Genomic DNA, 54,367 nt, shown 5'->3' on the forward strand with positions numbered 1-54,367 from the left:
TCATCTGGGCCGACGATCCGTGCGGCATGCTACACCATGGCTGCGCAGCGCCTGACGGCGGAGCAAGCGCCCAAAGGAATCACAAGTCGCAGCGTAAGGCGAGACGAGGGGAAGGCAAAGCACGCCCTCGCAGCGCGCCTGTGTCCGGCTGTGGAAAGCCGCTCTGGGCCGCGAGAGGCCTGAGCGCCCGTCACGCGGCCGGGATTCACTATTATTAAGTAACTGCAATGGTATCGAAAGACCACGCCTTCTGGGGAGCGAAGATGACCCTGCTCAGCAATCTTAAGATCCACACAAAATTCGCGAGCATGGTGATCCTGGCCGCCCTGGCCGTCTGCACGACCGTCGCCGTGGCGGCTTCCCTCACCCGCGCCCGCATGGTCAATGACCGCATCGAACAACTCCACACGGCGGTCGACCTGCTCTACGGCCAGGCGCAGATGCTTCAGGATGAGGTCGTCGCAGGGAAGATGACCGTCGACCAAGCCAAGGCGGAATTTCGCCGCATCGGGCACCACATGAAATTCAACAGCGGCCAAGCCTATCCGATCGCGCACAACATCGCCGATTCCTCTGTGCTCATGAACGGTGCAGACGAGAAGATGGAAGGCAAGGTGCTCGGCATGAAGGACGCCAATGGCGTGCTGATCTCCGAGGCGCAGATCAGCGCGGGCCGGCAGAGCCCGGAGGGCGGCACGAGCTCCTACCTCTATCCGCGGCCCGGCCAGACCGAACCACTCCGCAAGCTGGTCTTCGGCCGCATCTTTGCGCCATGGAACATCTCGATGAGCTTCGGCCTCTATGTCGACGATATCGACTCCGACGTGGACGCGCTGCTCTGGCGCCTCGGCACCTTGGGTGGCGGTCTCATGCTGCTGCTTGGTCTTCTGTCGTGGCTTGTTTCGCGCGATGTCGTCGGCGGGCTGCATCGGCTGATGGACCGCATGCAGGGTATCGCCGGCGGTGCGCTGGAGACTCCGGTCGCCGAGACCGATCGTCGCGACGAGATCGGCCGCATGGCCGAGAGCCTCGACGTGCTGCGCAAGACGGCGATCACGGCACGCATGCTCGAGCAGGAGCAGGCCGCCAGCAAGCAGCGCAGCGAAGCCGAAAAGCGCCAAGCCCTGATCATGCTCGCCGACCGCTTCGATGCCTCGGTCGGCCAGCTTGTCGGGATGATGGCCGCAGGCGCCGGCGAGCTCGAAGCTACCGCGAAGTCGATGACGGGCACTGCTGGCAGCACCAAGCAGCGTGCCAGCGCGGTAAGCACGGCCGTGAACCAGGCGAGCTCGCGGGTGCAGACGGCCGCCACCGCCGCGGAAGAACTTTCTTGCTCGATCACCGAGATCAGCCGCCAGGTCGCACAATCCGCCGAGGTGACCGGACGGGCGGTCGAGAGTGCGCGGCGCACCGACACCATCGTGCGCGCGCTCGCCGAGGGCGCCCGGCAGATCGAGCACGTCGCCGAGCTGATCTCGCGCATCGCCCAGCAGACCAATCTGCTCGCGCTCAACGCCGCTATCGAGGCGGCGCGCGCCGGCGAGGCCGGGCGCGGCTTCGCCGTCGTCGCGGCCGAGGTGAAGACGCTGGCCGGCCAGACCGCGCAGGCGACCCAGGAGATCGGCGACCGCATCGCCCAGATCCAGAGTGCAACCAAGGAGGCGGTCGGCGCCATCGACGGCATCACCTCGACGATCGAGGAGGTCGGCGTGATCGCCACCGCCATCGGGACTGCCATCGAGGAGCAAGGCGCGGCAACTGCGGAGATCGCCCGCAACGTCACTCAGACGGCGGAAGCGACGCGCGACGTCACCGCCAATATCGGCGGCGTCTCCAACGCAGCGAACGATACTGGCCTTGCCGCGAGCCAGGTGCTGACGGCGGCTTCCAATCTCTCGAAGCAGGCCGAGCAACTCGCGAGCGAAGTGAACACGTTCCTCGCGGGTGTCAGGGCCGCGTAAGTTTGGATTTGCGCTCCGAACACAAATCACACGTTCGAATCGTGTCGGGCGCGCCACCCATCTCCCAAGACTGCGCCGCCGGAGTTCCCCGGAAATCGCCAGGTGCTGCTCTCGGCCAGTTTGATCAATCGCATACAGAAAGCGTGCGTTAGCCGCTCGCGACGATGGCCGGGCTGGTCGGCGCGTGACAGACTGCCTCGATGCGATGGCCCTCGGGGTCCAATACGAAGGCGCCATAGTAATCGGCGTGGTAATTCGCCCGTAACCCTGGCGGCCCGTCGTTGCACCCCCCGTGCGCGAGCGCCGCCGCGTGAAAGGCGTCGACCGCGGCGCGGCCGGGAGCACGAAAGCAGATATGGGCGCCAGGAATAGGCGTCCTCACCTCCGCTTCGTAGGTGATCGTGAATTCGACACCGAGCGATCCTGGCGCAGCGCCGTAATCGGAACCGCGGTTCTCGCCGAAATCAACGATACGTACGAGCCCGAGTGGACGCAATACGGCGTCGTAAAAGCGCCGACTGCTGTAAATGTCGGTGACACCGAGTGAGACATGATCCAGCATAACGTTCGCTCTCAAATAGCGTCCGCGCGAGGCGCAGCGTGAATGCACAGAACGTCGCAGCTTTTGTGACTGGAACGCCGAGCGGGCTACCCCTCATAGTGCCACGGCAAGCAAAAGTGCGCATTTTCATCGGCCGTGGCGCGCCACTTCGGTCCAGGTCAGGCCGCGGCAATTCCGTCCAGGACCGGCTGCGCAGGCCTGCATCGCATCCCCATCACCCTCGTCCTCCCGGCGGCAGCGTGTCAAGCAGCGGACACGACAGATGGGCGATCTGGTGGGCTGTGCCGCGCGCGCTCGCACCGGGCTCGTCCTCGGACAACAGGACGCGCACGAATTTCCAGTTTTGCGGATCGAGACCGACCACCGCCGCGACGATGTCCCCGTGGGCCGCGCAGTCGCGCGCCCGCTCGATCTCTTCTGCAAAGGCGGCTGTCAGGTCCGCATCGAGCGGGATGGCGATATCGTCCCGATAAAGGAAGCACGCGTCGCTTCCCCTGCCCCGGAACGCATCCAGCGCGACGTACGTCTCGATGCCAGCGCGTCCGACCACATCCGTGACGACCTTGTAGCCGCCGCGCACCAGCCAGTCGCGGAACGCCTTGTCCTGCTGCCAGAGATAAAGCGAGGAGAAGTTGTTCGCGATGGCGCCGAAGCGGCCGGCTTCGCGCAGCAGAAAAGCCTTGAAATAGAGCGCGGGCACCGCGTCCCAGACCGTCCCGCGCTCTTTCAGCCATCGCCGCAGCGCGCCGAGATCGTAGTCAGCCGGCAGGCGATGGGCGTAATGCACAATGATCATGTCACGGCTGCTCCTTGAGCAAGGAAATGAGAGGCGACCAAAGCATGATAACGTTTGCTCGAATCGGTGTGCCGGTCCGGCTGTTCACCTCTCCCCGCTGGCGGGGAGAGGTCGCCGCGCGACGAGCGGTGCCGTTGGCATCGCTAAGTGCGCGACGGGTCAGGGGGAGTCTCCACAGGGCCGGTTCCTTGAGACTCCCCCTCACCCAACCCTCTCCCCCGCAAGCGGGGAGAGGGGGCGCATCTTCCGTACGGCTTTGATCGAGCCGCATTTCATCATGCTTTAGCAGCCGAGAGCGACGCGACGTCGGCGCGCGCGGGACGGCGCTGGGTGCTGATTGCCAGAACCGGATTTGCGGCCGGCGACGACTACACTCCTCAGGCGCCATCGCTCGATTCGACATGAAACCCTTTCGAGGTGATCAGCCATCGTCCATCGATGGAATGCCAGGTCAGATAGTCCAGAAACACCATCGTGACGATCCGCACGCGCACCTTGGTCAGGGCCATGCTCGTTGAGACAAAATCCATCGTCAGGATTTCATTGAGCCGCGGCGCGTTCACGGATTGCGGCGATTGCCGCTTCCTGAGGATCTCCTTGTAGGTCTCGGCCGGCCACACCATCATTTGCCCGTCGCGGTAACCGTGCAGCTGGACGCTCGGCGCAAACACCTGATCGAAGCGCGACACGTCGCAATCATACATCAGGTCAAAATACCGATGGGTGGCGTCGATCAGACTGGACAGGCACTCGCGCTCGAGCGGTGGCGCGGTCGATTTTGCGTCTGCGATGGTAGCGAGCGATGCTGATGCTTGAAGCGCTTGGGTCATCGAAGCCTCCGGTTGGAAGAAACGCGCGCGGCCGCGATGTCATCGCCGCGCGCTCAGAAGAATCTCAGCGGCCTGCCTGCCGGCCCGAATGGGCTCGACGCCGCCCTGGATGAACGCCTCGATGCTCGCGCCATCAAGCAAGGCGAGCAGTTGCTGAGCCGTCGTGTCCGGCTTGCGGTGCCCGGCCCGCGCGGCGATGTCGCGGAATTTGGCCCTGATCCAGGCCTTGTGCGCGCGCACGAGCGCGTGCATCGGCCCCTCGGGCTGCGGGTCCTGCACGACGACATTGATGAAGGGGCAGCCGCGAAAGCCGGGCTCGGCTGCGAACTGCTCGGAAATGTCGAACATCGCCTTGACGCCATCCGACGGCGTCTGCGCCCGCGCGAGGTGCTGCTCGATCAAGGTCCGCCGCGTCTCCGAATGCTGTTCGAAGGCCGCGAGCGCGAGCGCCTCCTTGGAGTCGAAGTTGTTGTACAGCGTCATACGGGCGACGCCGGCGCGCTCGGTCACCTCGTTGATACCGACATTGGGCATCCCGCGGTCGTAGAAAAGATCCGCCGCCGTATCGATCAGACGGTCGCGCGGCGATCGTCGTCCGGACATCGCATCGCCCTCCCTAGATATACCGGTCTACCTAATCAGCGCGAGGTCCGGACGTCAAGCGTTCGTTCGGACAAGGAGCGCATTTGCCGGGCGACGGCTCACATAGGAGTTATGAGGCGGGAGACTTGGATTTCGCCTTCCGCTTCGGCGCCGGACGCTGGCGCTTCGCGGCGATCCGGCTCGCGGCGGCCAGTGCGGCGCGCGCCCAGGCGATCAGTTCGTCAGGCTCGTCAAACAGCCGCTCCGGCGCGCGCCAGAACGACAGGTCGATGCTCGCGCCCTGCTTGCTGTAGTTCAGCGGCGGATAGGCTTCGGCTTCCTTGAACGTGGCGCGATTGTCGTCGTCGACGCGGAAATACAGCGTGTTCTCGGTCACCATGCCGAACATCAACCCGTCGCAGAACACGCCGGTCTTGCCGAACATGCGCCGGAAGCTGATGTGGCCGAGCGCTGCAAGCTGCTCGCCCAGAAATTCCGCAAAGCTGTCACTCGCGACCATTCTCGAATCCCAGCCGCTTGCTGCAAGCACGCGGCGCGCGCGGCCAGGCCGCCTAACGATAACTTGATAGCACAATACTGGCTGAACCATCGACATGAGGATGCCGTCGCGCTGCTGCTGCTCGATTACCGCGAAGCGTGATTGGTGGGCGCCGATCCTAGCCTCTACAATCGAACGTCATTCGAGCGCAACCGCGACGGAGAAGCGGCATGGTAGATCCGCAAATCGGCAGTTTCGGATCATGGGTCTCTCCCATCACAGCCGATGCGGCCGTGGCCGAAACCGGAACATTGGCCGAGCCGCGGATCGACGGGGACGACGTCTATTGGATCGAGGGAAGGCCACTCGAGAAGGGCCGCAACGTCGTCGTCGCCAGGGCCGCCGACGGCGCGATCAGCGACGTTACGCCGGCCCCGTTCAACGTGAGATCGCAGGTCTACAGTTATGGCGGAGGCAGCTATGCAGTCCGCAACGGCGTCCTCTATTTCGTCAATTTCGGCGATGGTCAAATCTACCGACAGGTCGTGGGCGACACTCCGACAAGAATCACGTCGAGCGCGAATTGCCTGTTTGCAGATATGTGCGTCGACGTCCCGCGAAATCGACTGATCGCAATAAAGGAGGAGCGTCCGGACGGCGACGTCATTCACGCAATCCATAAGCTGGTCGCCATCGACATTGCTACGGGCTACGAGGCTACGCTCGACAGCGGATGCGACTTCTACGCGTCGCCGACGCTCAGCCCGGACGGGTCAAAGCTTGCGTGGCTGAGCTGGCAACATCCAAACATGCCGTGGACGTCCAGCCGTTTGAATGTCGCAAGTCTGGATCCGGCGGGCGCGCTGACAGACAGGCAGATCGCCCAAGGCGGTTCCGAGTCGGTGTTTCAACCGCAATGGGCGCCGGATGGGCGACTCTACTTCATCTCCGACCGCACAAATTTCTGGAACATCTATCGCTGGAACGCCTCCGGCGTGGAGCACATCCTGGCGCGAGACGCTGAATTCGGTGTGCCTCAATGGCAACTCGGTCTCTCGACCTACGCGTTCCTGTCACCTGACGTTCTGATCTACTCATTTGTCCAAAACGGGACGTGGCGCCTGGGCCGGCTGGACCTAGCGACATCAACTGCTCACGACTATCGAACCGAATTTTCCTCCCTGTCGGGTGTCCGCGCGTCGGCAACGACGGTCGTGGTGCGCTGCGCGACATCGACCTCACCGCCGGCCATCGCAACCGTCGACGTGAACAGCGGAGCGGTGTCGCCGATCAGGCCTCTCGTTGGATCGGACCGCTTGCAGGGAATTCAGAACTACTTTTCGGCGCCGCAACCCATCGAATTTCCGACGAGCAACGGCGAAATCGCCCATGGCTTCTACTATCCTCCTCACAATCCGGACTGGCAGGCGCCGGCCTCGGAAAAGCCTCCCTTGCTCGTGAAGAGCCATGGCGGGCCGACGACAGCGACCGATTCGTCGCTCAATCTTTCGGTGCAATTCTGGACCAGTCGGGGATTCGGTGTGCTCGACGTGAACTATCGCGGAAGCACCGGGTACGGACGGAAATATCGAGAAAGGCTCTACGGTCAGTGGGGCGTCATGGACGTGATGGATTGCATATCCGGCGCGAAATTCCTGGCCGCTCGCGGCGATGCCGACCCGCGAAAATTGGCGGTGACGGGTGGCAGCGCGGGCGGCTACACGACGTTGTGCGGGCTCACTTTTCATGCCGAATTTGCCGCCGGTGCGAGCTACTACGGGATCAGCGATCTGGTCGCGCTCGCCACCGAGACTCACAAGTTCGAGCTGCACTACACCGACTGGCTCATCGAGCCGTTTCGGCCCGACAGCGCACTTTATCACGACCGCTCGCCGATCAATTTCACCGAAAAATTGTCCGTTCCGGTGATATTTCTCCACGGCAAGGACGATCCGGTGGTGCCGATCAATCAGGCTCAAAGGATGTACAGCGCGCTTCAAGGTCGTAACATCCCGACCTGCCTGCTGATATTCCAGGACGAAAAGCACGGATTTCGCCAGTCGGCTCATCTTCGCCAGGCGCTCGAGGCAGAGCTCTTGTTCTATTCGATGAACCTGACACGAGTTCCGCTTGCATCGTGATGCAAGCCGCTGTTCCGGCTGAACCTGTGGTTCCTTCCCCGTGCTTTTTTCATTGCACGGGGGCCATGGGTATCAGTGGATACCCGGCCTTCCCTGCGCCCTCATGTCAGAGGGAGCGAGACGGACGCAAGACTCGGGCGCACCGCGCCGCGGGAACGTTCCTCGTTCGCCGCATGACACAGTCAACCGGCATTCCATCCTGCGGGACCAATGCGGCGCCATATTGAATTGCGATTGAACCACAAGGCCTCTAACAATCGCACTCCACGCGCCCGCGACAGGACCAGAGCCCCCTCCAAGCACCTCCGGGGTTTCAATGGACGACGATCTCCTCTCCAAGCTGGAACAGCGCCTCGGCCGCCTGCAGGCCCGGCAGCGCCTTGGCATCGAGATCGACCACGAAGCCCAGATCTTTGGCCAGGGACTGAACTTTTTTCACATCGAGAACTGGTATTCGATCCACTCCGTGATCCGAGGCGTCCTGAAGCTGAGCGGGCTTTATTGGCGCGGCTGCCGCAACGCGGAGCACATTGTCGTCCGGACCAACGACGTCCTGAGCGCAAAATTGCCACCGCTGTTCGACGGCTTCACCATCCTCCAGATCAGCGACACCCATGCCGACATCAGTCAGCGCGCGATGCGCCGCCTGGTCGAACTGGTCGATGGTCTGAGTTACGATCTCTGCGTCTGGACCGGGGATTTTCGCGGCGCCACCTACGGCGCTTACGATGCGGCGCTGATGGAAACGGCAGAGATCGCCGGCCGTCTCAGGCAGCCGGTCTACGGCGTGCTCGGCAATCATGACACCATCCGGATGCTGCCTGGCCTCGAAGCCATGGGACTGCGGATGCTGCAGAACGAGTGCGAGACGATCCGGCGCGATGATGAGGCCATCCATCTCGCCGGCATCGACGATGCACACTACTTTCGGGTGGACAACATCGAAAAGGCGGCCGCGCGCCTTCCGGAAGGCGCCTTCGCGATCCTGCTGTCGCACACGCCGGAAATCTATCGCCAGGCGGCGCATGCCGGTTTCGACCTGCTCCTCAGCGGACACACCCATGGCGGCCAGATCTGCCTGCCGGGATCGATACCCCTGACACTCAGTTCAGCGCTGCCGCGGCGGCTGGGCGCCGGGGCCTGGCAGCACGGTAGGATGGCCGGTTACACGTCGGTCGGCGCCGGATCCAGCGTCGTGCCGGTGCGCTTCAATTGCCCGCCGGAGATCACGCTGCATCGTTTGCGGCGGGCGTGATCGAGCAATGCGCTGCGCTATTTCACCCGCACGTCGAACGAATAGGATGCGCCGAGCCCGACCGTCACCTGGTTCGGCGAGCCGCGCAACTGCACCAGCGGGCTGGCCGCGGCATCGCCGAGCAGGCGCTGGTATTCGACATAGGAGTGCACCTCCCATTGCGGATTGAGGCGATAGCGAAGCTGCGCGCCGGCACCGGCCGAATGCGCGCCGCCTCTGGCATTGAAGGCCGGCAGTCCCGAGAGCGCCGCCTGCAGCGGAGTGATGCTGAAATAGGGCGCGGTGGCGCCCGTCGATTCCAGCGTGAAGCGCGGGCCGGCCGAGAAAGTCAGGCCCTGCCCCAGCGGCACGATGGCATCGGCGGAAAAATTCGCGGTGACGCCGCCATGGCCAAAAAATCCCTGCCGCACCTCGACGCGCGTACGAAACCAGTCGATCGGAAAATATTCGACGAAGCCGCCGAGCTCGAGCGCGGCGTGGACATTGCCGAGCCCGGCAAGCTCGGCAAAATTGTTGGCATTGCGGGCAGCGACGAATTTTGCGACCGGGCCTGCGTGAAAGCCGCCAAAGTCGAACAGGGTGAAGCTGGCGCTGTCGAGCGGGCTGCGGAAACGCTCCGGCGAGCTGGCGCGGCGGATCGAGAACACTGGAATCGGACTCACCATGTAGCGCTTCGCGCCCTCGAAGTCGGGCTTGTACTCGGCGCCGGCCCCGACCGATACGATCCAGTCTCCTTCGATCGACGGCAGGCCCGGGATGGTGAACGGTGGCGGCGGCAGCGTGAACACCGGCTGCAGCGTGGAGGCGGACGCAGACGACGCAGATGGCGGTGGCACCTTCGCGGCCTGCGCCATCGCGGCCGCCGGCACGAAGGCCAGGGCCCAGATCAAGCTGAGAACGCTGCGGTACGGACGGCGGCCGATCCGATAAAACGATCGCGCAACGCCCCGCACCATGTCGCCCCTACTCTAAACACGGCGCCGGCTGCGGCGCCTGATCTCTCCGGCCGCATCGGATGCCACGCGAAGGCGCTGCATCTTTGGCCGCACTGTGGGGCAAATGCGCCTAACATGCATGTCAGGAAAGTCAGGCCGCGTGGTGCGCCGCCGCCGGTCGGCATGGCCGCCCCGCCTTGGCGCGCGATCTCGAAAGTTGCAGGCAAAGGCGCAACCGACTATCTCGTTGCTCAAGGCTGGCCTGCCATGGGCCAGACCGGTCGGACTGACCTATCAAGAGGACGCCGTGCAGCTCGAGCAACCTGCGAAAGTCGATATGGCCCAGGATTTGGTTCAAGAGACGCCCCGCCTGATCAGCATGAATGCGAATGACAATGTGGCGATTGTCGCGAATGATTTTGGCCTGCCCGCGGGCGCGGCCGCGCCCGGCGGCCCGACGCTTCGCGAGCGTATTCCTCAGGGGCACAAGGTGGCGCTCGTCGACCTGCCCAAAGGCACGCCGGTCCGCCGCTATGACGTTGTCATCGGCTACGCCGCCGAAGATCTGCCCGCGGGCGCATGGGTCAATGAACAGCGCCTCGACATGCCGGCGCCGCCCTCGCTCGATGGCCTGCCGCTGGCGACGCGAAAGTCCCCGCTCGGCGGTGCGCTCGACGGCTACACGTTCGAAGGCTTTCGCAATGACGACGGCTCGGTCGGCACGCGCAATCTGCTGGCGATCACCACGACCGTGCAATGCGTCTCCGGCGTGGTGGAGCATGCGGTCAAGCGGATCCGCACCGAGCTCTTGCCGCGCTATGGCAATGTCGACGACGTCGTGGCGCTCGAACATATCTATGGCTGCGGGGTCGCGATCGATGCACCGGGTGCCGAGATTCCGATCCGCACCTTGCGCAACATCAGCCTCAATCCGAATTTCGGCGGCACCACCATGGTGGTGAGTCTGGGCTGCGAAAAGCTGCAGCCCGAACGCCTGCTGCCCAAGGGTGCCTATCCGTCGCGCGCTGCGATGGGCGCGCGCGACTATGATCTCGTGACCCTGCAGGACAATTCGCATGTCGGCTTCGAGGCCATGATCAGCTCGATCATGCAGACTGCCGAACAGCATCTTGCGCGGCTTGACAAGCGCCGCCGACAGACCTGCCCGGCCTCCGATCTCGTCGTCGGCTTGCAGTGCGGCGGCAGCGACGCATTTTCCGGCGTGACCGCTAACCCGGGGCTCGGCTTTGCCGCCGACCTTCTGGTCCGCGCCGGCGCGACCGTCATGTTCTCGGAAAATACCGAGGTGCGCGACGGCATCGCGCAGCTCACCGCGCGCGCAGTCAATGAGGATGTCGCGCGCGAACTGATCGCCGAGCTCGGCTGGTACGACAATTATCTCGAGCGCGGCCGGGTCGATCGCAGCGCCAACACCACGCCCGGCAACAAGAAGGGCGGCCTTTCCAACATCGTCGAGAAGGCGATGGGCTCGATCGTGAAATCCGGCAGCGCGCCGATTTCCGGCGTCGTGCGTCCCGGCGAACGCGCGAAAACCAAGGGGCTGTTATATGCGGCGACGCCGGCCAGCGATTTCGTCTGCGGCACGCTGCAGCTCGCCGCGGGCATGACGCTGCACGTGTTCACGACCGGACGCGGCACGCCGTATGGGCTGGCGGCCGTGCCGGTGATCAAGGTCGCGACCCGCAGCGAGCTGGCGCGGCGCTGGCACGATCTGATGGACGTCGACACCGGCGGCATCGCCTCCGGCGAGGCGACCATCGAGGAGACCGGCTGGCAGCTGTTCCGCACCATGCTGGAGGTGGCGAGCGGACGGCAGACCTGGACCGAGAAGTGGCGGCTGCACAACTCGCTCGCGCTGTTCAATCCGGCGCCGATTACGTGAGCTGTCGGGAGGGGAGCGCGTCTCACTCGCAGGGCAGGTAGCGGAAATAAAAATCGTCGTCGATTTTTTCCACCGTGGCCCGGCCGCGCGCCGAGCGGGAGATCAGGCTGATGTTCTTGCTGTCGTCATAGACGATTTCGGTCGCGCAGGATGCGCCGCTGGGCGTCGCGGGCACGTCGTCGCCATAGGAGAATAGGACCATCGAAACCCGCCCTTCGCGGGACGGAGACATGGCGGCGACCCGCGCAACATATTCGTCTCTATGCAACCAGAAGTGGATCCTCATGCCATCTGGGGAAAACCACTGCAGGAGGGCCACGAGAACAGCCGCGCAGACCAGGCTCGCCAGCCGCCGAGGTCCGCGCGTGAACACGCAGGCGCCGACGCACCAGAGCCAGGCGATGGCGTGAAAGGCGACCAGCGCGCCTGCCAGGAGCCAGAGCTTGGAAAGGTGCTCGACATAGCTCAGCTGGAAAAGCAGCTTGTAGGCAACGAAAAAGCACGCAGCGTAGATGACCACGCGGAAGGAGAAAGTGTCGCGACTCCCGGTCATGTCGACTCTCGGCATCGGGACCGTTCAAGTGCGCGCCGGAAAATCATACCACTATCGAAACGGGCGACACGCCAAGCGCGCGTGGCGGATCGAACAGCGCACAGACCCATCGGGCCGGTGCAAGCGACGCCTTGTAACAGTCGCTCAGAATCAAGTCTATCCCCGCCTGAACCACAACGCAGAAAAGTCCACGATTGTGCGTGAACCCTTGGTTTCAGCCTCCTATTTCACAACCGCGACCATGGGTTGTGTCTGTCTCCGCGGCAGTGCCGGAGTTCACGCCTGCGATCTCCGGCGTCACACGCTCTCAACCGGCTCCAGCGGCAGCGGCTGCAGGCCCCCGAAGCGGCGCTCGCGACGCGAGAACGAGGAGAGCGCGTCCGCAAGATCGTCGGCATCGAATTCGGGCCACATCCGATCGGTGAAATGCAGCTCGGCATAGGCCCCTTCCCACAACAGGAAGTCCGAGAGGCGCTTCTCGCCCGAGGTGCGGATGATCAGGTCGACGTCGCGCAGGCCGACCTCGCCGGTGACGAGATCGGAAAAATTTTCGCGTGTGAGTTCGCCCAACGTGTGCGCGCGGGCCGCAGCGCTCAGGATCGCATCGCGCGCCGAATAGTCCACCGCGATTCGCAAATGCAGCGCCGCGCCCTGCGCGGTCGAGGCTTCCGCCCTGCCGATCGCGGCCGCGATGCCTTCCGGCAGGCGGTCGCGGCGCCCGATCACGGTCAGGCGGACGCCGTTGCGGACCAGGGCCTCGACCTCGCTCGCGAGATAGAAGCGCAGCAGCGCCATCAGCGCGGCGACCTCGGCCCTGGGCCGCCGCCAATTGTCGACCGAGAAGGCATAGAGCGTCAGCGTGCCGACGCCCTGCTTCGGCGCCGCCTCGACGATGCGACGGATCGCCTCGACGCCGGCTTCGTGCCCGCGCACGCGCGAGAGCCCACGCCGGGTGGCCCATCGCCCGTTGCCATCCATGATGATGCCGACATGCAGCTTATCGGGCAGCTGATCCTTTTGGCCGGCGGATGGTTTGGGAGAGAGACTACTTTGCATCGCAAAGCTCCAGCGCAAAACAATGAAGGGTGGTTCGGTTCAGGTCGGCAGGATGCCGAGGCGCGACAGGGTCGAAGCCTCCTTGCCGGCCGCCTTCGCCGCATCGCGGACCAGCCGCTCGAGGACGGCGAGATAGTCCAGGAAGCGGCGACGTCCCGCCTTGGTGAGGCGGCAGGTGGTGTGTGGACGATTGCCCTCGTACCCCTTCGTGACTTCGACCAGACCGGCCTCCTGCAGCACCTGCAGATGGCGGCTGAGATTGCCGTCGGTCAGTCCGCACAACTGCTTGAGGTCGGCGAAGGCCAGTCCCTTGGGATGCGCCATCAACGAGGTCAAAAGGCCGAGCCGCGCCTTCTCGTGAATCACGCGGTCGAGGCCGTCATAAGAGAACGGCGCGCTGTCAGGTTTCGGCATCGTCATCTCCGGACGCAAAATACAGGATCGTGGCCATCAGCGACTGGCCGAACGCGAATGGCAGGCCCATGGTCCAGGGTGACAGCGCGTGACTATGACTTGCCAGAATGAGCACCGAGAACCCGGACAGGAAGTAGAACGCGCCCCCGAGCGCGATCGTGCGCGGCAGCGAACGCACTGATGCGAACACGCCGAGCGACACCAGGATCTGCCAGAGACCGGGCAGGATCCACAATGTTTCCGGCGCGAACTTGCCGAGCATTACGGCAAGCAGGATTCCGGCGATGCCCGCCGGCAAGGACTGCTCCACCGCCTGGTGGATCATGGCGTCGGCGAGACCGGAATGGTGCCGGCGCGAGCGGGCCTGCATCTCGACCCAGATCATCAGGGCCGAGAGCAGCGCCGCGGCCGCCCAGCCGCAGAAGAAGGTCAGGGGATGGCCGGAGGGATCGTCAAGCCAGAAATATTGCAGTACGGCGGTCAGCAGCGCGACGCCGCCGGTCGCCGCCATTGCCGCCGGTCCATAGCCGCGGAATGCGGTTCCGGCGGCCAACTGGCTGCGGATTGCGATGATATCGGCCAAGGCCTTGTCGAGATCGCGCATCGTTTTCGAATCTCCGACTTTGCAATGCAAAGTATACGGGATGACAAAGCAAAGGCAAGCCCGCCTGCTGAGAAAGACGCAAGACCGCGGCGCTCGGCACGGAACCCGCTGGCGGCCGGCCGCAACCACTCAAGGTTGCTTTCTCCGCCGCTCCTCCGGTAGAATAAGCCGGGTGTGCTGCTGGGGGGCTCGCATGATCAGGGCGTTTCTCGTTGCGTGTGTCGTTCAGGTTGCGATCACGACCGCCGCCGGCGCGGCCGGTCCCTACGGCATGATCCGTGTCGGCAACTGGATGGGAGGCGCCTATACCAACGACACCAATGGCACGTTTTCACATTGCGCCGCCGGTTCCGATTACGAGAGCGGAGTCTCGCTGATCGTCAGCCAGACCACGACCGGCTCCTGGCTGCTCGGCTTCGCCAGTCAGAGATTCAGCTTCAAGCAGGGCGACGCGCTTCCGATCGACGTCATGTTCGACGGCCAGTCCCAGGCCAGGCTGTTCGCGAACGCCAACACCTCCGTCATGGTGTCCGCGATCCTTCCGCCGAACGTCGCGCGCACCTTCCAGAAGGCGAGCCTGATGGTGGCGGTCGCCGGCGGCACGCCCTATCAATTCAACCTGACCTCGACCGGACCATTGCTGGCCGCAATCGCTAACTGCGTAACGCGAGTCAAGGTGGACGGAATCGAAAAGGCCGGCGATTTCACCGTGCCAAAGGCGATCGCCGCAAAATCCGCGTCGCCAGCCGATGCGCCGGGCGGAAGCAGATCGTCCAAGGCGGTGAGCAAGACCGGCACCGGGTTCGTGATCAGTCCGAGCGGCCACATCGTGACCAATCAGCATGTCATCGCGGGCTGCAGCGGCGACATTCGCGGCAACCTGACCGGCGAGCCCGTGATGACGTTGCGCACCGTTTCGAGCGACGAGTCCAACGATCTCGCGCTGCTGCAGGCGCCGGCCTCCGCCTCGTTCAAGGACTTTGCCAGGATTCGCGACAGGACGATTCGATCAGGTGATTCGGTGGTTGCGATCGGGTTTCCTTATCACGGCCTGCTGACCTCCGACTTCACCGTGACGACCGGCATCGTGAGTTCCCTCAGCGGCATATTGAACGACAGCCGTTTCCTGCAGATCAGTGCCGCCGTGCAGCCGGGTAACAGCGGCGGGCCGCTGCTCGACAGCAATGGCCTGATCGTGGGCATGGTCGCCGCCAAGATCGATGCAATGCGGTTCGTCCGCGCCACTGGCAACATTCCTGAAAACATCAATTTTGCGATCAAGACCGGCGCGATCCGGGACTTTTTGGACAACAGCGTCGTGCCCTACGAGACCGGTGCCGGCAAAGGCGACCTCAAGACCCCGGAGATCGCCGGCGCCGCACGGGCCTACACGATGCTGATTTCCTGCACCGCGACCGAACAGGCCGAGAGCGCGAAGCGGTAGCGCGCACCCGCACCAAAAACGTGAATGGCCGGGACGACGCCCGGCCATGACTGTTTCGAACGGTACCATCGCGCGGCCGTGCTGCTCCCAGCTCAGGCCCGGCAGCTGACCGTGACTTGGGCCCTAGTAGGTACCGTAACGGTCCACTGGCGGATAGGCCGGCAGCCCCTGCCGGACGCGTGCGAACGCCACGACGGGATTGACGTTGCAATAGAGGCCACGCCCTGAGGCCGAGGCCTCGCACTGGCTGTAGGTCGCATAGTTGCAGTCGCCGGGATAGCCGACACCGCGGCCCTGCGCGCACCAGGGATAGACGTGCTCGCCAAAATAATAGTCGGCCAGCGGCGAACGGTTGTTGCGCGCGTCTGCGGCGACCGTCGTCATGGCCGTTGCCGATAACACCAGGATGGCCGTCATCAGTTTGCGCATGATCTTGTTCCTTTCTCCATATGAAGTCGTCAATCGCTCGAATTACAGCGCGCCAATTCCAGAACTGATGTGACGAATCTCACATCCGCGACCGCCGATCTGCGCCTTGCCTTTACGAATGTCGGATCCAAGCCACACCAGGTTTCAAAATCCTGCCAGTGTCGTTCGGTCCTGGTCTTCGTGAGCGAGCCCACGGCAACATGACATGAATGTCAGAAACCGGGACACGCGACGATATCAGATTCAACGCGCGCGGTCCCTTAACTTTATTCAACCTTCAGGCCGGCAAATTCCACCACCTTCTTCCATTTCTCGGTCTCGGCCTTGATCATGTCGCCGAAAGCTTCCGGCGATTGAATCAAGGGTTCGCCGCCAAGCTCGACCAGGCGCTTGCGCAACTCCGGCTCCGCCAAAGTTGCATTGATCTCCTTGTTCAGCTTGTCGATGATCTCTCTGGGCGTATCTTTTGGAGCGCCAATGCCGAACAGCGCGCTCGCCTCGTAGCCCGGAACCGTTTCCGCAATCGCCTGCACCTCCGGCAACTGCGGCGAACGTTCTGCCGTCGTGACGCCCAGCGCGCGCAGGGAACCGGCGCGGATGTGTTGGATGATCGAGGGCATGTTGTCGAAAATCACCTGCACCTGGCCGGCCAGCAAATCGGTGATCGCCGGCGCTGCGCCCCGATAGGGCACGTGCTGCATTTTCGCGTCCGTCATCGCCATGAACATCTCGCCGGACAGATGCACCGATGTCCCGTTGCCGGAGGAGGCCATGTTCACTTTGCCGGGATTGGCCTTCACATACGCGATGAACTCGGCGACATTCTTGGCCGGCACGTCCTTGTTCACCGTCATCACGTTGGGCACGCGGTTGAAGGAGGCGATGGGCGCGATGTCGCGCACGAAGTTGAACCTCAAATTGGCATAAAGCGAGGTGTTGATGTAGTTGGCGGGATTGACCAGCAGCACCGTGTAGCCATCCGGGTCGGCCTTGACGACGGCTTCGGTGCCGATGTTGTTGCCCGCGCCCGGCTTGTTCTCGACGATGAATTGCTGACCGAGCCGTTCCGACAGCCGCTGCCCGATCAGCCGGGCCAGAATATCGGTCGCGCCGCCCGGCGGATAGCCCACGATGAAGCGCACCGGCCGCGTCGGATAGTCGGCCGCCGCAGCCTGCCGCAGCGGTGCCAAAAGAAAGGAAAAGCCACCTGCTGCCATTTCCAGCGCGGCACGCCGTGAAATCATGTCCAGTTTCTCCCGAATTTCGTTATCCTTGAATTGCTTGCGGACGGCGTTGTAACAAGCAAAGTGCAGGGCGGAAAGCATGGTCGGCGCACGCGACCCATGCTCTGGGACGATAGGGATCATCCATGCCGGTCAAGGTTCATGCGCTCGACCATCTCGTCATCAACGTCGCCGACGTGGCGCGCAGTGCGGAATGGTACCAACGGGTTTTGGGCATGGAGGTCAGGGTGTTCGACCCGGGTCAGGGCAAAACGCCACGGACCTCCCTGGTTTTCGGCAACCAGAAGATCAACGTGCGGCCGAAAGACGCTGACAAGGAGGACTGGTTCACTGCCGATCATGAAGCCGCTGGCAGCGACGATCTCTGCTTTCTCACCTCCAGCACGCCTGACGAGGTGGTCGCGCATCTTGCCGCCCAGGGAATCAGGATCGAGGAAGGCCCGGTCGCCAAACAGGGCGCCCGCGGTACGCTGCGCTCGGTCTATTGCCGCGATCCCGACGGCAGCCTGATCGAGATTTCGTCATATGACGACGGCGCCTCGTAACGTTCGAGCACACATTCATGCCGTTCGCCCTGACCGTGAAGAGCCTCGACGTGACGGCCAACGCGATCATGTCGCTGTGGGATCAGGCCAGCGCCTTCGAGGACTTTCCGTCAATGCGCGCCCTGAACTACCCGCCGCACATCACCTTCGCCATCTACAGTTCGCCGGCTCCCAGCGACCAGGCCGCGATCGCCATATTGGAGCGGGTGGCCGAAGGAAGGCCGGCCATTGAACTGTCGTTCGATCGGATCCGGACGTTCGACGGACCGCCGCTGGTTTTGTGGGCCGATCCCGAGCCGAAAACGGCCTTGCGTGACATTCACGATCAGATTCATGCCGCCATCGATCCCGGGCTTTGCCACCCGCACTACAGGCCGGGAAGCTGGGTTCCGCATTGCACGCTGGCGATGCGCATCTGTGCCGACCGCAACACGGATGCGCAGGCGTTCGCCAATGCGTTTTGTGGCGGTCTGCGCGTCACCTTCGATATCATCGATTGCGTGAGACTCGAACCGTTGAACGTGGCGGCTGAGTCGCGCCTGCGCTCAGCCGTGACGAAAAAATCATGAGAGGGAGGAAGGCGATGCGCGTCGGCGGGCTTTGTGGAACCAACTCTTTACGATCGATCTGCGGATTTGCGTTCGCCATCGCGGTGAGCGCCGCCTCTGCCCAGGGCGTCGACACCGTGCTGTTCAACGGCAAGGTCATGACCGTGGATACGGAGTTTTCGATTCGCGAGGCCGTGGCGATCGCGGACGGCAAGGTATTTGCGACCGGTACGACTGAGGCCATCAAGAAGCTTGCGGACGGGCACACGCGGCTGATCGATCTCGGCGGCCGGACCGTGATCCCGGGCCTCACGGATGGCCATATCCACGGCGTGCGCGCCGCGCTCACCTTCGGCACCGAGGTCAACTGGATCGGCGTGCCGAGCCTGAAGGAGGCGCTCGAAAAAATCCGGCAGGCCGCCGCGGCGCAGCCGGCCGGATCCTGGATCGTTGTCGCCGGCGGCTGGACCGAGGAGCAGTTTTCCGAAAAGCGCCGGCCGTCGCCGCAGGAGGTTGCGGAGGCCGCGCCGCAAAATCCCGTCTACATTCAGCATCTCTACGATTGGCTGCTCCTGTCACCGAAGGCGATGGAGACGCTGAACATCCATGGCGATGACGACGTCACCCCTGGCGGCAAGCTCGAGCTCGGCGCCGACGACAAGCCGACAGGCGTCATCGTTGCCGGCGGCAGCGCGCTGGGCAAGATCTTTGACAAGCTGCCAAAGCCGACGCTGGCGCAGCAGGTCGAGGGCTCCAAGAAATTCTTCCGCGAGATGAGCTCCCTCGGCATCACCGGCATCGTCGACGGCGGCGGCGTCAGCATGTATCCGGCGAGCTATCAGGCCGTCTTCAAGCTGTGGCACGACAAGGAGCTCACGGTCCGCGTCGCCTACCACCTCTGCGCGCCAAAACCGGGCAGCGAGCTCGCCGACCTGCAAAACCTGACGCAACTGCTGCCGCAAGGGTTTGGCGACGACATGCTGCATTTCAACGGGCCCGGCGAAATCCTGATCTGGGCCGACTGGACCGACGGCGACATCACGCCGGACGGCAAGGCAAAGCTCGCCGAGCTTCTGCGCTGGGCCGCCGCCAAGGGCTACACCATCCAGCTGCACTGGAATCCCGACCGCACGGTGCACGATCTGCTCGACGTGATCGAGGACATCAATCGCGACTATCCCATTGCAAAGCTGCGTTGGACTGTCCTGCACCTCTACAACGCGTCAGACGACAATCTGAAGCGGATGAAATCGCTCGGGCTGATCTGGGGTGTGCAGGACGGGCTCTATTTCGGCGGCGAGCGGCTGCAGCAGGAGGTCGGCGTCGAGCGCGCGCGGGACATGCCGCGGATCGCAACGGCGCTCAAACTCGGGCTCGTGGTGGCCGGCGGCACCGATGCGCATCGGGTGTCGTCCTATAATCCGTTCGTGTCGCTGCAATGGTATCTCGACGGCACCACGATCGGCGGCGTCACGACGCGTGGCGAAGCCGAGGCGCCGAGCCGCCGCCAGGCGCTCGAGATGTACACCAAAAATCCGGCCTTCATGGCCAATGACGATAGCTGGCGCGGCACGCTGGAGGCGGGCAAGGCCGCCGATCTTGCCGTGCTCACGGCCGATTACATGACCGCGCCCGTGAAGGAGGTCGGCAAGATCCGCTCGCTCCTCACCATGGTGGGCGGCCGCGTCGTTCATGCCGAAGGGCCGTTTGCGGCACTGCTGCCGCCGACGAAGCAATAGGCGCCAGCAGAAGCTGCGGTGTAGGATGGGCAAAGCGAAGCGTGCCCACCATCGAGCCGCGCTGCGGATATGTGGTGGGCACGGCGCGAAGACGCGCCTTTTGCCCACCCTACACTCCGTCATTGCGAGCGAAGCTCCGGAGCTTCGCTCCTCGAATGACGAAACAAGCGGACCGGCCGCTCAATTCAGCTCGAACCGGATCGGCAATCGCTTCGGTCCGTTGACGAACACGGCCTGCGTCATGACGGGCTCGCCGTCGAGCGAGATCGACTTCAGCCGCGGCAGCAGCTCCTCGAACAGGATGCGCATCTCGAGCTTGGCGAGATATTGTCCGAGACAGAGATGCGCGCCATAGCCGAACGCGATGTGCCGGTTCGGCTTGCGCTCGCAGCGGAAGCGGTAAGGCTCGTCAAACACCTCTTCGTCGCGATTGGCCGAGGCGTAGCACAGCATCAGCCAGTCGCCTTTCGCGATCCCGCGGCCGCCGAGTTCGGTGTCCGCGGTGGCGCTCCGCATGAAATGCTTGACCGGGCTCATCCAGCGGATCGCCTCGTCGACCAGCCCCGGGATCAGCTCGGGATTGGCCCTGACCATCGAAAACTGCTCGGGATCCTCGGCGAGCGCCCAGATCGCGCCCGCGGTCGAGGACGATGTGGTATCGTGACCGGCGGTCGCGACAATGATGTAATAGCTTGCAGCATCGTGCTCCGGCAGATAATCGTCATTGATCCTGGCGTTGGCGATGACGGTTGCAAGGTCGTCGCGCGGATGACGGCGCCGGTCCTCGGTGATGCCGCGAAAATAGCTGGAAAAGTCATTGATCACCGCCTGCAGCATCATGGCGATCTGTTCCGCCGTCAGCTGCTCCCTGATCCGTGCCTTGTCCGGATCCTGCGAGCCGAACAGCTCCTGCGTCAGGCGCAGCATGCGCGGCTCGTCCTTCTCCGGAACGCCGAGGATCTCCATGATGACATGCAGGGGGTAGCCGAGCGCGACGTCGGCGACGAAATCGCATCGCCCATCCTTTGCGATCATCCGTTCCACGGTGGCGCGGGCGATCTGGCGGATGCGCGGCTCGAACTTCGCGACATTGGCAGGCATGAACCAGCCCTGCGTCAGCGCCCGATATTTCGGATGATCCGGCGCATCCATCTGCACCAGCGAACGCACCAGGTTCGACCCACCGGTGATCTGGCGCACGCGCGCCTCAAACGCCATCGTCGACAGCGTCGTCGGCCGGTCGGCGTTGTGAAACAGCTCGTTCTGGCGGCTGATGGCCGCGATATGCGCGTGCCTGGTGACGACCCAGAACGGCGCATATCCGTCCGGCCGCGCGATGCCGAGCGGATTGTTGGCGCGCAGCCAGCGATAGGCGTCGTGGATGCGGGCATCGGCATAGGCAGTGGGATCGATCAGCGTCGCCGCGATATCGGCGGGAATGTCGAGATCCTCGTTCGAGGTGGCCGTCGCATCCATGAGGGCTCCTTGCGCGAATACGAAAGCTGCGCTGGCGGCCGTTCGGGCGGTGCCGGTCGCGTCCCATTGTCTCCGAAATGGCCGACGATGCAACGCTGCTTCGCGCGCGGAAGCAATGCGCTTCCGTTCCAGATTGCACTGCAGGTCAAGACATCGATCGTGCGCGGACGCCGGCGATCGCGACCGCTTAGGCGGTGCCCATCGCCACCGGGCGGAATGCCTGCAGGAGCTGCTGGTCGAGCTTGGCGCCCATCGATTCCATGATCGCAAAGGCACGGTCACGGCTGAACGGCAGGCGATAGGCCCGCTTCTCCACCAGCGCCGAATAGACGTCGACGATGGTGATCAGGCGCACGATGTCGCTGATCCTTTCCCCGCGCAAGCCATGCGGGTAGCCCGAGCCGTCGAGGAACTCGTGGTGATGCAACACGACATCGAGCATCTCAAGCGGGAAGCCACCCTGCTGCATCAACGCCTGCTGTCCGCGAACGGGATGCTGGCGCAGTTCGGCGATTTCCTCGGCCGTCAGCTTGCCCTGCTTGTCCAGGATGTCGCGGGCGATGAACGCCTTGCCGACATCGTGCAACAGCGCGGCGCGCACCAGCCGCCGCTGATCGTCCTCGCGCATGCCGAGATGCTGGGCGAAGGCCACCGCAAAGCCGGTCACGTACAGGCAATGACGATAAGTGTCGACATGGTGACAGCCGACCGCAGTCAGCCATTCCCGCAGCGAGCAATGCCTGATCGCCTTGAGGATCTTCTTCTCCGCCGCGATCACGTCGTTGAGCGTCAAGGCTTCGCCGGTCGGAAGCCGTTCGAAAATCCTGACCATCACCTCATGCGCCGCCGCCACGCCCGCGTTCAGCATCTTGCCGCGATCGGTCGCGTCGTAGATCTCGCTGTCGGGGAAAGCGGCGCGAATGCGCTGCAGGACGTCTTCGGGATCGAAAGGCCGCGCGATCGTATCGGTCGCGCCCAGTGCCCAGGCCTGCATCGAGGCGTGATGCAGCGCTTCGGCGAGAACGAACAGCCGCGGCACGCCGTTATAGGCCTCGTTCCGCAGCTTGTTGCGGACCCGCTGCACGCTCTGCGGCGAACGCAGGTTGATGTCGACGACCACGCCCGAGAAGCGGCCGTCCGGCCGGTCGGGGATTGCGTCGGTCGGCAGGACATCGACATCGCCGACCGATCTCAGAATGCTTGCGACTTCACTGGAGTGGTCGCTGCGATCCGACGCAAGCAGCAGATGGCGCTTGGTCGAGGATTGTTTCGCGGTCGCTGTCATGTCCCCTGCTCGCTGCCGGCGGTCGTCAGTTGAACTTAGCCGACGACACCTTCAGTCCGACTTAACAGAGATCCTCAAGATTCTACCTTCTGGCGATCCTACAAGTTTAACAAAACCCATCCGCGAAGCCGGCCGTCGAATAAGTGCAATTTTAAACAAAACCGCCGGAGGTGAACCTCCGGCGGCTTGCAGTTCGCAATCGGGGAACGGAATCAGGCCTTCATCGCCGCCTTCACCGCCTCCGCCGTGATCGGCAGCTCGCGCACGCGCGCACCACAGGCATTGAAGACCGCATTGCCGATGGCCGGCGCAACCACGGTCACCGCCGGCTCGCCGACACCCGTCGCATGCTCGCCATTGGCGATCACGGCGACGGCGACCTCCGGCATCTGGCTCATGCGCAGCGGCGTGTAGCTGTCGAAGTTGGTCTGCTCGATGCCACCGTTCGCCAGCGTCGCTTTTTCGTACATCGCCAGCGACAATCCCCACAGCGCCGCGCCCTCGACCTGGGCACGGATGTTGTCGGGATGCACCTGGGTGCCGACATCGGTTGCCACCGTCAGCTTCTTCACCTTGACGCCGCCTGAGGAGTCGACCGCAACATGGGCCACGCAGGCGGTCCAGCTTGCGGTCTTGCGCTCCTGCGAGGAAACGCAGGCGACGCCCATGCCCTCGCCTTTCGGCAGCTCCTTGGTGCCGTAGCCGGCAAGCCCCATCGCGGCGAGCAGCGTATTGCGCAGACGTTGCGCGCCACCGGTGTTGTCGCCCTTGCCGTCGAGCAGCTCGATGCGGAACTGCGCCGGATCCTTGCCCGCCTGATGCGCGAGCTCGTCGATCATGCTTTCTACCGCCCAGAACGTCCAGCCCGGTGCGACCGACCGCAGCTGGCCCGACGGGGTGGCATTGTGCGCCATCTCGTTCTTGATCGCCCGCACGTAGTGGTTGGGCACGGTGTAGAAGAAGTCCGCACCATTCACCGTGAAGGAGTCGAGCGGACCCTTCTTGTCGACCGAGGGCGTCAGGAAATCGGGGATTCCCCAGCGCGCGGTCGGCCAGGCCGAGACTACGTCGTGGCTCATCGCGATCAGCTTGCCATCGCCGTCGAGACCGGCCTTGATCTTCTGGTAGGTCAGGGGTCGCGAGAAATCCATCGTCATATCATTTTCGCGCGAGTAGATGACCTTGACCGGCTTGCCGACCGCTTTCGCCGCCTGCACCGCCGGCACCATCATGTCGGCATCGAGCCTGCGGCCAAAACCGCCGCCGAGCCACATCTGGTGCATCACGACATATTTCGGATCTATCCCGGCAGCCCCTGCGGCGATCGCGCCGGAGCGCGTCGCAAACTGGTTGCCGGAGTAGACGTGCAGGATGTCGCCCTTGAACTCGGCGGTCGCGTTCATCGGCTCCAGCGGAGCATGGATGTTGATGTTGGTGGTGTATTCCGCCTCCACCACTTTTGCTGCCGAGCCGAGCGCCGCGCTCGGATCGCCGTCTTTCACAAAATACTGGCCGGAATCGTCCTGCGCCTGCAGCCGCTTGGCCTCGTCGAGCAGCGACTGGCTCGACAGTTTTGCGTTGGGACCGCCATCATAGCTGATCTTGAGCGCATCCGCCGCCTTGCGAGCCTGGGCATAGGTGTTGGCCACTGCGACCACCCAACCGGTCGTCGTAGCAGTCTTGTCGTCGAGGGTCACGGCCTTGATGAAGCCCGGCACCTTCTTGGCCTCAGTGTCGTCGACCGACTTCACCGTCGCGCCATAGCGCACCGGTGGCGTCACTACCTTGCCGTACACCATGCCCGGCAGCATCACGTCGATGCCGTATTTGGCGGCGCCGCGAGTCTTGTCGGGAATGTCGAGCTGCGGCACCGAGACGCCGATCAGAGTGTACTGGTCGGGCGTCTTCAGCGTGATCGACTTGAGCTCGTCTGGCGTAAAGGTTTTCGTCGCCTTGCCGCTCTTGACGATCTGCGCGAACGTCATCGACCTCTTCGACTTCGGATGCGAGATCACGGAGTCGCGAACGACGAGCTCGTTTGCCGGCACGCCCATTGCGCCTGCTGCCGCCTCCGTTAAGGCAATTCGACCCGCGGCGCCTGCACGGCTCATCGCCTCAAAATTCATCATCGTCGACCAGCTGCCGCCCGTGATCTGCGCCCCCAGCACGGGGTCATTGAACTTCGGATCGTTGGAGGCGAGTTGAACGCGCATGTCCTTCCAGTTGGCGCCGAGTTCCTCGCAGACGATCTGCGCCATGGTGGAGGCGATGTGCTGACCCATATCGGCCTTGCCGCAAGTCACGGTGACGATGCCGTCGGGCGCAATCGCGTACCAGACCGAGGGCTCGAAATTGCTGGCTGCTGCGGTCGCGGCCAGCGCTTCGCCCGCACCGGGAATCGCCGAATAGCCGAGCACGAGGCCGGTCGCGGCGGTGCCGACCAGGAATGAGCGGCGGCTCAGATCGGTGGCTTCACCGCTTTGGATTTTCACGTGCGTATTCATGTGGCCCTCCGCTCGGTCGCAGTGTTGGAGGCAGTCCGCATTTCCGATGCTGCGCGCAAAATCGCCTTCTGGATTCGCGAATAGGTCATGCAGCGGCAGAGATTGCCGTCCATGTGGGCGACGATCTCCTCCCTGGTCGGATTGTTGTTCTTCGCAAGCAGCGACGCCGCCTGCATGATCTGCCCGGACTGGCAGTAGCCGCATTGCGGCACCTGCTCGGCGATCCAGGCTTTTTGCAGCGGATGGTCGCCCTTGGCGGAGAGGCCTTCGATGGTGGTGATCTTCTTGCTGACCACATCGCTCACCAGGGTCTGGCACGATCGCACCGCCTCGCCGTTGACATGAACGGTGCAGGCGCCGCACAGGCCCGCGCCGCAGCCGAATTTGGTGCCGGTCATCTGCAATTGCTCGCGGATGGCCCAGAGTAACGGCGAATCGCCCGCCGCATCGACGGACATGTTATGTCCGTTGATATTCAGAGTAGCCATTGTTTCTTCCCCTGCCGGTGCATGGAGCCGCTTACGGCGGCAACTCACTTTTGGGTAGCTGGCACCCACCGGGTCGATGCCAGCCTTGCGCGCGAGAATGATCGCGTTCGCTTGACCGTGCAACGGACCTACGAGGAAATTTGCGTTGTGCGTTGCGGCAGCCACCCTTTTCGTTCGACAGTCGAACGGGACAGCCCATGCGCGGCCGCATGGACCTCTGCCCAAAGCCCGGTTTCCAGGAGGTAACTGATCACGCTACATGGTCGGCAAGCGGACCGTAACTCGAAAAGCAAGAAGCGCAGGCTCCGAAACTGCGGTGCCCGTGACCGATCAGCCGCAGGCTTCGATTGACGCGGCCCCGACATTCCTGGGATAGCTTGCCGAGGCTGTGTAAGAGGTTGGCTCGATGATGATGAGGATCGCCACCGCTGCCCTCGTCGCGACTGTGACGTTTGCGGGGCAGAAGGCCGCCAAGGCCGGAACCTTCACCGATCACGCCCTGCCACCCGACGGCCGCCCGCCCTTCACCGCGACCTTGTCGAACAACACGCCGCTCGTCATCGGAATGAATGTCGAGGACACTTCCCGGGCGCTTGGACAAGCCTTGCACTACGTCGGCGGCCCGCCGCGCGCGGAAATCTATCTCGCCTTGCGCAGTCTCGGCGGCAGCGGGCTGATCAACCACCACGACCGGCTGTTTCTGCAATTCAGGAACGGACGGCTGACCGGATGGAAAGCGGACTATGGCCAGAACTGGATGTGGCGATAGCCGCTCCCCTTTTCAGCCCATCCCGAAGATTCTCAAACACCAACCTCGAACTGATGGATGATGACAAGGTGGGACAGGATATCAGGCTGAAGGCTTCGGATGGTTTTGAACTCGGCGCCTACTACGTCGATCCAAGCGGGACGCCGAAAGGCGCCATCGTCGTGATCCAGGAGATTTTTGGCATCAACCATCACATCCGCAGCGTTTGCGACCGCCTCGCGGCAGAGGGCTATGTTGCGATCGCGCCTTCGATCTTCGACCGCATCGAGCCCAATTTCACCTCGGGTTATTCGCCGGATGAGATCGCGAATGCCCGCAAATTCGTCGCCAATCCAGACTTTCCCGCAATGCTGCGCGACATCCAGGCAGCGATCGATGCGGTAAAAGATAAGGGTCCCGTTGGCATCATCGGCTTCTGCCTCGGCGGCAGCATTGCCTATGCCGCCGCCACCAAACTCTCCGGGCTTTCAGCCGCGGTCGGCTATTATGGCGGCGCGATCGTGCGCTTTGCCGACGACAAGCCTGCGTGCCGACGCAATTGCATTTCGGCGAGAAGGATGCGGGCATTCCCCTGAGCGACGTCGAGACGATCAAAGCCAAGCGGCCGGAAGTCGAGGTCTTCGTCTATCCCGGCGCACAGCACGGCTTCCATTGCGACGAGCGTGCCAGCTATGACAAGGCCAGCGCCGAAATCGCCTGGCCGCGCAGCCTGGCGTTCTTTGCGAAGCACCTGCACCAGTAGTTTAGCCACGTCATTCCGAAGCGGTGCGAAGCACCGAACCCGGAATCTCGAGATCCCGGGTTCGCTCGTTTCACTCGCGCCCCGGGATGAGGAAGGACTTCGTCGTTCGTCAGAACCAGCGCTCGCCGATCTGCACGGTATCGCCGGGTCCGATCGGCGTGCCCATCGGCACCGTGATGCGCGAGGTGCCGGAGGCATCGGTGTGCGTGAGCGTGACGTAGTCGCGCCGAGCGCGCGGGGAGAAGCCGCCGGCGATCGCCACCGCGCTCTCGACTGTCATGTTCGGCACGTAGGGATATTGGCCGGGCGCGGCGACTTCGCCGAGAATGAAGAACGGCCGATAGGCCTCGACCTCGACAGCCACCGACGGTTCGCGGATATAGCCGTTGCGCAAGCGCGCGGTGATGTCGGCGGCAAGGCCCGCCGGCGTGCGGCCGCGTGCCGGCACGTGACCGATCAGCGGCATGGTGATCGCGCCGGACGCATCGAGCATATAGGTGTTGGTCAGGCCCTCCTGGCCATAGACCACGATGCGAAGCTTGTCGCCGGCATCGAGATGGTAGGCGGCGGGGACCGGCGCGGCGGCGGGCGCAGGCGGAGCGGCATAGACGACGGCGGGAGCGGGGGACGGTGCGCGGAGCGAGGCGGAGGAGAAACCGGCGCGCAACGCGCTGATCGCTCCACCACCGCTGTTGTCTGCGGCGGCGGGGGCAGGGGTCGGCGGCGGGCCATAGGCCATCGCATCGAGGTCGCTTCTCGGCTGCATCGATGCTGTGGGCGAGCCGGTCTGCATGCAGCCCGACAGCGCAAGTGCCGTCATGGCAGCCATCATCGGCAATTGAAACGCGCGCCCACGCACCGGATTAAGCCCTCGAAGAGACCACTCCAGTTCTGCGCCCGTTATAGTTAAGAAACGGTTTTCGAGGTCGTCTCCGTCACCCGTCGACGCTTTGGCAAGTGACCAGATGCGGATGCTTCCGTTCCGATTCAATCGGAACGGAAAAGGCTCTAGGCGCCGACACCGACGCCGATCGGACAGGACACGCCGGTGCCGCCGAGCCCGCAATAGCCGGCCGGATTCTTGGCCAGATATTGCTGGTGATAGTCCTCGGCGAAATAGAACGGTCCCGAGGGCGCGATCTCGGTCGTGATGCCGCCAATGCTCTTCGCTGACAGCGCCTTCTGATACGCCGCCTTCGAGGCTTCCGCGGCCACTCGCTGCGCGTCGCTGAAGGTATAGATCGCGGACCGATACTGGGTGCCGACATCGTTGCCCTGACGCATGCCTTGCGTCGGGTCGTGATTCTCCCAGAACGTCTTCAGCAGCTTCTCGTACGGAATCTGCTTCGGATCGAACACCACGCGCACCACCTCAGTATGTCCGGTGCGCCCGGAGCAGACTTCCTCATAGGTGGGGTTGGGCGTGTGCCCGCCGGCATAGCCGACGGCGGTCGTGTAGATGCCGTCGCCGAGTTCCCAGAATTTCCGTTCGGCGCCCCAGAAGCAGCCAAGCCCGAACACGGCCTGTTCCAGGCCCTGCGGATAAGGCGGCTGCAGCGGGCGGCCATTGACGAAATGGCTGGTGGCAGTGGGGATCGGCTCGGAGCGGCCGGGCAGCGCCTCGGCGGCGCTCGGAACGACGGTGGATTTGCGCATGAACAACATGGATGACCTCCAGGCGGCACATCAGGCTGATGCCTCGGATCGAGCCTCGACCGCGCCTTTATATAGGTCATTACGCGGCTCGCAGCAGCCTCGTTACGCTGCCTTGTCAGTCCCGCGAATAGCCGATCAGCGGTTTGCGTGGACGGAACAGCAGGATCAGGAGGATACCGAGCACGCCGAGAACGGCGAAGACTGGCTGTTCCAGGACCACCCTGATGACCGAGGTCCAGAGCCACGGCGCCTTGCTTTCCACCCAGGCGCGGAACGCCTGCTGGCTGGACTGGTGAATATCGTTCCAAAACTGACCGAACTGGGTGAAACGCAGGGTCTGGTCGGCGACCCAGCGCGCGCCGTCATAGACCATGAAGATGAAACCACCCGCCAGCAGCAAAAGCCCCACAAGTCGGAAGAAACCGCGGATCATGCATCACCTATTCCTGGGCTATCCTCGTCGCGCCGGATCTCGCAATAATGGGGTGGGAGTGGATATTCAACCGGCTCAGGGAGTTAAGCTGCGCCGCGAGCGCTTCCGAACGCCCCGAAAGCACCGCGAAGGCGTTGACGATGGCAATCCCCCCCTCTATAAGGGCGGCGATGGCGGCGGGCGCAATCCCGCCGCCGCTGTTCTTTGAGCGGCGCCGGGTACCCCGGGCGGATTGGCTTGGTGGCGCACCGGCTGCGGATCGACCGCGGCGGCCGCATTCTCGAGGACACGACAAACCCAGCAGCATCGGTCAGGCGGTTGAGCGACCGGAGCGCGCCAGTACCGCAGATTGCAAGCGAACGGTCACCGCCGAAGGATACTTGAACCATGGCCAATACGACTTCCGCCAAGAAGGCGACGCGCAAGATTGCCCGCCGCACCATGATCAACAAGTCGCGTCGCACGCAGATGCGTGGCGCCGTGCGTCTCGTCGAAGACGCCATCGAGCGCGGCGATCGTGACGCTGCGGTGAAAGCCATGGCGCGCGCGGAACCGGAACTCATGCGCGCGGCACAGCGCAGCATCGTTCACCGCAACACCGCGAGCCGGAAAGTGTCGCGCCTTACGCATCAGATTGCAAAGCTCGCGAAGTGAGACGATCACTGCTTGCAATGTGACACGCGCAAAACTTGAACGCGCCAAAAGCCCGGTCCTGCGCCGGGCTTTTCATTTCTGAAACAGTCTTTCCGGTCTTGTGCTTGCGACGACAGCTGTTGTGCTCGTGACGACACAACGCTCGCTCTCCGTAATTCTACAGGATGGGTTTCACTGCCGCGCAGATTGCAAGAGACCGCTGTGCCGCAGCCCGAAACAACTGCATCGCGCATCCATTAGAAATGGCGCAAATTCGAGGGTTACCCTGAAAAAACAATCGCAAAAAACATCGACTAGATAATTACTTACCCACATAGCGAAGCCAAGCACTTTGAAAACGCGCCCGCGCTCCAGGCAACTTAAAAATTTTATGAAAATTTTTTGCGGCTGCGCAGAGTTTTATGACACGCGGGATTCCTCGCGCGGATTCAAAAACTTGCTTTCTCGCCTTCAGAGGCAACACTGCAACACACGCCAAGAACCGATCCGGGCCCGTGATCAAATGGATTGCGGGAAATCTCCCTTGGTGTATTTCTTAACTCGCTCGCGGCGCCCACGATCTTGAGACCAGCGCGGCTTTAGAAACGGGGCGGACGTGCAAATCGGCGGCGGTGAACACGTTGGCGAGCCTTCCAAGCGATTGTCGAGTCGAAGCTCATAGCAATATGGGTCACGGTAGAACTATGTCTTGATGTCTTACAATCGGTGTCGGCGCGCTGCGCTGCCATCGCGTTGGAGCAGCACGACCCGATACATCGGCAAGAGCGTGAAGGCGAAACCTGGCGAGAGGGTACGTTTGAACGGGTGAACGGAACGGCCTACTGGCTGAAGTGTTGCGTTCGGACGCGGCTGTATTTGGACACAGGCGATATGGCAGCTTGCCGCGAGCGTTCGCGGCGAGGCGGGGAGGTTGCATGGCTTACGTAAACATCGCACGTTTTGCACAGAAGCAGATTTCGAACAGGACTTTTCTCGTCACCTCTTTCAATAGCAGGCGTTTGCTGACGCCCACCCGGGCAGCACAGTCGAGTACGCGCTGACCTCGCGGAGTTTTCGCTCTCTACAACCGTGGATCTGATCGCGGCGCTCTCGCCGAACGGTGGAGCTGTGTCTGGAGATGGAAACGCGCTTGAGGTCAAGCCGCGCAGACCTGGAAGGCCTGTGCGGCACTATCGAAAAGAGCACAATGTTTGAGAAAAGTCTGAACACAATGACAAATTCTGAACAGGATCGCTGGTCTCGCGTCAAAGGTCGCCTGCGTTCGACCGTCGGCGAAGACGTCTACACAAGCTGGTTTGCACGTATGGATCTCGAAGGTGTGCAGGACGAAAGCGTGCGCCTCTCGGTCCCCACGCGCTTCCTGAAGAGCTGGATCCAGGCCCACTATGCCGAGCGCGTGCTCTCCTGCTGGCAGGCCGAGATGCCCGAGGTGCACCGGATCGATCTGACCGTGCGCTCGGCGATCCGCGGCACGCTGCCAGTCAAGGAACCGGCGGCTCCGCTGGAGACGCGCCGCGTCGAACGCGCCGAAGTCCGCGCGCCGGCCGACTTGCGGACCGTGACGCCGGTCTCGGCGACGCATGACGCGCTCGGCGGCTCGCCGCTCGATCCGCGCCTGACCTTTGCGAGCTTCGTCGTCGGCCGCTCCAACACGCTGGCGCATGCGGCGGCGCGCCAGGTCGCCGATGGACGGCGCGGTGATCCCGTGATGTTCAACCCGCTCTACATCCATGCCGGCGTAGGCCTCGGCAAGACGCACCTGCTGCAGGCGGTCACCTGGGCCGGCAACGCCGGTGGCGAACGCAAGGTGCTTTATCTCACGGCCGAGAAGTTCATGTACGGCTTCGTCGCGGCGTTGAAGACGCAGACCGCGCTGGCCTTCAAGGAAGCTCTGCGCGGCATCGACGTGCTGGTCATCGACGATTTGCAGTTCCTGCAGGGCAAGTCCACTCAGGCCGAGTTCTGCCACACGCTGAACGCGCTGATCGATGCCGGCCGTCAGGTGGTGATTGCCGCCGACCGTCCGCCGTCGGACCTGGAAAGTCTCGACGATCGCGTGCGGTCGCGTCTCGCGGGCGGGCTCGTGGTCGAGATGGGCTCGCTCGGCGAAGAGCTGCGGCTCGGCATCTTGAAGTCGCGCGTCGCAGCCGCCAGACTGCATCATGCGAGCTTCGACGTGCCGGAACAGGTGCTCGACTATCTCGCGCGCAGCATCACCCATAACGGCCGGGATCTCGAAGGCGCCATCAACCGCCTGCTTGCGCATTCGAAACTGAACAACCAGCCTGTGACGCTGGACATGGCCGAGCGCGAGGTGCGCGACCTGATCCGCCCGCAGGAACCGAAGCGGATCAAGATCGAGGACATCCAGCGCGTGGTGGCGCGGCAGTACAACGTCAGCCGTTCCGACCTCCTGTCATCGCGGCGTACCGCCAATGTAGTGCGCCCGCGCCAGGTCGCGATGTATCTGGCGAAGACCCTGACCTTGCGTTCGCTGCCTGAAATCGGCCGGCGTTTCGGCGGGCGCGATCACACCACCGTGCTGCATGCGGTGCGCAAGATCGAAGCGCTGGTGACCAAGGACACCGCGCTCTGCGAGGAGGTCGAATCGCTGAAGCGCCAGCTGCAGCAGGAGTGAGGACGGCGTTCCCCCGACCGATACGCGAAAGCCTCCGCCCTCGTCGCGGAGGCCTATTTCTCCGCTCCGGCTTGCACCCTCCCTCGAGGACCGGAGAAGGGGCCGGGAATATGGCTCGCCCGGCCGCCCCAAACCACGGGAAATGGGCCATCCGTCCCTTGAACTTGCCCCCCATCCGCGCCACTTTACGGTCCCCGTGAGCCCACGCCGAAGCCGGCTTCGATCAGGCGACCGGGGGCCATCAGCCGCGGCGCTTCCGGCCCGCCGGCATTTCCATGACATGCCTATTGGATCGGGCGGGTATTGCAATGAAGGTCACCGTCGAACGCGCGCAACTGCTGAAGTCGCTGGGCCACGTCCATCGCGTGGTCGAGCGCCGCAACACCATACCGATCCTCGGCAACGTGCTGCTGCGCGCCGAAAATGCCCAGCTTTCCCTGAAGGCGACCGACCTTGATCTCGAGGTGACCGAAACGCTCGCGGCGGAAGCCGGCATGGGCGGTTCGACCACGGTTCCCGCCCACATGTTCTATGACATCGTGCGCAAGCTGCCCGATGGTACGCAGATCTCGCTCGAGGGCGATGGCGACCGCGCCGTCATGGCGATCCGCGCCGGACGATCGCGGTTCACGCTGCAGACCTTGCCGGAGAGCGATTTCCCCGACCTTGCCGCCGGCGAGATGACGCATTCCTTCACGCTGGCCGCAAGCGACATGAAGCGGCTGATCGACCGCACGCAGTTTGCGATCTCGACCGAAGAAACCCGCTACTATCTCAACGGCATCTATCTGCATGCGGCCGGCAGCCCCAAGGCCGCGACGTTGCGCGCGGTCGCGACTGACGGCCACCGTCTCGCCCAGGTCGATCTGCCGCTGCCGAAGGGCGCGGAGGGCATGCCCGGCGTGATCGTGCCGCGCAAGACGGTCGGCGAGGTGCAGCGCCTGATCGAGGACAACGAGGCGGAAATCCGCCTGGAGCTGTCGCAGGGCAAGATCCGCCTCACCATCGGCAACGTCGTGCTGACCTCGAAACTGATCGACGGCACATTTCCCGATTATGGCCGCGTGATCCCGCAGAACAACGACAAGGAGCTGATCGTGGACAAGGCCGACTTTGCCGCCGCCGTCGACCGTGTCTCGACGATTTCCAGCGAACGCGGCCGTGCCGTGAAGCTCGCACTGTCGCCCGGCAAGCTGGTGTTGTCGGTGAACAATCCGGACTCCGGCAGCGCGACCGAAGAGCTTGAAGTCGAATACGCCGCCGATGCGCTCGATATCGGATTCAACTCGCGCTATCTGCTCGACATCGCCGCCCAGATCGAAGGCGAGGTTGCCGTGCTGCGGCTCGCCGACCCGGGCTCGCCGACCCTGATCCAGGACCGCGACAACAAGACCGCGCTCTACGTGCTGATGCCGATGCGGGTGTGATCGTAACTCATCGCGCACGATGGATTGCCGGGTCAAGCCCGGCAATGACGAATTGAAATGACGCCCTCCCGCATCCAACGCCTGACGCTGACGCATTTCCGCAATTATCGCACGGCCTCGCTGGGCCCGCGCGGCGACATGGTGGTGCTGGTCGGCCCCAACGGCGCGGGCAAGACCAATTGCCTGGAGGCGATCTCGTTTCTGTCGCCCGGCCGCGGCCTGCGCCGCGCCACGCTGGAAGATGTCGCCGACAATCAGGGTGACGGCTCCTGGGCGGTCTCCGCCGAGGTCGAAGGCGCGCTCGGCCTGTCGACGCTCGGCACCGGCATCGCCGCAGAGCGCGGCGATGGCGGGGTAAGCCGGCGCTGCCGCATCGACCGCGAGGCGGTCGCCTCCGCCGCGGCGTTCGGCGACCATCTGCGCATCGTGTGGCTGACGCCGGCGATGGATGGACTGTTCACCGGCGCCGCGTCCGAGCGGCGGCGCTTCTTCGATCGCCTGGTGCTGGCGATCGATGCCGAGCATTCGAGCCGGGTCTCGGCGCTGGAACGCTCGCTGCGCTCGCGCAACCGGCTGCTCGAAGTGCGCAATTACGACGACCATTGGTGCGACGCGATCGAGCGCGAGACCGCGGAGCTCGCGGTCGCCGTCGCCGCCACGCGCGGTCAGACGGCCACAAGGCTTGCCGCGATGCTGCGCGCCCGCGGGCAGGCGTCGGCCTTTCCGTCCGCCGAGATCGCGCTCGACGGCTGGATGGAGAATGCACTGCTCGGCGAGCCGGCGACGACAGTCGAAGACCGCTACCGTGCCATCCTGAAGGACAATCGCGTGGGCGATGCCGCCGCGGGACGCACCCTCGACGGACCGCATCTCACCGATATCGACGTGGTCTATGCGCCAAAGAACGTGCCGGCGCGGGACGCCTCGACCGGCGAGCAGAAGGCGCTCTTGATCGGGCTCGTGCTCGCTCATGCCACGCTGGTTGCGGAGATGACCGGCATCGTGCCGCTCCTGCTGCTCGACGAGGTGGTCGCGCATCTCGATCCCGCTCGCCGCAAGGCGCTGTTCGACGAGCTGGCGCGGCTCGGCGCCCAGGTCTGGATGACCGGCGCCGATCCCGCAGCGTTCGGCGAGATCGGCCCCTCCGGCGAAATCTTTAACGTCGAGAACGGCCGCATCACAGCATGATCCGGAAAAGTGCGAAGCGGTTTTCCGCAAAGATCATGCTCCAACAATAAACCTGAAGGGCGATGGCGATTTGGTCGTCATCGCCCTTCAATCATGCCGCGTGACCGCCGCCGACTGTCCGTCGAGCACGTCATCGATGATCGATCGCACCAGAAACACCGAGCCCTTCTCGGTCAGGTGAACCTGATCGCTGGCGGTGATGTCATCGGCATTGTCGCCGATGCGGGCGAGACAGCCATCGGCATTGCAGAGCGCGTCCGAGGCCGAAATGAAATGCGCCCCGAGCGGAACGAGTGCCTCGCGCATCGTCGCGTCAAACGAGGCATGAGCGGTCGCCCGGTCGGAGCGTTCCGGAATGAGACGATGGTGCAGCATGTAATAGCGCAGCACCTCATTGGGCAGGCCGCGTTTCCATAGCGGCACCGGGCCGAGCACCACGACCCGCGCGCCGATCTGCCGCAGCGCCGTCACGGTCTCGCCGACGTGGTCGAGATATTTCTCCCAGGTGCCGTGCAACAGCACGACATCCGGCCGGATCTGGCGCGTGATCGCGAGCACCCGGTCATTGTTGGCGCGGCAGTTCGGCACGCCGGGAATGTCCGCGTTCAAGGCCGGGACGCAGGATGATGCCGTCAGCTGCGCGATGGCGAAATTGCGGGTCCGCTGCGCCTCCAGCAGGCCCGGCATCAGTGCGCCCGCGGTGGAGTCGCCCCAGACCAGGAGCAGCGGCCGCCGATCATGGTCGACACAGTCGGCAGCAAAGCTGGTGTCCTGGCTGAGATCCAACAGGCAGGTGCGGACCCGCCATTTCGTCACCTGCGTTGGAACCTGCGCCATGGCGCGGATCTCCGGCGGCAGGCGAAAGGCGAAGCCGCCATCTTGCACGACGACGGCGCCCGTAACTGCGATCAGGGCCATCGCCGAGCACAGCGCCGCGATCCTGGCGCGGCTCGGGCGGCCGAAACGAATGGGAACTTCAACGAGACGGTAGGTGGCGAAGGCGAGCACGATGCTCAATGCGATGATCAGGCCACGCTCCAGCAGAGTCAGCGGCGCGAACTTGATGAGCGCGAAATACACCAGCAGCGGCCAGTGCCAGAGGTAAAGCGGGTAGCTGATCAGACCGACGAAGACCATCGGGCGGCTCGCCAGGATTTTGCGCACACCCGCGGCCGCCGGCGCCGACAGCAGCAGCGCAGCACCGGTGACCGGCAGCACCGCCCACCAGCCCGGAAACGCACGCTGCGTGTTCAGAACCATGGCAGCGATGGCGATCAGCACAGCTCCGCCGGTCGCGCGCCATTCGGCCGCGCGCGCGGTCTGCGGAAGCCGGTCCCAGGCCAGTACGAGCGTCGCCCCTGCCAACAGCTCCCAGGCCCGGGTGAAGGGGAGATAGAAGGTCGCCACAGGATTTGTGCCGATCAGCGCGACATTGAGCGCGAAGGAGCCGAGCCCGAGCGCGACCGCGACCGTGACAAGACCGATCCGCAGCCGCGCGGCCAGCATCAGCAGCGGCGGCCAGACCAGATAAAACTGCTCCTCGATGCCGAGCGACCACAAATGCAGCAGCGGCTTCCTGACCGATTCGAGATCGAAATAACCTGTGTGCAGCAGCAGCGCGACATTGGCCGCGAACGCCGCGCTGGCGAACACGTCCGAGCCCAGCCGCGCATAGGGCGTCGGCAGCATGAACAGCCAGCCCAGCGTCAGGACCGCTGCGAGCACCACGAGCAGTGCGGGAAAAATCCGCCTGATTCGCCGGTTGTAGAACCCCAGCAGGCTGAAGCGCTTTTCCGCCAGCTCGCGCGCGACTATCCCGGTGATCAGAAACCCTGAGATCACGAAGAAGATGTCGACCCCGATGAAGCCGCCGGGCATGGCGTCCGGGAAGGCGTGGAAAACCACCACCAGCAGCACGGCAACGGCACGGAGGCCATCGATATCGGGCCGATAGCGGTCTTGAGGCGGCGACATATCGACCAATCCATCGCGAGAAGTCAGCGAACAGGGCCGCGGCGCCGCTGCCGGGCGCGACCGCGCGGCTACCTTTAGCAGGTCTGCCGGTGCGCGCCATTGCAGGCGCCGGGATGCGAAAAGGCGCCAAGGTCGCAGTCCGATCCGCACATCTGCGGGGCGAGAAATGGAGGCTCGAATCGGCCTTGTCGGAGGGCGTCGAATCGGCTGTTCCCCACCTTGAAAAATCGTCAAAAAATCATAATTCTTCAACATGTTAGGGATATATACTTTGCGCTAGGCGCGTGACCTCTTTCATGGCAGAAATAAGCCTCTCGCGCGCGAAAGACGGCGCCGCCAGCGACATCGACGATCTTCAAAGGCCACACATGACAGAACCTGCCCGGCAATCGATCGCCGACACCGAACCGTCCGGCGCGAGCGACTATGGGGCGGAATCGATCCGGGTGCTGAAGGGCCTCGATGCCGTGCGCAAGCGGCCGGGCATGTATATCGGCGACACCGACGACGGATCCGGCCTGCACCATATGGTCTACGAGGTCGTCGACAATGCGATCGACGAGGCCCTCGCCGGCTATGCGAGCGCGGTCGAGGTGATCCTCAATCCGGACAATTCCGTCACCGTGCGCGACGACGGCCGCGGCATCCCCGTGGACATCCACAAGGGCGAAGGCGTCTCGGCGGCCGAGGTCATCATGACCCAGCTGCACGCCGGCGGAAAGTTCGACCAGAACTCCTACAAGGTGTCCGGCGGCCTGCATGGCGTCGGCGTATCCGTGGTGAACGCGCTGTCGAGCAAGCTGCAGCTGCGGGTCTGGCGCGACGACAAGGAGCACTACATCGAATTCGCGCATGGCGATGCGGTAGCTCCGCTGCGCGTGGTCGGCGAAGCGAAGGGCAAGCGCGGCACCGAGGTGACGTTCCTGGCCGCCACCGAGACCTTCAAGAACATCGAATATGATTTCGCGACCCTGGAGCACCGGCTGCGCGAGCTCGCCTTCCTCAATTCCGGCGTCAACATCATCCTCGCCGACCATCGCCACGCGGTCGAAAAGCGCGAGGAGATGCACTATGTCGGCGGCGTCGAGGAGTTCGTCAAATATCTCGACCGCAACAAGAAGGCGATGGTGCCGGCCCCGATCATGGTGCGCTCGGAGGCCAACGGCATCGGCGTCGAGGCGGCGCTGTGGTGGAACGACAGCTATCATGAGAACGTGCTGTGCTTCACCAACAACATCCCGCAGCGCGACGGCGGCACGCATCTGGCGGGTTTTCGCGGCGCGCTGACGCGCCAGGTCAACGGCTATGCCGACGCCAATGCGAAGAAGGAAAAGATTGCGCTGACCGGCGACGACTGCCGCGAGGGTTTGACGGCGGTGCTCTCGGTCAAGGTGCCCGACCCGAAATTTTCGTCGCAGACCAAGGACAAGCTGGTGTCCTCGGAAGTGCGCCCCGTGGTCGAGAACGTCATCAACGAGGCGCTCGCCGCCTGGTTCGAGGAGCATCCCAGCGAGGCCAAGGTGATCGTCGGCAAGGTGATCCAGGCCGCCGCGGCCCGCGAAGCTGCGCGAAAGGCGCGCGAGCTGACCCGCAAGAATCCGCTCTCCGTCTCCTCGCTGCCAGGAAAACTCGCCGACTGCCAGGAGAAGGACCCGGCCAAGTCGGAGCTGTTCATCGTCGAGGGCGATTCGGCAGGCGGCAGCGCCAAGCAGGGCCGCAACCGCGAGTTCCAGGCGGTGCTGCCGCTGCGCGGAAAAATCCTCAATGTCGAGCGGGTACGGCCCGACAAGATGCTGTCGAGCGAGCAGATCGGCACGCTGATCACCGCGCTCGGCACCGGCATCTCCGACGATTTCTCGATCGACAAGCTGCGCTATCACAAGATCATCGTGATGACCGATGCCGACGTCGACGGCGCCCACATCCGCACGCTGCTTCTGACCTTCTTCTACCGGCAGATGCGCGAGATCATCGATCACGGGCATCTCTATATCGCCCAGCCGCCGCTCTACAAGGTCGTGCGCGGCAGGTCCGAGCAGTACCTGAAGGACGAGCGGGCGCTGGAGGACTATCTGATCGCGACCGGGCTCGACGAGTGCATCTTCAAGCCGGCCTCGGGCGATGACCGCGCCGGCCGCGACCTGCTCTCGCTGGTCGAGGACGCCCGCCTCATCCGCCATGTGCTGCGCAACCTGCACAGCCGTTACAACCGCACCGTGGTCGAGCAGGCCGCGATCGCCGGCGTGCTGCGCTCGGAGATTTTTGGCGATCCCGAGAAGGCCGCGGCCGCCGCCGACTACATCGCGCGACGGCTCGACGCGCTCGCCGACGAGGTCGAGCGCGGCTGGACCGGCCGGTTCGTCGAAGGCGAAGGTTTTTCGTTCGAGCGCACCGTGCGCGGCGTCAAGGATCATGCGACCATCGACGATGCGCTGCTCGGCTCGGCCGACGCCCGCAAGCTCGACGACTACGCGGCAAGGCTGCAGGAGGCTTATGCGCGGCCGGGCATGCTGCGGCGGAAAAACTCCGAGACGCCGATCCATGGCCCGGTCGACCTGTTCGAGGCCGTCACCCATGCCGGACGCGACGGCGTCAAGGAGCTGCAGCGCTACAAAGGCCTTGGCGAGATGAACCCCGAACAGCTCTGGGAGACGACGCTCGACACCGAGGCGCGCTCGCTGCTGCAGGTGAAGATCAAGGAGGTCGACGAGGCCGACGACATCTTCACAAAACTGATGGGCGACGTGGTCGAGCCGCGCCGTGAATTCATCCAGGACAATTCGCTCAGCGCCAACGTCGACGTGTGATATCGATAGATACTGGCACCCGCCTTTCCACTTCGTCATGGCCGGGCTAAGGCGCGAAGCGCATCTTCGCGCAGATGTCCCGGCCATCCACGTCTTTGATACTGGCAAGAAAGACGTGGATGCCCGGCACAAGGCCGGGCATGACGAATCAAAGGCTGCGGTACCGAGGACGAAATGCGGTTCGAATGCACCCCACGGAATTTCGGCCTCGTCAGCCAGGAATGGGAAGGACATGAAGCCGTCTTCTCGCGGCACGAACTGCCCGAGTGATGCAGCGTCTTCGGCCCTCTGAATTGCAAGAGGGCGCAGGGAATGCCGGGCGACGGCCTCGCCCATGGCCCGCCAGCAATAAGAAAAGCTGGCGGCAGTTACCACAGGTTCGGCCGGGATCACCCGGCATTCCCTGCGCGATGGTTTTAACGCTTATCTCGCGCTCTCCCTGGGAACCGGGCTTTCTTGCTCCCATCACCCGCATCGTTCGTCACGATGCGAGCTTGACCTCAGCGTCGGGAGGCCAGGACCACGCGATTTTGCGTCCGCATCGACGCCGTTCGTCCGCGCGAGACCATCGCGCGCGTCGCCAAAGCGTCCATCGCATCCCGCCTCGCGTGTCGTGACGATCGCGAAGCGCCCCTCCTGTCGAAGCGGGACGCGGACACCATACTTCTGATTTGCGGAATACGTAAAGCGAAATATTTTTTCCCGGAGGGCTGGACAGGATTTCTGAAAAACTGCCCGTCGGGCAAATCACCCGGCCTTCCAGCGGCCTCCCTTTCCGCGATGGGAGAGAAGAGTCCAACGATGCCGAGGGCATCTTACCAAGCTGACGGGAGACGTGGTGCCGAAGAGCGAGTGGGCTGAGCGACCGCTGAGCAGCAGCGAGATCGAGATCATCACGCCGGGGCAGGGTGGATGATGTGCTAAGTGTGAAAGATGCAATGCTTGCGCAACGCCTTCGGCTGTCGTCGCCCGGCTTGATCGGGCGATCCAGTACGCCGCGGCGTCTCGGCTTGAACTCCGGCGCTCTGGATGCTGGCTCCTCGCTTTCGCGGGGATGACAAGTTGCGCGCGAAGCGCGAACCTCACGCACCGGGGCAAACAACTCGCGCATTTCGTCCGAAACGCTCAAGGCTTGTCTCGTACGCCCGTTCAGTCGTGCTTATCTTCATGCCGGCCTGCCGCCGTTGACCAAGCCACTCAACGATGCGGAGATCGGGAGGGCTTGCGAGAGGAAACATGATCATGCGCACGATTGTAGCCATATTGGCCTTGATAGGGGCCGGGACGGCCGCGATTGCCGGCTCCGCCTCTCCCGCCTCATATGATTACCCCTGGTGCCTCAAAGGTGGGGAGCTCGGCTACTCCGGTGATTGCTCCTATGAGACCCGAGCCCAATGCCTGGCGTCGGCATCGGGGCGGTGGATCCTGCATTGCGTGTACAACCGGCGCCTCCTGTTCGAGCGGCAGCAGGGTGTCCAGCAACAGGATGTGCAGCAGCCTCGGCGGCACTACCGGGATTACTGAAGTCCGACTGCGGGGCGATTTGCGATTCCCTCGACCTTTCGCGCGAGCGAAGTGCGTTTGGGTTGCGCCCATATCTGGGGGACCGAGACATGAGCAATCCCGCCGCTGTGACGAGTTCACGTAGGCTTGGAGGCGGCGGTTTCTCGTTCGAGGAGCGTGCGTTTGCGCTCCACGCCCCAGGCGTATCCCGAGATTGCCCCGTCATTGCGCACGACGCGATGGCAGGGAATGGCGACGGCAAGATTATTTGCCGCACAAGCACCAGCGACCGCGCGAACGGCTCTCGATGCGCCGATCCGATACGCGATCTCGGCGTAGGATACCGTTGCGCCGAGCGGGATTTCCTGAAGGGCCTGCCAGACGCGCTGCTGGAATGCGGTGCAACGCACATCAAGGGGAAGATCCAGCCCAAGTTCCGGCGCCTCCACAAAACCGACGACACGCGCGATCACCGCTTCGTAATCGGGGTCAGCGCCAGTCAGCCGTGCTCGCGGAAAGCGGTCTTGGAGATCACGAACGAGTTCATCCGCGTCATTGCCCAGCAAGATTGCAGCGACACCTTTCGCGCTCGACGCGACGATAATGGCACCGAGGCACGTCTGGCCAACCGCAAACCTGATTTCCTCGTCGCGGCCTCCGGCACGGTATCGTGACGGCGTCATACCGAGCATGCCGGTCGACTTCGCGTAAAAGCGTCCACTTGAATTGAAGCCCGCGTCATAAATTGCCTCGGTCACCGAGCTTCCGGCGGCCAGACCCTCCCGAACCTTTTTGGCGCGATGGGCGGCAGCATAGCCTTTCGGCGTAAGTCCGGTTGCCGCCTTGAATAGGCGATGAAAGTAGCTGGGGCTCAGGCCGAATGCTCGCGCCTGCTCCTCAAGAGACGGCTCCTCTTCGCTTCCTTCAATAAGGCGGCAGGCCCCGGCGATCAGCTTCGCCTTCTCAGTCTCGGTCGATGGTCCGTCCGGCTTGCAGCGCCTGCACGGCCGGAAGCCGGTCGCCTTGGCGCTCTCAAGGCTGTCGTGCAGCTGGACGTTTTTGGGATGGGCGCTGCGCGATGGGCATGACGGCCGGCAATAGACGCCCGTCGTGGAAACCGAGTACCAGAACTGTCCGTCGGCTGCCTTGTCGCGCGCAAGGACGCGAGCCCATCGCGGGTCTTCCGCCACGGGCACGGATCCTTGCATCAGGATGCCGGCAGGTTTTGCGCTCATAGGCCAAAGAGATTTCATGACGGAGCTTTTCATGCCACCCGTTTTCCGCGGACCTTGCCGTCAAATCGGGCGAGGCTGGCGGTTCGTAATTCAACATTGTCGGAGGGCCCGGGGTGGCCAAATGCGAATGAGGCCCGCGGTGTGCGCGGGCCTCATTTGACCGCTTCCGGTTCCCGGAGGCGCTTTGATCATGCAGCCTTCTTGATCAGGCCCAGTTGAGTCAACGCGGTGAGGCCGTCGTCAAGTCCGACTTCCTCGACGATCTTGCCGTTCACGACTTTCAAGACGGTTGTCCCGGTGAAGTGCATCTTGCGGCCGGTTGCCGCCGGGAGGCTACCCATCAGGAAATCATCGAACGCCGGCCCAGTGTGCGTGCCGCCGCCTTCCCATTGACCGACGACATAGTCGCCTTCAGCGATCAGGTCCGCCGTGCCCCAGAAGTTGAGATCGGGGAACGCAGCGCGGAAGTCGGTCATGAACGCCTTGATGTCATCACGGCCGCGGCGAGGCTCGTGCAGCGAGTATTTCAGCAGCATATCGGGGGCGGCGATTTCGTCGACGACGGCGAGGTTGACGGTCTTGCCCCAGAAATCAGTGAACCAGCGGCCGACAACTGCCTTGTTATCTTCTGCTTTGCTCATAGAAAAGCTCCTTGATCGACTGATATGCGATCACCGATGTCGATCAGTGATCTGCGCAGCGGATTACGTTTGATCCGCGCGGCGCAAACTCCGTTTCTTGTCCTGAAATCGAATGCGGAGGTGCCGTGCCGCTGCCTGATTTCATCCGTGGCTGAGCTTGTGGCCAGGCACTGCCGTGAGGTTTCCGAGCTTCGGCCGCTTGCGCACGCCGCAAAGGCAGTTTTCCCGGCTTGCGCAGTCTGCTCCGCCGGGCCGGGACATCAAATATCTTGGCGCTCCTGCCTTCAAGGTCTAGCCTGTCGACGCGCGGCTTCGGTCCGATGGACCATGGTTCATGCGCTGAGGCGGAGACGTTGATGAAGACGATCCTGGTGCCGACCCAGAATGTCCGGAGCATGACATCCACGCTGGAGACGGCAGTGCTGCTCGCGCAGCGCACCGGCGCCTATATCGAGGGTGTTCCACTGTGGTTCGGCGTTCCCGAGTTCGTCGCGGCGGAGTTCGCCAGCACCTTTTCCATCGAGACCTACCGGGCCCGGCGCGACGAAGAAACGGCGGAGGCGCGCAGGCTGTTCGAGACTTTCATGCGGGAGCGCGGTATTGCCGCCGGCAGAACGACCGCGGACCGGCCCTGGTTCGGCTGGTTTGCCGAGGTGGCGCCGGGTGAAGACCTTGTCGGCGATCATGGCCGCACCTTCGATGTGATCGTGATGAGCAGGCCGGACGCTGATACGGCCGCGCCGTATCAGCGTGCGATCGAGTCGGGACTGTTCGAAAGCGGCAGGCCCGTCCTGCTGGCGCCGCCGGTCGCGCCGAGACAGATCGCGACCAACATCATGATTCATTGGAACGGCAGCACCGAGCAGGCCCGCACCAACGCGCTGGCGATGCCGTTGCTGCGGCTGGCCGGTCGCGTGACGGTCCTGGCCGTGGTCGGCGGGCAGGACGTCCCGGGTCCATCCGCCGATCAGGTGCGCAAGCAATTGCGCTATAACGGCATCGCCGCCGAACCCATGACCATCGAGCTGGACGGCCGCAGCACCGGTGAAGCGATCCTCGCCGCGGCCAGCGCGCAAGGCTGCGATCTGCTCGTCAAGGGGGCCTTCACAAGGAACAGGCTGCGGCAAATGATTTTCGGCGGCGCCACGAGACACGTCATGCAGAATGCGGACCTGCCCCTGTTGATGGCGCATTGACCCGACGTTCCGCCGCCCCCAGCATGTCGCAATCGACGTCGGCCGGCGCGCCATGCGCGCCTGGCCGGCGAGCGAGACCAACGGGCGGTCGAAGCCCCGGTCGTGGTGGCGGCTGATCGGCATTGCCCTCTGGCAATGAGGCGCCCTTCGCACTAGATGTGCGCGGCCATGGACCCTCGCGCGCTCGAAGATTTCGTTGACCGCCACAAACGACTTTTCGTCTTGACCGGCGCGGGCTGCAGCACGAACTCCGGCATCCCCGACTATCGCGACAACGATGGCAACTGGAAGCGCACCCCGCCCGTTACGCACCAGGCCTTCATGGGCGATGAGGCAACCCGAAAGCGCTATTGGGCGCGCAGCCTGATCGGATGGCGGCGGTTCGGCCAGGCCCTGCCCAATGATACGCATCATGCGCTGGCGCGGCTCGAGGCGAACGGCCGCTGCGAGCTGCTCCTCACCCAGAATGTCGACCGCCTGCATCAGAAGGCCGGCCACCGGCAGGTCATCGACCTGCACGGACGCCTGGATCAGGTCCGCTGCATGGGGTGCGGTGTGAAGTCACAGCGCGAGGCTTTTCAGCACGACCTGGAGTCCGTGAACGCCGACTGGCTCGCGGTCGACGCCGCCGACGCGCCGGACGGCGATGCCGATCTGGACGCCGCCGATTTCGCGTCCTTCATCGTGCCGCCATGCCGGACCTGCGGCGGGATCATGAAACCCGACGTCGTGTTCTTCGGCGCAAATGTTGCGCGCGACGTCGTCGCGAGCGCGCAAGACCACCTGGAACAGTCCGACGGCATGCTGATCGTCGGCTCCTCGCTGATGGTCTATTCCGGCTTTCGCTTCGCACAGATGGCGGCGCAACGCGGCATGCCGATCGCCGCCGTCAATCTCGGGCGGACACGCGCCGACGATCTCCTCACCCTCAAGGTCGAAGATCGCTGTGAGGCGGCGCTCGCTTTCCTGTTGTGAGTTTCAGAACTCCTCGCTTCGGCCGGACTGATCCGCCGAGCTCAAATTTGGGCGGATGCGATAGCGGCGCAGCTTTGCGTAGACGGTGCTCTTGGCGAGGCCGAGCGCGGCGGCGGTCGCGGTCACATTGCCGCCTGAGGATTTTAGCGTGCGCGCGATCAGATCGCGCTCGGAGGCCTCGGCGAGCGACAGCCCTGGCTCGCTCTCGCAACTGAGCTTCATCGGCCGCACCATATTGGGCAGGTCGGACGGCGTGATCTCCTCGCCGCCACTGGTCAGCATCAGGCTCTCGACCAGGTTGCGCAACTCGCGCACATTGCCGGGCCAATCATGGCGCGCCAGCAACGCCAGCGTCTCGGCCGCAAAGCGGCGATCGCCGAGACCATAGCGCAGCCGCGCCTGCGTCACGAAGTGATCGACCAGGTCAGGAACGTCCTCCGACCGCTCGCGCAGGGGCGGGATCACCACGGGGACCACGGCCAGCCGATAGAACAGGTCCTTGCGGAAGCGCTGAGCGTCGACCTCGGCGCGCAGGTCGCGATTGGTCGCGGCGATCAGGCGGAAATCCACTTTGCGCACCGTGGTCTCGCCGATGCGGCTGATCTCGCCGCTTTCCAGGACGCGCAACAACATGGGCTGGAGGTCGAGCGGCAATTCGCCGATCTCGTCGAGGAACAGCGTGCCGCCGGAAGCCGCTTCGATCTTGCCGGCCGCACCGCCGCGTCGCGCGCCGGTGAAGGCGCCGTCGACATAGCCGAACAATTCGCTCGCCAGCAGCTCGCGCGAGGCGCAGCCGCAATTGACCACCACGAACGGGCGGTCGCACCGCGGCGATGCCGCGTGAACGCCTTGCGCAAAAATCTCCTTGCCGACGCCGGTCTCGCCGAGCAGCAACACCGGCGCCGACGTCGTGGCGACGCGGCGGCAGGTTTCGACTGCGCCTGCCATTTTGGCGCTGCGGTGGATGATATTGGCGAAGGCATTGATGTCGCCGCGGGCGGGCGCGAGCCTGCGCGAGGCCGCGGACTTCGGCGCGACCATGACGGTCCCCAGATATTCGCCCTGGTGCACTACCGGCCGCAGCCATTCCGCCCTGATCCAGGGTGGGCGCGCGTTGCTCGGACGCCGATCGTTACCCCCAAGCTGCGGAAACGCCGACTGCCCCTGCGGGGCTCCGAGATCGCGCATGATCTGCGACATCTCGCCGTTGGCCTTGAACGCCCGCCCGGCCGAGTCGAACAGCACGGTATGGTGGCGGTCGGACGCCGGCAGTATCCAGAGACAGCGGTCGAGAAAGCGGTAGCGGGCGTCGAGTTCGAGCTGGAACAGGTGCGCCTCGATGCGCGCGGCGGCCGAGACCGCGAGCGCCAGCGCCTGCCGGGCGTAGGAGACCGACAATCCCGAAATATCGATCGCGCCCATGATCGCGCCATCGATCGGATCGCGGATCACTGCGGCCGAGCAGGTCCAGCGCTGGATGCCGGCACAGAAATGCTCGGTCGCATGCACCTGGATGGACTGCCCGGTCTGCAGCGCGGTGCCGATCGCGTTGGTGCCGCAGATCCCCTCGCTCCAGGTGCTGCCGGGCAGAAGATGCGTCTTCTCGACCGCGTCGCGCAGCGCCACCGTGGTGTCGCCTTCCAGGCGCAGCACGATGCCGTCGATGTCGGTCAGCACCATCACGGTGCCGGTCTCTCGCATGTAGTCGCGGGCCAGCGCCATGGTCGAGGCGCCGGCCTGGGCGAGGCGGCTACGCTTGTCGAGCAGGCGCTGCAACCTGTCCTCGTTCATCGGCGTCGGGGCCTGGTCGAGGCGATAGTCGACGTCCGATTGCCGGCATCGCCGCCATGATTGGTTGATCGCAGCGCGCACGATCTGCCCGCGACTGCCGTTGCCCGACATGAAGTCTTCCCAGCTCGTCAAGACATCGCGCTCGATGCCCGGATGCGCAAAGGCGTCCTCTGGCGTCTGACCCGACACGATCCCTCCCTTGTCCTCCTTTGAGGCGCCGAGCGGTTCCATTTCTGTGAGAACCGGAATTTTATTCGCGATCTTGAAGCCTCCGACCGAACGGTGCAACCAACCACTGGTATGATCCGGCGCGCCGGACCTGACTGCGGACGCGATTACCTCTCCCCGCTTGCGGACCGCTTGCGGGGAGAGGAGCGCAGTCTTCTGATCTGATCACGCCGCCTTGCGTTGCCTGAGGCTCTCGTAGAACGCGGTCTCAAAACGCATGTAGCCGGTGAACGAGGCTGCATCGCCGAAGGGGAGGATCTGCGTTGCCCAGTAGCCGCCAAAGCCGTTCTGGCGGTCGATCCAGTAGAACAGGTTGGCAAGCCCCGCCCAGCCGAGCGCGCCCGCGGGGCGTCCGGTCGGCGCGGTCTCGTCATTGACCATGAAGGTGAAGGCCCACGATTTCGACTGGCCCGGGAAGAACTCGGCATCGTTCGAGAGCTGTTTGATCACGCCTGGCAGCGCGGTCACCTTCAGGTCACCCAGATGGTTCTTCTCCGCCATCTGCACGGTTTCCGGCCTCAGCACCCGGCCATGCGGGCCGGTGCCGTCGTTCAGCCACATCCGGATGAAGCGCATGTAGTCGCCGACCGTTGAGTAGAGCCCGTGGCCGCCCATATGGACCTCGGGCTTGGCGGGCAGTTCGAAATCCATCGGCGTGAGCGTGCCGTCGGCGTTGCGGGCATGCATGCCGGCGAGCTTGCTGCGGACCTTGTCGTCGATCTCGAATGTGGTGCTTTCCATCCCGAGCGGCGCGAAGATGCGCTCGGCAAACACCTCGCCGAGGCGCTTGCCGGTGATGCCCTCGACCACCTGGCCGACCCAGTCGATATTGGTGCCGTACTCCCATTTAGAGCCCGGATCGAACAACAATGGCGTCATGATCGACGCCTTTGACGAGGTGATCACGCTCGGCTGGCCATGCTCGTTCGCCAGCCGCAGATAGGTCTCGCTGAAGAAGTCGTAACCGAAGCCGCCGGTGTGCAGCAGAAGCATGCGCGTGGTCACGTCGCGTTTCGGCGCGCGCAGCATCGGCTGCCCCTTGGCGTCAAAACCCTCGATCACCTGCAGCTTGCCGATGTCGGGGGCATAGTTCTTTGCCGGCGCATTGAGGTCGAGCTTGCCCTCCTCGACGAGCTGCAGTGCGGCCGTGCCGGTGATCGCCTTGGTGGTCGAGAAGATCGCAAAACTGGTGTCGGTCGTCATCGCGGCCGGCTGGTCGCTTCGGCGCTTGCCCGCGGCGCCTTCGTAGATGTTGCCGTTGCGGTCCGTCACCATCGCCACCACACCGGGCACACCCTGCCCCGTTGTGACCGTTTCGTTGAGGACGGCGTCTGCATCGATCGAAAATACCTTGCTCATTGTGTTCCTCCAATTTGTTTGATGATGAGAGCGGCCGAGCGCCAGCGCGCGCGGCCGCGTCATGCTGCCTATTGCTTGGCAAAACCCTGATAGCCCGCGGCGGCAACCTCATCGCACTTCCGGCGATAGGTCCCGACGCCGCCGATGTAGGACAACAGGCGGCGCGGCTTGCCCTTGACGTTGGAGCCCATGTACCAGGAGTGCGTTTTGGTCACGAGAGTCGTGTTCGCGACCTCGTCGTGATGGGCGACCCAGGCGTCCTCGACCTCCCTGGTCGGCTCGATGACGCTGAGCCGGTTCTTGCGCAGATAGCTGATGCAATCGCTGATCCACTCGACCTGCTGCTGCAGGCAGGTGGTCATGTTGCAGAGCGCCGTCGACGGCGCCAAGGGCGCGCCGGTGGTGAACAGGTTCGGATAGCCGTGGACCTGCAGGCCCATGGTGGTGCGGATGTCGCGGCTCCAATCGTCCTTCAGCGAGCGCCCGTCGCGGCCGCGAATGTCGATGCGGGTGAGCGCGCCGGTACCGGCGTCAAACCCGGTCGCCAGGATGATCACGTCGAAGCCGTATTCGGTGCCGTTGGCCAGCTTGAGGCCGTCGGGCGTGATCCGGTCGATCGGATTGTCCTTGACGCTGACCAGTTCGACATTCGGCTGGTGATAGGCTTCCAGATAGTTGCTCTCGAGCGGGACGCGGTGCGTGCCAAAGCCGTAGTCGGTCGGAATCAGCGTTTCGCAGAGTTTCGGGTCCTTCAGTCGCGCGCGCATCTTCTTGCGGACGAACTCGGAAATCTCCTCGCTGACGTCCTGGTCAAAGAACATCTCGACGAACGAGGCGAGCCACAGCCTGAGCGAACCTTCATCCCAGATACGTTCGAGCACCGCGTGACGTTCGGCCGCCGTCAGGTCCTTCCAATTGCCATTGGTGAAGTCGTACTCGAAACCGGTGAAGCTGTGCGGCAGGGTCTTTTGGAACTCCTGGAAGCGCGCCTTGTAGGCCTCGACCTCCTTCGGCCCGTATTTCGGATTCTTCATCGGGATGATGTATTGCGGCGTGCGCACGAACACTTTCAGGCTGCCGACCTCACTGGCGATGGTCTGGATCACCTGGATGCCTGTCGCGCCATTGCCGACGACGCCGATGCGCTTGCCCGCCAGGTCGAGATCGCCTTTCGGCCAGCGGCTGGTGTGGACCAGGGTGCCCTTAAAACTCTCCTGTCCGGGGAAGATCGAGCTCAGCGGCGCCGACAGCATGCCGCAGCATGTGATCAGGAACTGCGCGTCGACCACCTCGCCCTTGTCGGTCGTGATGGTCCAGCGCTGGGTCGCCTCGTTGTAGACGGCACTCGTGATCGTGGTCGAGAAGCGGATGTCCTTGCGCAGGCCGAGCTCGTCGGCGACGTAGTTGAGCCAGCGTTCGATCTCGGGCTGGCCGGGAAAACGCTCGCTCCAGCTCCAGCCCTTGTAGAGCTTTTCGGAGAACAGATACTGGTAGATATAGGCTTCCGAATCGAAGCGCGCGCCGGGATAGCGATTCCAGTACCAGGTGCCGCCGACACCCGAAGCCGCGTCAAAAGCCTTGACCTTGAGTCCCAGCTCGTCGCGCAGCTTGTAAAGCTGATAAAGGCCGGCCACGCCGGTGCCGATCACCACCGCGTCCAGGCTTTCATGCCTGCCCGCGCCGTTGGTCTTGTGCTCGCTCATACATTCCCTCCGATGGTCGTTGTTCTCCTCCCCGCCGCGTGGCGCGGGAGACGCGAACTTTGCCTACGCACGTCGTGTGCCAGCGGCGGCTGGCGCGTTAAGCGATTGCGAAGACTGGATTTCCCGAGCGCGACGGCGACCGGTCGCGTTTGAAATTCGAACGGAGGCGTGCCGGTGTGATCGAAATTCGAACGACCGCGGTCGATGCGGCACGTTGACATCGCCGGTATATTTCGGCACTGTTACATACTGTAGCGGACAAGCGAGCGCGGGATTCCTGGAAGTCGCTGCAATGCGAATGGAGGCTTGCCATGTGGCTCGAGCCTGTGAGTCGTCGTGTTTTCCTGCGGCGCGCGGCCTGGACGGCGACGCTGCCCTTCACCGGCCTTCCGCGAGCCGGCGCCGATGAACGCCCGGCCGATCTGGTCGCGCGGAAAGTGTTTTTTGACGAGCCTGACTACATCAATGTCCGTGTCAGTCCCGATGGCGAGAACCTCGCCTGGCTCGCGCCGATCGACCGCGTCAACAATCTGTGGGTCGCCCCGATTGCTGATCCCAAGGCGGCGCGGCCGGTAACGCGGGTCACCGGGCGAAGCATCGGTAGCTATTTTCGCTGGGCCCATACCAATCGCCATCTGATCTATTTCAGGGATCACGACGGCGACGAGAATTATCGCGCGTTCAGCGTCGACATCGGCACCAATGCGGTAGTGCCGCTGTCGCCGGACGGCGGTGTCAAGTGCTATCTTCAGGAAGTCGATCGAAAATTCCCCGACGAGGTTTTGCTTCGACATAACCAGCGCGACAAGCGCTACTTCGATCTGTTCCGCATCAAGGTGTCGAGCGGCGCAAGCGAGCTGGCGTTCGAGAATCCCGATTTCGCGGACTACGTCACCGACAGCGCGTTCCAGTTGCGGCTCGGTTTGCGCCTGAATCCGGCCGGGACGGCGGAAGTGTCCGAGCGGCAGGCGGACGGGAGCTGGAAGCCGTTCCTCGACGTTCCGATCGGCGACGTCGATCTCACCAGGTTCATCGACTTCAGCGCCGACGGCAACACGCTTTACATGATCGATTCGCGCGGCCGCGACAAAGCCGCGCTGTATGCGATCGACATGACGAGCCGCAAGGCGACGCTGCTCGCGGCCGACGACGAGGCCGACGTCGTGCAGGTCGCGATGGATGACGAGACCCGCCGGCCATTCGCGGCGAAGTCGATCAGGGACCGCGTGCACTGGATCGCACTCGATGACGGGGCGCGGCAGGACCTTGCCGATCTCGCCGGCTATGGTCCCGGCGACGTCGGCATCATCAGCGACAGCTTTGATCGCCGCACAGCCAGCGTGTTCTACGAGCGCGACGCCGAGAGCGGAGAGTTCGCGCTGCTCGACCGCAAAACCCGCGAGGTGCGAAAGCTGTTCACACAGCGCAACGCGCTGGCCGACGTCGCGCTGCGGAGGCTGCAGCCGGTCACGATTCCCGCCCGCGATGGCTTAAAGCTCAACGGCTATCTGACGCAGCCGGCGCAGGACAATGGCAGCAAGCCGCCACTGGTGCTGGCGATCCATGGCGGCCCTTACGCACGCGACGTCTGGGGTTTCAATTCCCTGCATCAGTGGCTGGCGAACCGCGGCTATGCGGTGCTCAGCGTCAACTACCGCGGCTCGACCGGCTTTGGCAAAGCCTTCATCGCCAAGGCCGATCGGGAGTGGGGCGGCCGCATGCATGACGACCTGATCGATGCGGTGGATTGGGCGATCCGACGGGACATCGCCGATCCCAGGCGCATCGGCTTCTACGGCGCGAGCTATGGCGGCTATTCGGCGCTGGTGGCGGCGACCAAGACGCCCGACATCTTCGCCTGCATCGTCGATGTGTTCGGCATTTCCAACCTCATCACCTTCATGGCGACCATTCCGCCCTATTGGGGACCGTGGTTCAGCGTGTGGAAGCAGCGGCTAGGCGATCCCGGCACCGAACAAGGGCGCGCCTTCCTGATCGAGCGCTCGCCGCTCACCCATATCGACCGCGCCATCCGACCGATCCTGATCGCGCAGGGAATGCGCGACGTCCGCGTGGTGCCGGCAGAATCCGAACAGATGGTAGCCGCGCTCAAGCAGCGGGGCGTGCCGGTCACCTATGTGACCTTCGCCGATGAAGGCCACGGTTTCGTCCGGCCGGAAAACCGCATGGCGTTCACCGCGGTGACCGAGGCGTTCCTCGCAAAACACCTCGGCGGGCGATGTCAGCCGATCGGCGACGATTTTTCGGGCTCGACCCTCAGGGTCGAGACCGGGGGCGAGTTGGTGCCCGGACTGGGTGGCTAAGCCCATCGTCGCGGCGAGCGCCGATGACACAGTCTTTCGAAATCCCGCCTGTCGGCCGTGACGGGATTGACTTGAACTCGCATGACCTCCTAAATGATGCTCGACGGTTCCCTTCACGGGGATCAAAAGGGAATGCGGTGCGGGGATCTTCCCTCATGCCGCAGCTGCCCCCGCAACTGTAAGCGGCTAGTCTTTCGTCATAGGCCACTGGGAATCTCGGTCCTGGGAAGGCGACGAAGGGTGCGGACCCGCGAGCCAGGAGACCTGCCGTCAGCCGTGGTCACACGCGAAAATGTCGGTCGGGGAGTACAGACATTGTTTTCACTGGGACTGCCCTGAGCGCGCCCAAGTGGGACCTCGTTCGCTGTGACGTGCCACTGACGTCATACCGAGGTCCACTCGTGTTCTCCACTGTTTCTGTCGCAAGGCGGCCGCGCGGCGGCCTGCTGGCTTTCAGCTACCTTCTTCCCAGCATGCTGCTCGGAACTTGCCCTGCCAGGGCGCAGCAACCCGATCAGCCCCATGTCTTGCCCACGCTCACTGTCAGCGCGCCCAAAAAGCCCAAGCGTCTCGTCGACGACCGTTCGACTCCGGCGCAGCCACAACCAGATCCAGCTGCAGCTCGCGATAAGCTGCCGACAATCGAAGCCATTGGCATTTCGCCTTCAACACTCAATCTGAACAGCCAGAACGCGAGCGGCAGCCGTCTTGGCCTCACCCCGCTCCAGACTCCCGCCAGCGTCGAGACGATCTCGTCGCAGACCATCGCCGAACGCGGTCAGCACAATGTGACGGATGCGATCACCCAGAACGCAGCCGGCCTTATCGCAAGCCCTGCCCCTGGCAATGGCGGCCTCTCGTTCGGCACCCGCGGCTTCACCGGAAGCAATTCGGTGATGACGCTCTATGACGGCACGCGCCTCTATGTCGGCGCCGGAACCGTGACGTTTCCATTCGATACCTGGTCGGCGGAGCGGATCGAGGTCATGCGCGGACCGGCGTCGGTGCTCTATGGTGAGGGCGCGATCGGCGGCATCATCAACGTGATCCCCAAGAAGCCGGCCACGACGCCCTACAACGATGCCGAGCTGTCGTTCGACAGCAACATGACCCGGCGCCTTGCGGTCGACAGCGGTGGGACGATCAATCCGAGCGTGTCCTATCGCATCAACGCCACCGGCAATATGTCGGACGGCTGGGTCGACCGCGACAAGACATCGAACCTGGCGGTCTCCGCAGCCGTGCGGGTGCAGGCCGCCGACAATCTCGCCTTCACGCTCTCGAACGACTATGGCGACCGAAGCCCATCGCGGTATTTCGGCACGCCGCTG

Annotated in this window: 44 protein-coding genes, 1 pseudogene and 1 riboswitch; of the genes and pseudogenes, 20 read left to right on the plus strand and 25 right to left on the minus strand. The window is 63.8% G+C overall.

The features are described 5' to 3' along the window. The first annotated feature begins 263 nt into the window (after positions 1–263). A complete protein-coding gene (locus JOZ76_RS10115) occupies positions 264–1,961 on the plus strand; it encodes a methyl-accepting chemotaxis protein (protein ID WP_291698488.1) in 1,698 nt (565 codons plus the stop codon). Positions 1,962–2,109: 148 nt separating this feature from the next. Here JOZ76_RS10115 and JOZ76_RS10120 read toward each other — a convergent pair whose 3' ends face one another. The 5 genes from JOZ76_RS10120 to JOZ76_RS10140 all read right to left on the minus strand — a co-directional run bounded on the left by JOZ76_RS10120 (position 2,110) and on the right by JOZ76_RS10140 (position 5,251). Continuing rightward, positions 2,110–2,523, minus strand: a complete 414-nt coding sequence (locus JOZ76_RS10120; protein ID WP_291698489.1) for a VOC family protein — start codon at positions 2,521–2,523, stop codon at positions 2,110–2,112. Positions 2,524–2,737: 214 nt separating this feature from the next. After that, positions 2,738–3,319: a DUF4865 family protein gene (locus JOZ76_RS10125; RefSeq protein WP_291698490.1), complete on the minus strand. Its 582-nt coding sequence runs from the start codon at positions 3,317–3,319 to the stop codon at positions 2,738–2,740. Between the two features lie 377 nt (positions 3,320–3,696). Continuing rightward, positions 3,697–4,149, minus strand: coding sequence for a nuclear transport factor 2 family protein (locus JOZ76_RS10130; RefSeq protein ID WP_291698491.1), 453 nt, complete (start codon positions 4,147–4,149; stop codon positions 3,697–3,699). A 39-nt stretch (positions 4,150–4,188) separates the two neighbouring features. Then, the gene (locus JOZ76_RS10135) at positions 4,189–4,752 is read right to left on the minus strand and encodes a TetR/AcrR family transcriptional regulator (protein WP_291698492.1); all 564 of its coding nucleotides are present in this window, start codon (positions 4,750–4,752) and stop codon (positions 4,189–4,191) included. A 109-nt stretch (positions 4,753–4,861) separates the two neighbouring features. Further along, positions 4,862–5,251, minus strand: a complete 390-nt coding sequence (locus JOZ76_RS10140) for a TfoX/Sxy family protein (protein ID WP_291698493.1) — start codon at positions 5,249–5,251, stop codon at positions 4,862–4,864. 209 nt (positions 5,252–5,460) lie between these two features. On the opposite strand from JOZ76_RS10140, the gene JOZ76_RS10145 reads away from it, so the two are divergent. Next, positions 5,461–7,371 carry a S9 family peptidase gene (locus tag JOZ76_RS10145; RefSeq protein ID WP_291698494.1) on the plus strand — a complete coding sequence of 637 codons (1,911 nt, stop codon included), beginning with the start codon at positions 5,461–5,463 and terminating at the stop codon, positions 7,369–7,371. A 316-nt stretch (positions 7,372–7,687) separates the two neighbouring features. After that, on the plus strand, positions 7,688–8,626 hold the full coding sequence (locus tag JOZ76_RS10150; RefSeq protein WP_291698495.1) for a metallophosphoesterase: 939 nt from the start codon (positions 7,688–7,690) through the stop codon (positions 8,624–8,626). A 17-nt stretch (positions 8,627–8,643) separates the two neighbouring features. On the opposite strand, the gene JOZ76_RS10155 is transcribed toward JOZ76_RS10150, so the two are convergent. Next, entirely contained in the window at positions 8,644–9,582 is a 939-nt protein-coding gene (locus tag JOZ76_RS10155; protein ID WP_291698496.1) for a MipA/OmpV family protein, read from the minus strand. Positions 9,583–9,898: 316 nt separating this feature from the next. Here JOZ76_RS10155 and garD point away from each other — a divergent pair, with 316 nt between their 5' ends. After that, positions 9,899–11,464 (plus strand): galactarate dehydratase, encoded by a 1,566-nt coding sequence (garD, locus tag JOZ76_RS10160; protein ID WP_291698526.1) that lies wholly within the window; start codon positions 9,899–9,901, stop codon positions 11,462–11,464. A gap of 22 nt (positions 11,465–11,486) precedes the next feature. Here garD and JOZ76_RS10165 read toward each other — a convergent pair whose 3' ends face one another. The 4 genes from JOZ76_RS10165 to JOZ76_RS10180 all read right to left on the minus strand — a co-directional run bounded on the left by JOZ76_RS10165 (position 11,487) and on the right by JOZ76_RS10180 (position 14,091). Next, positions 11,487–12,017 carry a hypothetical protein gene (locus tag JOZ76_RS10165; RefSeq protein ID WP_291698497.1) on the minus strand — a complete coding sequence of 177 codons (531 nt, stop codon included), beginning with the start codon at positions 12,015–12,017 and terminating at the stop codon, positions 11,487–11,489. A gap of 297 nt (positions 12,018–12,314) precedes the next feature. Continuing rightward, on the minus strand, positions 12,315–13,073 hold the full coding sequence (locus tag JOZ76_RS10170; protein WP_291698498.1) for a di-trans,poly-cis-decaprenylcistransferase: 759 nt from the start codon (positions 13,071–13,073) through the stop codon (positions 12,315–12,317). Between the two features lie 39 nt (positions 13,074–13,112). Next, complete coding sequence (locus JOZ76_RS10175; protein ID WP_291698499.1) at positions 13,113–13,487, minus strand: winged helix-turn-helix domain-containing protein; 375 nt, start codon at positions 13,485–13,487, stop codon at positions 13,113–13,115. Continuing rightward, positions 13,474–14,091: a hypothetical protein gene (locus JOZ76_RS10180; protein ID WP_291698500.1), complete on the minus strand. Its 618-nt coding sequence runs from the start codon at positions 14,089–14,091 to the stop codon at positions 13,474–13,476. The genes JOZ76_RS10175 and JOZ76_RS10180 overlap by 14 nt, the downstream gene beginning before the upstream one ends. Before the next feature lie 193 nt (positions 14,092–14,284). On the opposite strand from JOZ76_RS10180, the gene JOZ76_RS10185 reads away from it, so the two are divergent. Next, positions 14,285–15,535: a S1C family serine protease gene (locus tag JOZ76_RS10185; protein WP_291698527.1), complete on the plus strand. Its 1,251-nt coding sequence runs from the start codon at positions 14,285–14,287 to the stop codon at positions 15,533–15,535. A 123-nt stretch (positions 15,536–15,658) separates the two neighbouring features. Here JOZ76_RS10185 and JOZ76_RS10190 read toward each other — a convergent pair whose 3' ends face one another. After that, the gene (locus tag JOZ76_RS10190) at positions 15,659–15,964 is read right to left on the minus strand and encodes a DUF3551 domain-containing protein (RefSeq protein ID WP_291698501.1); all 306 of its coding nucleotides are present in this window, start codon (positions 15,962–15,964) and stop codon (positions 15,659–15,661) included. A 266-nt stretch (positions 15,965–16,230) separates the two neighbouring features. Then, the gene (locus JOZ76_RS10195) at positions 16,231–17,208 is read right to left on the minus strand and encodes a Bug family tripartite tricarboxylate transporter substrate binding protein (RefSeq protein WP_291698528.1); all 978 of its coding nucleotides are present in this window, start codon (positions 17,206–17,208) and stop codon (positions 16,231–16,233) included. A 125-nt stretch (positions 17,209–17,333) separates the two neighbouring features. Here JOZ76_RS10195 and JOZ76_RS10200 point away from each other — a divergent pair, with 125 nt between their 5' ends. From JOZ76_RS10200 to JOZ76_RS10210, 3 genes are read left to right on the plus strand one after another with little or no spacing between them, the layout of a single operon-like run. Then, positions 17,334–17,753: a VOC family protein gene (locus JOZ76_RS10200; RefSeq protein ID WP_291698502.1), complete on the plus strand. Its 420-nt coding sequence runs from the start codon at positions 17,334–17,336 to the stop codon at positions 17,751–17,753. A gap of 17 nt (positions 17,754–17,770) precedes the next feature. Then, positions 17,771–18,322, plus strand: coding sequence for a 2'-5' RNA ligase family protein (locus tag JOZ76_RS10205; protein WP_291698503.1), 552 nt, complete (start codon positions 17,771–17,773; stop codon positions 18,320–18,322). Beyond that, on the plus strand, positions 18,319–20,040 hold the full coding sequence (locus JOZ76_RS10210) for an amidohydrolase (protein ID WP_291698504.1): 1,722 nt from the start codon (positions 18,319–18,321) through the stop codon (positions 20,038–20,040). Before JOZ76_RS10205 ends, JOZ76_RS10210 begins: the two co-directional genes overlap by 4 nt. Positions 20,041–20,220: 180 nt before the next feature. Here the strand turns inward: JOZ76_RS10210 and JOZ76_RS10215 are convergent, their stop codons facing one another. The 4 genes from JOZ76_RS10215 to JOZ76_RS10230 all read right to left on the minus strand — a co-directional run bounded on the left by JOZ76_RS10215 (position 20,221) and on the right by JOZ76_RS10230 (position 25,793). Then, positions 20,221–21,516, minus strand: a complete 1,296-nt coding sequence (locus tag JOZ76_RS10215) for a cytochrome P450 (RefSeq protein WP_291698505.1) — start codon at positions 21,514–21,516, stop codon at positions 20,221–20,223. 187 nt (positions 21,517–21,703) lie between these two features. Next, on the minus strand, positions 21,704–22,801 hold the full coding sequence (locus JOZ76_RS10220; protein ID WP_291698506.1) for an HD-GYP domain-containing protein: 1,098 nt from the start codon (positions 22,799–22,801) through the stop codon (positions 21,704–21,706). 212 nt (positions 22,802–23,013) lie between these two features. Continuing rightward, on the minus strand, positions 23,014–25,305 hold the full coding sequence (locus JOZ76_RS10225) for a xanthine dehydrogenase family protein molybdopterin-binding subunit (protein ID WP_291698507.1): 2,292 nt from the start codon (positions 25,303–25,305) through the stop codon (positions 23,014–23,016). Beyond that, positions 25,302–25,793, minus strand: coding sequence for a (2Fe-2S)-binding protein (locus JOZ76_RS10230; RefSeq protein WP_291698508.1), 492 nt, complete (start codon positions 25,791–25,793; stop codon positions 25,302–25,304). Before JOZ76_RS10230 ends, JOZ76_RS10225 begins: the two co-directional genes overlap by 4 nt. Positions 25,794–26,202: 409 nt before the next feature. Between JOZ76_RS10230 and JOZ76_RS10235 the strand changes: the two genes are divergently transcribed. Together JOZ76_RS10235 and JOZ76_RS10240 are read left to right on the plus strand one after the other, a co-directional pair. Further along, positions 26,203–26,562: a hypothetical protein gene (locus tag JOZ76_RS10235; protein ID WP_441300008.1), complete on the plus strand. Its 360-nt coding sequence runs from the start codon at positions 26,203–26,205 to the stop codon at positions 26,560–26,562. A gap of 68 nt (positions 26,563–26,630) precedes the next feature. Continuing rightward, positions 26,631–27,304, plus strand: a pseudogene (locus JOZ76_RS10240) (dienelactone hydrolase family protein). 109 nt (positions 27,305–27,413) lie between these two features. On the opposite strand, the gene JOZ76_RS10245 reads toward JOZ76_RS10240, so the two are convergent. From JOZ76_RS10245 to JOZ76_RS10255, 3 genes are all read right to left on the minus strand, one after another. Continuing rightward, the gene (locus JOZ76_RS10245; RefSeq protein ID WP_366938556.1) at positions 27,414–28,133 is read right to left on the minus strand and encodes a polysaccharide biosynthesis/export family protein; all 720 of its coding nucleotides are present in this window, start codon (positions 28,131–28,133) and stop codon (positions 27,414–27,416) included. Positions 28,134–28,312: 179 nt separating this feature from the next. After that, positions 28,313–28,969 carry a peptide-methionine (S)-S-oxide reductase MsrA gene (msrA, locus tag JOZ76_RS10250; protein ID WP_291698510.1) on the minus strand — a complete coding sequence of 219 codons (657 nt, stop codon included), beginning with the start codon at positions 28,967–28,969 and terminating at the stop codon, positions 28,313–28,315. A gap of 106 nt (positions 28,970–29,075) precedes the next feature. After that, positions 29,076–29,393: a hypothetical protein gene (locus JOZ76_RS10255; RefSeq protein WP_291698511.1), complete on the minus strand. Its 318-nt coding sequence runs from the start codon at positions 29,391–29,393 to the stop codon at positions 29,076–29,078. 387 nt (positions 29,394–29,780) lie between these two features. Between JOZ76_RS10255 and rpsT the strand changes: the two genes are divergently transcribed. From rpsT to recF, 4 genes are all read left to right on the plus strand, one after another. Further along, positions 29,781–30,047, plus strand: a complete 267-nt coding sequence (gene rpsT / locus JOZ76_RS10260) for a 30S ribosomal protein S20 (protein WP_291698512.1) — start codon at positions 29,781–29,783, stop codon at positions 30,045–30,047. A gap of 1,210 nt (positions 30,048–31,257) precedes the next feature. After that, complete coding sequence (dnaA, locus tag JOZ76_RS10265) at positions 31,258–32,685, plus strand: chromosomal replication initiator protein DnaA (RefSeq protein WP_291698513.1); 1,428 nt, start codon at positions 31,258–31,260, stop codon at positions 32,683–32,685. Between the two features lie 308 nt (positions 32,686–32,993). Beyond that, positions 32,994–34,112 (plus strand): DNA polymerase III subunit beta, encoded by a 1,119-nt coding sequence (dnaN, locus tag JOZ76_RS10270; RefSeq protein WP_291698514.1) that lies wholly within the window; start codon positions 32,994–32,996, stop codon positions 34,110–34,112. Positions 34,113–34,169: 57 nt separating this feature from the next. Continuing rightward, on the plus strand, positions 34,170–35,300 hold the full coding sequence (gene recF / locus JOZ76_RS10275; RefSeq protein ID WP_291698515.1) for a DNA replication/repair protein RecF: 1,131 nt from the start codon (positions 34,170–34,172) through the stop codon (positions 35,298–35,300). An 87-nt stretch (positions 35,301–35,387) separates the two neighbouring features. Here the strand turns inward: recF and JOZ76_RS10280 are convergent, their stop codons facing one another. After that, complete coding sequence (locus JOZ76_RS10280; RefSeq protein WP_291698516.1) at positions 35,388–37,274, minus strand: acyltransferase family protein; 1,887 nt, start codon at positions 37,272–37,274, stop codon at positions 35,388–35,390. A gap of 368 nt (positions 37,275–37,642) precedes the next feature. On the opposite strand from JOZ76_RS10280, the gene gyrB reads away from it, so the two are divergent. Further along, on the plus strand, positions 37,643–40,081 hold the full coding sequence (gene gyrB / locus JOZ76_RS10285; protein ID WP_291698517.1) for a DNA topoisomerase (ATP-hydrolyzing) subunit B: 2,439 nt from the start codon (positions 37,643–37,645) through the stop codon (positions 40,079–40,081). Between the two features lie 1,242 nt (positions 40,082–41,323). After that, positions 41,324–41,605 (plus strand): DUF3551 domain-containing protein, encoded by a 282-nt coding sequence (locus JOZ76_RS10290; protein ID WP_291698530.1) that lies wholly within the window; start codon positions 41,324–41,326, stop codon positions 41,603–41,605. Positions 41,606–41,721: 116 nt separating this feature from the next. Here JOZ76_RS10290 and ada read toward each other — a convergent pair whose 3' ends face one another. Together ada and JOZ76_RS10300 are read right to left on the minus strand one after the other, a co-directional pair. Further along, the gene (ada, locus tag JOZ76_RS10295) at positions 41,722–42,819 is read right to left on the minus strand and encodes a bifunctional DNA-binding transcriptional regulator/O6-methylguanine-DNA methyltransferase Ada (protein WP_291698531.1); all 1,098 of its coding nucleotides are present in this window, start codon (positions 42,817–42,819) and stop codon (positions 41,722–41,724) included. A gap of 188 nt (positions 42,820–43,007) precedes the next feature. Beyond that, complete coding sequence (locus JOZ76_RS10300; RefSeq protein WP_291698518.1) at positions 43,008–43,460, minus strand: ester cyclase; 453 nt, start codon at positions 43,458–43,460, stop codon at positions 43,008–43,010. A 356-nt stretch (positions 43,461–43,816) separates the two neighbouring features. Here JOZ76_RS10300 and JOZ76_RS10305 point away from each other — a divergent pair, with 356 nt between their 5' ends. Next, positions 43,817–44,656, plus strand: coding sequence for a universal stress protein (locus tag JOZ76_RS10305; protein ID WP_291698519.1), 840 nt, complete (start codon positions 43,817–43,819; stop codon positions 44,654–44,656). A gap of 168 nt (positions 44,657–44,824) precedes the next feature. Beyond that, positions 44,825–45,631 (plus strand): NAD-dependent protein deacetylase, encoded by an 807-nt coding sequence (locus JOZ76_RS10310; protein ID WP_291698520.1) that lies wholly within the window; start codon positions 44,825–44,827, stop codon positions 45,629–45,631. Between the two features lie 3 nt (positions 45,632–45,634). On the opposite strand, the gene JOZ76_RS10315 is transcribed toward JOZ76_RS10310, so the two are convergent. The 3 genes from JOZ76_RS10315 to JOZ76_RS10325 all read right to left on the minus strand — a co-directional run bounded on the left by JOZ76_RS10315 (position 45,635) and on the right by JOZ76_RS10325 (position 50,712). Further along, positions 45,635–47,611, minus strand: a complete 1,977-nt coding sequence (locus JOZ76_RS10315; RefSeq protein ID WP_291698521.1) for a sigma-54-dependent Fis family transcriptional regulator — start codon at positions 47,609–47,611, stop codon at positions 45,635–45,637. Between the two features lie 204 nt (positions 47,612–47,815). Then, on the minus strand, positions 47,816–49,009 hold the full coding sequence (locus JOZ76_RS10320; RefSeq protein WP_291698522.1) for a serine hydrolase domain-containing protein: 1,194 nt from the start codon (positions 49,007–49,009) through the stop codon (positions 47,816–47,818). 68 nt (positions 49,010–49,077) lie between these two features. Further along, a complete protein-coding gene (locus JOZ76_RS10325) occupies positions 49,078–50,712 on the minus strand; it encodes a flavin-containing monooxygenase (protein WP_291698523.1) in 1,635 nt (544 codons plus the stop codon). 311 nt (positions 50,713–51,023) lie between these two features. On the opposite strand from JOZ76_RS10325, the gene JOZ76_RS10330 reads away from it, so the two are divergent. Continuing rightward, the gene (locus JOZ76_RS10330; RefSeq protein WP_291698524.1) at positions 51,024–53,036 is read left to right on the plus strand and encodes a S9 family peptidase; all 2,013 of its coding nucleotides are present in this window, start codon (positions 51,024–51,026) and stop codon (positions 53,034–53,036) included. A gap of 87 nt (positions 53,037–53,123) precedes the next feature. Then, a riboswitch (cobalamin riboswitch) is annotated at positions 53,124–53,322 on the plus strand. A 187-nt stretch (positions 53,323–53,509) separates the two neighbouring features. Beyond that, the coding region (locus tag JOZ76_RS10335; protein ID WP_441300009.1) for a TonB-dependent receptor plug domain-containing protein at positions 53,510–54,367 on the plus strand (858 nt) is incomplete at its 3' end.

Origin of the sequence: Bradyrhizobium sp., from assembly GCF_019244115.1 — a bacterium.
Taxonomy (GTDB): domain Bacteria; phylum Pseudomonadota; class Alphaproteobacteria; order Rhizobiales; family Xanthobacteraceae; genus Bradyrhizobium.

Bases quoted from the DNA above. Each gene is read 5' to 3' on its own strand.
- JOZ76_RS10150 (WP_291698495.1), top strand. From the start codon at position 7,688: ATGGACGACGATCTCCTCTCCAAGCTGGAACAGCGCCTCGGCCGCCTG.
- JOZ76_RS10140 (WP_291698493.1), bottom strand. From the start codon at position 5,251: ATGGTCGCGAGTGACAGCTTTGCGGAATTTCTGGGCGAGCAGCTTGCA.
- dnaN (WP_291698514.1), top strand. From the start codon at position 32,994: ATGAAGGTCACCGTCGAACGCGCGCAACTGCTGAAGTCGCTGGGCCAC.
- garD (WP_291698526.1), top strand. From the start codon at position 9,899: ATGGCCCAGGATTTGGTTCAAGAGACGCCCCGCCTGATCAGCATGAAT.
- JOZ76_RS10255 (WP_291698511.1), bottom strand. From the start codon at position 29,393: ATGATCCGCGGTTTCTTCCGACTTGTGGGGCTTTTGCTGCTGGCGGGT.
- JOZ76_RS10245 (WP_366938556.1), bottom strand. From the start codon at position 28,133: ATGGCTGCCATGACGGCACTTGCGCTGTCGGGCTGCATGCAGACCGGC.
- JOZ76_RS10330 (WP_291698524.1), top strand. From the start codon at position 51,024: ATGTGGCTCGAGCCTGTGAGTCGTCGTGTTTTCCTGCGGCGCGCGGCC.
- JOZ76_RS10155 (WP_291698496.1), bottom strand. From the start codon at position 9,582: ATGGTGCGGGGCGTTGCGCGATCGTTTTATCGGATCGGCCGCCGTCCG.
- JOZ76_RS10215 (WP_291698505.1), bottom strand. From the start codon at position 21,516: ATGGATGCGACGGCCACCTCGAACGAGGATCTCGACATTCCCGCCGAT.
- JOZ76_RS10280 (WP_291698516.1), bottom strand. From the start codon at position 37,274: ATGTCGCCGCCTCAAGACCGCTATCGGCCCGATATCGATGGCCTCCGT.
- JOZ76_RS10195 (WP_291698528.1), bottom strand. From the start codon at position 17,208: ATGATTTCACGGCGTGCCGCGCTGGAAATGGCAGCAGGTGGCTTTTCC.
- JOZ76_RS10300 (WP_291698518.1), bottom strand. From the start codon at position 43,460: ATGAGCAAAGCAGAAGATAACAAGGCAGTTGTCGGCCGCTGGTTCACT.
- JOZ76_RS10200 (WP_291698502.1), top strand. From the start codon at position 17,334: ATGCCGGTCAAGGTTCATGCGCTCGACCATCTCGTCATCAACGTCGCC.
- JOZ76_RS10115 (WP_291698488.1), top strand. From the start codon at position 264: ATGACCCTGCTCAGCAATCTTAAGATCCACACAAAATTCGCGAGCATG.
- JOZ76_RS10185 (WP_291698527.1), top strand. From the start codon at position 14,285: ATGATCAGGGCGTTTCTCGTTGCGTGTGTCGTTCAGGTTGCGATCACG.
- JOZ76_RS10170 (WP_291698498.1), bottom strand. From the start codon at position 13,073: ATGCAAAGTAGTCTCTCTCCCAAACCATCCGCCGGCCAAAAGGATCAG.
- JOZ76_RS10225 (WP_291698507.1), bottom strand. From the start codon at position 25,305: ATGAATACGCACGTGAAAATCCAAAGCGGTGAAGCCACCGATCTGAGC.
- JOZ76_RS10205 (WP_291698503.1), top strand. From the start codon at position 17,771: ATGCCGTTCGCCCTGACCGTGAAGAGCCTCGACGTGACGGCCAACGCG.
- recF (WP_291698515.1), top strand. From the start codon at position 34,170: ATGACGCCCTCCCGCATCCAACGCCTGACGCTGACGCATTTCCGCAAT.
- JOZ76_RS10230 (WP_291698508.1), bottom strand. From the start codon at position 25,793: ATGGCTACTCTGAATATCAACGGACATAACATGTCCGTCGATGCGGCG.
- gyrB (WP_291698517.1), top strand. From the start codon at position 37,643: ATGACAGAACCTGCCCGGCAATCGATCGCCGACACCGAACCGTCCGGC.
- dnaA (WP_291698513.1), top strand. From the start codon at position 31,258: ATGACAAATTCTGAACAGGATCGCTGGTCTCGCGTCAAAGGTCGCCTG.
- ada (WP_291698531.1), bottom strand. From the start codon at position 42,819: ATGAGCGCAAAACCTGCCGGCATCCTGATGCAAGGATCCGTGCCCGTG.
- JOZ76_RS10135 (WP_291698492.1), bottom strand. From the start codon at position 4,752: ATGTCCGGACGACGATCGCCGCGCGACCGTCTGATCGATACGGCGGCG.
- JOZ76_RS10305 (WP_291698519.1), top strand. From the start codon at position 43,817: ATGAAGACGATCCTGGTGCCGACCCAGAATGTCCGGAGCATGACATCC.
- msrA (WP_291698510.1), bottom strand. From the start codon at position 28,969: ATGTTGTTCATGCGCAAATCCACCGTCGTTCCGAGCGCCGCCGAGGCG.
- JOZ76_RS10175 (WP_291698499.1), bottom strand. From the start codon at position 13,487: ATGCCGAAACCTGACAGCGCGCCGTTCTCTTATGACGGCCTCGACCGC.
- JOZ76_RS10130 (WP_291698491.1), bottom strand. From the start codon at position 4,149: ATGACCCAAGCGCTTCAAGCATCAGCATCGCTCGCTACCATCGCAGAC.
- JOZ76_RS10290 (WP_291698530.1), top strand. From the start codon at position 41,324: ATGCGCACGATTGTAGCCATATTGGCCTTGATAGGGGCCGGGACGGCC.
- JOZ76_RS10235 (WP_441300008.1), top strand. From the start codon at position 26,203: ATGATGAGGATCGCCACCGCTGCCCTCGTCGCGACTGTGACGTTTGCG.
- JOZ76_RS10165 (WP_291698497.1), bottom strand. From the start codon at position 12,017: ATGACCGGGAGTCGCGACACTTTCTCCTTCCGCGTGGTCATCTACGCT.
- JOZ76_RS10120 (WP_291698489.1), bottom strand. From the start codon at position 2,523: ATGCTGGATCATGTCTCACTCGGTGTCACCGACATTTACAGCAGTCGG.
- JOZ76_RS10325 (WP_291698523.1), bottom strand. From the start codon at position 50,712: ATGAGCGAGCACAAGACCAACGGCGCGGGCAGGCATGAAAGCCTGGAC.
- JOZ76_RS10190 (WP_291698501.1), bottom strand. From the start codon at position 15,964: ATGCGCAAACTGATGACGGCCATCCTGGTGTTATCGGCAACGGCCATG.
- JOZ76_RS10145 (WP_291698494.1), top strand. From the start codon at position 5,461: ATGGTAGATCCGCAAATCGGCAGTTTCGGATCATGGGTCTCTCCCATC.
- JOZ76_RS10125 (WP_291698490.1), bottom strand. From the start codon at position 3,319: ATGATCATTGTGCATTACGCCCATCGCCTGCCGGCTGACTACGATCTC.
- JOZ76_RS10220 (WP_291698506.1), bottom strand. From the start codon at position 22,801: ATGACAGCGACCGCGAAACAATCCTCGACCAAGCGCCATCTGCTGCTT.
- JOZ76_RS10310 (WP_291698520.1), top strand. From the start codon at position 44,825: ATGGACCCTCGCGCGCTCGAAGATTTCGTTGACCGCCACAAACGACTT.
- rpsT (WP_291698512.1), top strand. From the start codon at position 29,781: ATGGCCAATACGACTTCCGCCAAGAAGGCGACGCGCAAGATTGCCCGC.
- JOZ76_RS10210 (WP_291698504.1), top strand. From the start codon at position 18,319: ATGAGAGGGAGGAAGGCGATGCGCGTCGGCGGGCTTTGTGGAACCAAC.
- JOZ76_RS10320 (WP_291698522.1), bottom strand. From the start codon at position 49,009: ATGAGCAAGGTATTTTCGATCGATGCAGACGCCGTCCTCAACGAAACG.
- JOZ76_RS10180 (WP_291698500.1), bottom strand. From the start codon at position 14,091: ATGCGCGATCTCGACAAGGCCTTGGCCGATATCATCGCAATCCGCAGC.